Source organism: Paraburkholderia sp. CNPSo 3281 (genome assembly GCF_024206515.1).
GTDB lineage: Bacteria > Pseudomonadota > Gammaproteobacteria > Burkholderiales > Burkholderiaceae > Paraburkholderia > Paraburkholderia nodosa.
Genome location: NZ_JAMBPS010000001.1, coordinates 113,023 through 169,055, shown reverse-complemented (window position 1 = coordinate 169,055; position 56,033 = coordinate 113,023). Strand labels below are relative to the sequence as shown.

50 protein-coding genes and 1 tRNA gene (2 of these 51 only partly in view) are annotated in these 56,033 nt (G+C 66.2%); 26 read left to right on the top strand and 25 right to left on the bottom strand.

What is annotated here, in order from left to right; all coding sequences use genetic code 11:
• Nucleotides 1–1,258: the 5' portion of an oxygen-independent coproporphyrinogen III oxidase gene (hemN, locus tag M3I56_RS00805; protein WP_254352067.1), read on the bottom strand. It extends 128 nt beyond the left edge of the window; only the first 1,258 of its 1,386 coding nucleotides appear in the window; it begins with the start codon at nucleotides 1,256–1,258; its stop codon lies beyond the left edge, outside the window.
• Between the two features lie 222 nt (nucleotides 1,259–1,480).
• Between hemN and M3I56_RS00800 the strand changes: the two genes are divergently transcribed.
• The 3 genes from M3I56_RS00800 (at nucleotide 1,481) to M3I56_RS00790 (ending at nucleotide 3,397) form a co-directional block, all read left to right on the top strand.
• Nucleotides 1,481–1,786 carry a YkgJ family cysteine cluster protein gene (locus tag M3I56_RS00800; protein WP_375541656.1) on the top strand — a complete coding sequence of 102 codons (306 nt, stop codon included), beginning with the start codon at nucleotides 1,481–1,483 and terminating at the stop codon, nucleotides 1,784–1,786.
• 80 nt (nucleotides 1,787–1,866) lie between these two features.
• On the top strand, nucleotides 1,867–2,454 hold the full coding sequence (locus M3I56_RS00795; RefSeq protein ID WP_254352065.1) for a DUF1439 domain-containing protein: 588 nt from the start codon (nucleotides 1,867–1,869) through the stop codon (nucleotides 2,452–2,454).
• A gap of 88 nt (nucleotides 2,455–2,542) precedes the next feature.
• A complete protein-coding gene (locus tag M3I56_RS00790) occupies nucleotides 2,543–3,397 on the top strand; it encodes an undecaprenyl-diphosphate phosphatase (protein ID WP_254352064.1) in 855 nt (284 codons plus the stop codon).
• A 58-nt stretch (nucleotides 3,398–3,455) separates the two neighbouring features.
• Here M3I56_RS00790 and trmB read toward each other — a convergent pair whose 3' ends face one another.
• From trmB to M3I56_RS00765, 5 genes are all read right to left on the bottom strand, one after another.
• Nucleotides 3,456–4,238 (bottom strand): tRNA (guanosine(46)-N7)-methyltransferase TrmB, encoded by a 783-nt coding sequence (gene trmB / locus M3I56_RS00785; RefSeq protein ID WP_254352063.1) that lies wholly within the window; start codon nucleotides 4,236–4,238, stop codon nucleotides 3,456–3,458.
• A gap of 330 nt (nucleotides 4,239–4,568) precedes the next feature.
• Nucleotides 4,569–4,784 carry a hypothetical protein gene (locus M3I56_RS00780; protein WP_254352062.1) on the bottom strand — a complete coding sequence of 72 codons (216 nt, stop codon included), beginning with the start codon at nucleotides 4,782–4,784 and terminating at the stop codon, nucleotides 4,569–4,571.
• Between the two features lie 259 nt (nucleotides 4,785–5,043).
• Nucleotides 5,044–5,118 (bottom strand) — tRNA-Gly (locus M3I56_RS00775).
• 109 nt (nucleotides 5,119–5,227) lie between these two features.
• Entirely contained in the window at nucleotides 5,228–5,791 is a 564-nt protein-coding gene (locus M3I56_RS00770; RefSeq protein ID WP_028205241.1) for a YggT family protein, read from the bottom strand.
• Between the two features lie 105 nt (nucleotides 5,792–5,896).
• Complete coding sequence (locus M3I56_RS00765; protein ID WP_254352061.1) at nucleotides 5,897–6,217, bottom strand: EthD family reductase; 321 nt, start codon at nucleotides 6,215–6,217, stop codon at nucleotides 5,897–5,899.
• Between the two features lie 599 nt (nucleotides 6,218–6,816).
• On the opposite strand from M3I56_RS00765, the gene M3I56_RS00760 reads away from it, so the two are divergent.
• A complete protein-coding gene (locus M3I56_RS00760; protein ID WP_165822777.1) occupies nucleotides 6,817–6,978 on the top strand; it encodes a hypothetical protein in 162 nt (53 codons plus the stop codon).
• Nucleotides 6,979–7,126: 148 nt separating this feature from the next.
• Here M3I56_RS00760 and M3I56_RS00755 read toward each other — a convergent pair whose 3' ends face one another.
• Nucleotides 7,127–7,429 carry a hypothetical protein gene (locus tag M3I56_RS00755; RefSeq protein WP_254352060.1) on the bottom strand — a complete coding sequence of 101 codons (303 nt, stop codon included), beginning with the start codon at nucleotides 7,427–7,429 and terminating at the stop codon, nucleotides 7,127–7,129.
• Between M3I56_RS00755 and M3I56_RS00750 the strand changes: the two genes are divergently transcribed.
• On the top strand, nucleotides 7,407–7,730 hold the full coding sequence (locus M3I56_RS00750; RefSeq protein WP_254352059.1) for a hypothetical protein: 324 nt from the start codon (nucleotides 7,407–7,409) through the stop codon (nucleotides 7,728–7,730). The two genes, M3I56_RS00755 and M3I56_RS00750, sit on opposite strands and share 23 nt — an antisense overlap.
• Nucleotides 7,731–7,898: 168 nt before the next feature.
• Here M3I56_RS00750 and M3I56_RS00745 read toward each other — a convergent pair whose 3' ends face one another.
• The 3 genes from M3I56_RS00745 to M3I56_RS00735 form a co-directional block, all read right to left on the bottom strand.
• Nucleotides 7,899–8,573: a LysE family translocator gene (locus M3I56_RS00745; protein WP_254352058.1), complete on the bottom strand. Its 675-nt coding sequence runs from the start codon at nucleotides 8,571–8,573 to the stop codon at nucleotides 7,899–7,901.
• A 92-nt stretch (nucleotides 8,574–8,665) separates the two neighbouring features.
• Nucleotides 8,666–10,132, bottom strand: a complete 1,467-nt coding sequence (locus tag M3I56_RS00740; protein ID WP_375541662.1) for an NAD-dependent succinate-semialdehyde dehydrogenase — start codon at nucleotides 10,130–10,132, stop codon at nucleotides 8,666–8,668.
• A gap of 171 nt (nucleotides 10,133–10,303) precedes the next feature.
• Nucleotides 10,304–11,881 (bottom strand): UbiD family decarboxylase, encoded by a 1,578-nt coding sequence (locus M3I56_RS00735; protein WP_254352056.1) that lies wholly within the window; start codon nucleotides 11,879–11,881, stop codon nucleotides 10,304–10,306.
• A gap of 656 nt (nucleotides 11,882–12,537) precedes the next feature.
• Between M3I56_RS00735 and M3I56_RS00730 the strand changes: the two genes are divergently transcribed.
• A complete protein-coding gene (locus tag M3I56_RS00730; protein WP_254352055.1) occupies nucleotides 12,538–13,758 on the top strand; it encodes a transglycosylase SLT domain-containing protein in 1,221 nt (406 codons plus the stop codon).
• Nucleotides 13,759–13,832: 74 nt separating this feature from the next.
• Here M3I56_RS00730 and M3I56_RS00725 read toward each other — a convergent pair whose 3' ends face one another.
• From M3I56_RS00725 to ribBA, 4 genes are all read right to left on the bottom strand, one after another.
• A complete protein-coding gene (locus tag M3I56_RS00725; protein WP_254352054.1) occupies nucleotides 13,833–15,026 on the bottom strand; it encodes a pyridoxal phosphate-dependent aminotransferase in 1,194 nt (397 codons plus the stop codon).
• Between the two features lie 84 nt (nucleotides 15,027–15,110).
• The gene (gene nusB, locus M3I56_RS00720; protein WP_028205233.1) at nucleotides 15,111–15,545 is read right to left on the bottom strand and encodes a transcription antitermination factor NusB; all 435 of its coding nucleotides are present in this window, start codon (nucleotides 15,543–15,545) and stop codon (nucleotides 15,111–15,113) included.
• A complete protein-coding gene (gene ribH / locus M3I56_RS00715) occupies nucleotides 15,542–16,060 on the bottom strand; it encodes a 6,7-dimethyl-8-ribityllumazine synthase (RefSeq protein WP_028205232.1) in 519 nt (172 codons plus the stop codon). The genes nusB and ribH overlap by 4 nt, the downstream gene beginning before the upstream one ends.
• Nucleotides 16,061–16,117: 57 nt before the next feature.
• Nucleotides 16,118–17,284 carry a bifunctional 3,4-dihydroxy-2-butanone-4-phosphate synthase/GTP cyclohydrolase II gene (gene ribBA, locus M3I56_RS00710; RefSeq protein ID WP_254352053.1) on the bottom strand — a complete coding sequence of 389 codons (1,167 nt, stop codon included), beginning with the start codon at nucleotides 17,282–17,284 and terminating at the stop codon, nucleotides 16,118–16,120.
• A 202-nt stretch (nucleotides 17,285–17,486) separates the two neighbouring features.
• Between ribBA and M3I56_RS00705 the strand changes: the two genes are divergently transcribed.
• A complete protein-coding gene (locus M3I56_RS00705) occupies nucleotides 17,487–17,792 on the top strand; it encodes a HigA family addiction module antitoxin (RefSeq protein ID WP_254352052.1) in 306 nt (101 codons plus the stop codon).
• Nucleotides 17,793–17,834: 42 nt separating this feature from the next.
• Here the strand turns inward: M3I56_RS00705 and M3I56_RS00700 are convergent, their stop codons facing one another.
• The 4 genes from M3I56_RS00700 to hemL all read right to left on the bottom strand — a co-directional run bounded on the left by M3I56_RS00700 (nucleotide 17,835) and on the right by hemL (nucleotide 23,237).
• Nucleotides 17,835–19,640, bottom strand: a complete 1,806-nt coding sequence (locus M3I56_RS00700) for an ABC transporter ATP-binding protein (protein ID WP_254352051.1) — start codon at nucleotides 19,638–19,640, stop codon at nucleotides 17,835–17,837.
• A 399-nt stretch (nucleotides 19,641–20,039) separates the two neighbouring features.
• A complete protein-coding gene (locus M3I56_RS00695) occupies nucleotides 20,040–20,678 on the bottom strand; it encodes a riboflavin synthase (protein ID WP_254352050.1) in 639 nt (212 codons plus the stop codon).
• A gap of 35 nt (nucleotides 20,679–20,713) precedes the next feature.
• On the bottom strand, nucleotides 20,714–21,832 hold the full coding sequence (ribD, locus tag M3I56_RS00690) for a bifunctional diaminohydroxyphosphoribosylaminopyrimidine deaminase/5-amino-6-(5-phosphoribosylamino)uracil reductase RibD (protein WP_254352049.1): 1,119 nt from the start codon (nucleotides 21,830–21,832) through the stop codon (nucleotides 20,714–20,716).
• A 79-nt stretch (nucleotides 21,833–21,911) separates the two neighbouring features.
• On the bottom strand, nucleotides 21,912–23,237 hold the full coding sequence (gene hemL, locus M3I56_RS00685) for a glutamate-1-semialdehyde 2,1-aminomutase (protein WP_254352048.1): 1,326 nt from the start codon (nucleotides 23,235–23,237) through the stop codon (nucleotides 21,912–21,914).
• A gap of 513 nt (nucleotides 23,238–23,750) precedes the next feature.
• Between hemL and M3I56_RS00680 the strand changes: the two genes are divergently transcribed.
• Complete coding sequence (locus M3I56_RS00680) at nucleotides 23,751–24,983, top strand: Bcr/CflA family multidrug efflux MFS transporter (RefSeq protein WP_254352337.1); 1,233 nt, start codon at nucleotides 23,751–23,753, stop codon at nucleotides 24,981–24,983.
• Between the two features lie 80 nt (nucleotides 24,984–25,063).
• On the opposite strand, the gene M3I56_RS00675 is transcribed toward M3I56_RS00680, so the two are convergent.
• The 3 genes from M3I56_RS00675 to zwf all read right to left on the bottom strand — a co-directional run bounded on the left by M3I56_RS00675 (nucleotide 25,064) and on the right by zwf (nucleotide 29,225).
• Nucleotides 25,064–26,980: a bifunctional transcriptional regulator/glucokinase gene (locus M3I56_RS00675; protein WP_254352047.1), complete on the bottom strand. Its 1,917-nt coding sequence runs from the start codon at nucleotides 26,978–26,980 to the stop codon at nucleotides 25,064–25,066.
• On the bottom strand, nucleotides 26,958–27,662 hold the full coding sequence (pgl, locus tag M3I56_RS00670; protein WP_254352046.1) for a 6-phosphogluconolactonase: 705 nt from the start codon (nucleotides 27,660–27,662) through the stop codon (nucleotides 26,958–26,960). The genes M3I56_RS00675 and pgl overlap by 23 nt, the downstream gene beginning before the upstream one ends.
• A 93-nt stretch (nucleotides 27,663–27,755) precedes the next feature.
• Nucleotides 27,756–29,225: a glucose-6-phosphate dehydrogenase gene (zwf, locus tag M3I56_RS00665; RefSeq protein ID WP_254352045.1), complete on the bottom strand. Its 1,470-nt coding sequence runs from the start codon at nucleotides 29,223–29,225 to the stop codon at nucleotides 27,756–27,758.
• 577 nt (nucleotides 29,226–29,802) lie between these two features.
• Here zwf and M3I56_RS00660 point away from each other — a divergent pair.
• From M3I56_RS00660 to M3I56_RS00645, 4 genes are all read left to right on the top strand, one after another.
• Nucleotides 29,803–31,050: an ABC transporter substrate-binding protein gene (locus tag M3I56_RS00660; protein ID WP_254352044.1), complete on the top strand. Its 1,248-nt coding sequence runs from the start codon at nucleotides 29,803–29,805 to the stop codon at nucleotides 31,048–31,050.
• 124 nt (nucleotides 31,051–31,174) lie between these two features.
• Nucleotides 31,175–32,116: a carbohydrate ABC transporter permease gene (locus tag M3I56_RS00655; protein ID WP_254316044.1), complete on the top strand. Its 942-nt coding sequence runs from the start codon at nucleotides 31,175–31,177 to the stop codon at nucleotides 32,114–32,116.
• Complete coding sequence (locus M3I56_RS00650) at nucleotides 32,106–32,963, top strand: carbohydrate ABC transporter permease (protein WP_254352043.1); 858 nt, start codon at nucleotides 32,106–32,108, stop codon at nucleotides 32,961–32,963. The genes M3I56_RS00655 and M3I56_RS00650 overlap by 11 nt, the downstream gene beginning before the upstream one ends.
• A 32-nt stretch (nucleotides 32,964–32,995) precedes the next feature.
• The gene (locus tag M3I56_RS00645; protein WP_254352042.1) at nucleotides 32,996–34,114 is read left to right on the top strand and encodes an ABC transporter ATP-binding protein; all 1,119 of its coding nucleotides are present in this window, start codon (nucleotides 32,996–32,998) and stop codon (nucleotides 34,112–34,114) included.
• A 101-nt stretch (nucleotides 34,115–34,215) separates the two neighbouring features.
• Here M3I56_RS00645 and M3I56_RS00640 read toward each other — a convergent pair whose 3' ends face one another.
• Both M3I56_RS00640 and trxB read right to left on the bottom strand, forming a co-directional pair.
• Nucleotides 34,216–34,992 carry a Smr/MutS family protein gene (locus M3I56_RS00640; protein WP_254352041.1) on the bottom strand — a complete coding sequence of 259 codons (777 nt, stop codon included), beginning with the start codon at nucleotides 34,990–34,992 and terminating at the stop codon, nucleotides 34,216–34,218.
• A gap of 35 nt (nucleotides 34,993–35,027) precedes the next feature.
• A complete protein-coding gene (gene trxB / locus M3I56_RS00635) occupies nucleotides 35,028–36,023 on the bottom strand; it encodes a thioredoxin-disulfide reductase (protein WP_254352040.1) in 996 nt (331 codons plus the stop codon).
• Nucleotides 36,024–36,446: 423 nt separating this feature from the next.
• Here trxB and M3I56_RS00630 point away from each other — a divergent pair, with 423 nt between their 5' ends.
• Nucleotides 36,447–38,768 (top strand): DNA translocase FtsK, encoded by a 2,322-nt coding sequence (locus tag M3I56_RS00630; protein WP_028205199.1) that lies wholly within the window; start codon nucleotides 36,447–36,449, stop codon nucleotides 38,766–38,768.
• 90 nt (nucleotides 38,769–38,858) lie between these two features.
• On the top strand, nucleotides 38,859–39,563 hold the full coding sequence (gene lolA / locus M3I56_RS00625; RefSeq protein ID WP_254352039.1) for an outer membrane lipoprotein chaperone LolA: 705 nt from the start codon (nucleotides 38,859–38,861) through the stop codon (nucleotides 39,561–39,563).
• Nucleotides 39,564–39,641: 78 nt separating this feature from the next.
• On the opposite strand, the gene M3I56_RS00620 is transcribed toward lolA, so the two are convergent.
• On the bottom strand, nucleotides 39,642–40,712 hold the full coding sequence (locus M3I56_RS00620) for an MBL fold metallo-hydrolase (RefSeq protein WP_254352038.1): 1,071 nt from the start codon (nucleotides 40,710–40,712) through the stop codon (nucleotides 39,642–39,644).
• A 139-nt stretch (nucleotides 40,713–40,851) separates the two neighbouring features.
• On the opposite strand from M3I56_RS00620, the gene M3I56_RS00615 reads away from it, so the two are divergent.
• The 10 genes from M3I56_RS00615 (at nucleotide 40,852) to bioB (ending at nucleotide 52,501) form a co-directional block, all read left to right on the top strand.
• Nucleotides 40,852–41,295 (top strand): MerR family DNA-binding transcriptional regulator, encoded by a 444-nt coding sequence (locus M3I56_RS00615; RefSeq protein ID WP_254352037.1) that lies wholly within the window; start codon nucleotides 40,852–40,854, stop codon nucleotides 41,293–41,295.
• 25 nt (nucleotides 41,296–41,320) lie between these two features.
• The gene (aceK, locus tag M3I56_RS00610) at nucleotides 41,321–43,123 is read left to right on the top strand and encodes a bifunctional isocitrate dehydrogenase kinase/phosphatase (RefSeq protein ID WP_254352336.1); all 1,803 of its coding nucleotides are present in this window, start codon (nucleotides 41,321–41,323) and stop codon (nucleotides 43,121–43,123) included.
• A 65-nt stretch (nucleotides 43,124–43,188) separates the two neighbouring features.
• Nucleotides 43,189–44,385, top strand: a complete 1,197-nt coding sequence (locus tag M3I56_RS00605) for an acetyl-CoA C-acetyltransferase (RefSeq protein WP_254352036.1) — start codon at nucleotides 43,189–43,191, stop codon at nucleotides 44,383–44,385.
• A gap of 88 nt (nucleotides 44,386–44,473) precedes the next feature.
• Nucleotides 44,474–45,151, top strand: a complete 678-nt coding sequence (locus M3I56_RS00600; protein WP_254352035.1) for an SDR family oxidoreductase — start codon at nucleotides 44,474–44,476, stop codon at nucleotides 45,149–45,151.
• Nucleotides 45,152–45,204: 53 nt separating this feature from the next.
• A complete protein-coding gene (locus M3I56_RS00595; RefSeq protein ID WP_254352034.1) occupies nucleotides 45,205–45,657 on the top strand; it encodes a YchJ family protein in 453 nt (150 codons plus the stop codon).
• Between the two features lie 565 nt (nucleotides 45,658–46,222).
• Nucleotides 46,223–47,617, top strand: a complete 1,395-nt coding sequence (locus M3I56_RS00590; RefSeq protein ID WP_254352033.1) for a dienelactone hydrolase family protein — start codon at nucleotides 46,223–46,225, stop codon at nucleotides 47,615–47,617.
• 441 nt (nucleotides 47,618–48,058) lie between these two features.
• Nucleotides 48,059–49,447, top strand: a complete 1,389-nt coding sequence (gene bioA / locus M3I56_RS00585; RefSeq protein WP_302056623.1) for an adenosylmethionine--8-amino-7-oxononanoate transaminase — start codon at nucleotides 48,059–48,061, stop codon at nucleotides 49,445–49,447.
• A 1-nt stretch (nucleotide 49,448) separates the two neighbouring features.
• Nucleotides 49,449–50,657, top strand: coding sequence for an 8-amino-7-oxononanoate synthase (gene bioF, locus M3I56_RS00580; RefSeq protein WP_254352032.1), 1,209 nt, complete (start codon nucleotides 49,449–49,451; stop codon nucleotides 50,655–50,657).
• Nucleotides 50,654–51,364 (top strand): dethiobiotin synthase, encoded by a 711-nt coding sequence (gene bioD, locus M3I56_RS00575; protein ID WP_254352031.1) that lies wholly within the window; start codon nucleotides 50,654–50,656, stop codon nucleotides 51,362–51,364. The genes bioF and bioD overlap by 4 nt, the downstream gene beginning before the upstream one ends.
• Before the next feature lie 51 nt (nucleotides 51,365–51,415).
• Nucleotides 51,416–52,501 (top strand): biotin synthase BioB, encoded by a 1,086-nt coding sequence (gene bioB / locus M3I56_RS00570; RefSeq protein WP_254352030.1) that lies wholly within the window; start codon nucleotides 51,416–51,418, stop codon nucleotides 52,499–52,501.
• 79 nt (nucleotides 52,502–52,580) lie between these two features.
• On the opposite strand, the gene cytX is transcribed toward bioB, so the two are convergent.
• Nucleotides 52,581–53,897, bottom strand: coding sequence for a putative hydroxymethylpyrimidine transporter CytX (gene cytX / locus M3I56_RS00565; protein ID WP_254352029.1), 1,317 nt, complete (start codon nucleotides 53,895–53,897; stop codon nucleotides 52,581–52,583).
• A gap of 214 nt (nucleotides 53,898–54,111) precedes the next feature.
• Here cytX and M3I56_RS00560 point away from each other — a divergent pair, with 214 nt between their 5' ends.
• Together M3I56_RS00560 and serS are read left to right on the top strand one after the other, a co-directional pair.
• Nucleotides 54,112–55,443 (top strand): replication-associated recombination protein A, encoded by a 1,332-nt coding sequence (locus M3I56_RS00560; RefSeq protein WP_254352028.1) that lies wholly within the window; start codon nucleotides 54,112–54,114, stop codon nucleotides 55,441–55,443.
• A gap of 97 nt (nucleotides 55,444–55,540) precedes the next feature.
• Nucleotides 55,541–56,033, top strand: the 5' end (the start) of a protein-coding gene (gene serS, locus M3I56_RS00555; protein ID WP_254352027.1) for a serine--tRNA ligase. Its footprint extends 800 nt past the window's final position; only the first 493 of its 1,293 coding nucleotides appear in the window; it begins with the start codon at nucleotides 55,541–55,543; the stop codon falls past the right edge of the window.

Genomic DNA, 56,033 nt, shown 5'->3' with positions numbered 1-56,033 from the left:
GCCCGTCGCGTTCGAACTCGCGCAGCCGTTCGAGTTCGCCCGCAAAGGCCGCCGGAAAACGCACGCCGTAGATGGCCTCGAACTCGTCGTAACGCAGTTCGAGATTGCACATGAGCTCCGTGATGATGTCGCGGCGCAGACGGTCATCGGCAGTGAGGCGCACGCCCTTCGCGGTCGCGAGCTTGCCCGCGCCAATCGCCGCGCCGTAGCCGAGCAGGTCCTTGGCGTTCTGCGCGTAGACGTCGCCGACCTTGCCGATCGCCGAGGCGCCAAAGCCGATCAGGTCGCAGTCGGCGCGCGTGCTGTAACCCTGGAAATTGCGGTGCAGCGTGCGCTGCGCCTGGGCGCGTGCGAGTTCGTCGGTGGGCAGTGCGAAATGATCCATGCCGATGTAGACGTAGCCCGCCTCGGTGAGCTGCTCGATCACGAGCCTCAGCAGCGCCATGCGCTCCGCGGGCGTGGGCAAGGTCGCTTCGTCCATCTGACGCTGCATCTTGAACAGATGCGGCATGTGCGCGTAGCCGAACACCGAGATGCGATCGGGCGCGAGCAGCAACATCGTCTCGAGCGTGCGGCCGAAGGCTTTGACGTTCTGGTGCGGCAAGCCGTAGATCAGATCGACGCTGATCGATTCAAAGCCGTTCGCGCGCGCGGCGTTCATGACGTCGACGGTCAGCTCGAGCGGCTGGATGCGGTTGACCGCCTTCTGCACGACCGGGTCGAAGTCCTGAACGCCGAGGCTCAGCCGGTTGAAGCCGAGCGGACGCAGATGCGCAATGGTCTGCGCCGTGGCTTCGCGCGGGTCGATCTCGATCGAGTATTCGCCGGTATCGTCGGGCTGCAGCGCGAAGTGTTCGCGCGTGGCGGCCATGAGCGCGCTCATTTCCTCCAGCGAGAGAAAGGTGGGCGTGCCGCCGCCCCAATGCAGCTGCGAAACGGGGCGCTTCGTGTCGAACAGCGCGGCCTGCAGCTCCACTTCGCGGATCATCTGCGCGAGATACGGTTTCGCGCGGCCGCGGTTCTTCGTGATGACCTTGTTGCAGCCGCAATAGAAGCAGACGGTGTCGCAGAACGGAATGTGGAAGTACAGCGAGAGGTCGGTTTCGCTCGCGCCCAGATCGGCCGCCGCGCGCATGTAGTCGGCGGGATCAAAGTCGTCGCGGAATTGCAGGGCGGTGGGGTAGGACGTGTAGCGCGGGCCGTTGGCGCCATATTTGGCAAGCAGGTCGGGGCGAAAGAGCAGGTCGGCGTCGCTCATGCAAGGCTCACTGGGAAGGGCGGCGCTTGGGTGGGCAGCGTCCGGCGCCGCGGAACGCCACGCACAGATGGCCTGTCCCTTGTCCTACAGCGCCAGATGGACAAAGTGTACGAGCGAGTAGGAAGAAGCGATTGTGTAAAAAGGTCGCATGCGGGCAATGGCACAATGCCGTCTGGTCCGTCGCCGCGCGGACACGAATTGTCAGAGTTCCAGGAAGCCGAAGTGAGTAGCGTTTTTCCCGCCGATGCCCCAGTGCACGCCTGCCGTCCCGGTTGCGGCGCGTGCTGCATCGCGCCGTCTATTACTAGCCCGATTCCGGGCATGCCTCAAGGCAAGCCGGCCGGCGTGCGTTGTGTTCAACTCGGCGAGGACCTGCGCTGCATGATCTTCGGCTCGCCGTTGCGGCCGGCGTGCTGCTCAGGGCTGCAGCCGCAGCCCGAGATGTGCGGCGAGTCGCGCGAGGAGGCGATTGTCTGGCTCACGCGTCTCGAGGCGCAAACCCAGCCGCAAGCGCCAGCCTCGTGCTGAACCCGGCGCAAACTGCGCCGCCCAGCCGCCATGCGCCAGAATGACGGCGCGCCAGTCCCGGCCCAACAAGGAGATTTCGCATGGTCCACACCGCAACGCGCGTTTCCCGGCGCGCCTTCCTGTTCACAGCCTGCGCTGCGGCGGGTACGGCGATGTCGCTCGGCGCGTGTGCGACGGGGATTTTCCCGTTCATTCCCGATCACTACACGTTTTCGCAGCAGCAGGTGCAGGACGCGGTGCAGCGCAAGTTTCCCTATCACCGCTCGATGCAGCAGATTATCGACGTCTCGCTCACGAACCCCGTCGTGACGCTGCAGCCCGATCGCAATCGCGTGGCCGTGCGGCTCGACGCGCACCTCGAAAGCCCGTTGATGCAGCAGCCTGTGAGCGGTGCGTTCACGGTGTCGAGCGAACTCGCCTACGACAGCGCGAACCGCGCCGTGGTGCTGCGCTCGCCTTCGGTCGATGGCGTCGACATGGCGGGCAACGCCGCCGCCTACGCGCCGCAGGTGAGCGCGGTCGCCGCGCTCGTCGCCACCCAGTTGCTCAACAATTACCCCGTCTATACGTTCAAGCCCGACCAGCTCCAATTTGCCGGCGTCAACTACGAACCCGGTACAATCACCATCCTTACAAACGGCATACGCGTGCAGATCGTCGAGAAGTAGGCCGACGAAACGCCGACGCACGCAGTCGTCGTTGGTCGTGCGGCGCGGCGTGCGCCGTCCCGACGCTCAAAGAAGAGGGATAAAAGGGATGGACTGGATTTTGACCTGCAAGGCCTTGATTCTCGGCATCGTCGAAGGGCTGACGGAATTTCTGCCCGTGTCGAGTACGGGGCATCTGATCGTCGTCGGCAGCTTGCTCAACTTCGAAGGCGAGTATGCCAAGACCTTCTACGTGGTGATCCAGTTTGGCGCGATCCTCGCCGTGTGCTGGGAGTTCCGGCGCAAAATCGGCGAGGTGGTCGTCGGGTTGCCCTCTCGGCCCGATGCGCGGCGCTTCACGCTCAACGTGATCGTCGCCACCATTCCGGCAGTCGTGCTCGGTCTGATGTTCGAGAAGACGATCAAGTCGGTGCTCTTCGCGCCGGTGCCGGTGGCGTTCGCCCTTGTTGGCGGCGGCCTCGTCATCCTGTGGGTCGAAAATCGCCTGCGTGGCCCGAAGGGACTGCCGGTCGCCGAGCAGCGCGGCGCGCGCGTGAACTCGATTGACGAGATCACGCCGCTCGATGCCTTCAAGGTGGGCTGCGCGCAGTGCTTCGCGCTGATTCCGGGCATGTCGCGTTCGGGCTCGACCATCATCGGCGCGATGCTGTTCGGCCTCGAGCGGCGTGTCGCGACCGAATTCTCGTTCTTCCTTGCGATTCCCGTGATCTTCGGCGCGACCGTTTATGAGCTGTACAAGAGCTGGCACGAGCTTTCCGTGGACTGGCTCGGGCTCTTCGGCATCGGCTTCGTCGCCGCGTTCGTCAGCGCGTTCGCGTGTGTGCGCTGGCTGCTGCGCTTCGTGGCTTCGCACGATTTCACCGCCTTCGCCTGGTACCGGATCGCTTTCGGTCTCGTGGTCCTGCTGTTCGGCTATGGCGGCGGGCTAGGCTGGGACGACTAAAAACGCAACGGGCGCCGCGTGACATCACGGCGCCCGTTTTTCCATGCGGTTCCCGGTTTCAGTCCGCGCGGCGGCGGAACACGAGATCCCACACGCCGTGACCGAGCCGCAGGCCGCGTCGCTCGAACTTCGTCACCGGGCGGTAGTCGGGTCGCGGCGCGTAGTCGGCGGCCGTATTCTCGAGCGCGGGCTCCGCGCTGAGCACTTCGAGCATCTGCTCGGCGTAGTTCTGCCAGTCGGTCGCGCAGTGCAGGTACGCGCCCGGCTTCATGCGCGACACGAGATGCGCGACGAACTTCGGCTGAATCAGGCGGCGCTTGTGATGGCGGGCCTTGTGCCACGGATCGGGGAAGAAGATGTGCACGCCGTCGAGGCTCGCCGGCGCGATCATGTGCTCGAGCACTTCCACGGCGTCGTGCTGGATGATGCGAATGTTCTCCAGATTCTGGTCGCCGATCAGCTTGAGCAGCGCGCCAACGCCAGGCTCGTGGACCTCGACGCCGAGGAAGTCGTCCTCACGGCGCAAGGCGGCGATTTCCGCCGTGCTCGCGCCCATCCCGAAACCGATCTCCAGGATGCGCGGTGCGTGCCGTTCAAACACGCCGTCCCAGTCGGCGGCTTCGGGCGCGTAGGGCACGACGAAGCGCGGGCCCAGTTCGTCGAGCGCGCGGCGCTGGCCGGTCGAGACGCGGCCAGCACGGGTCACGAAGCTGCGGATGCGGCGGTGGTGCAGCGCGTCGTCGGCGGAGGCCCCTGATTGCGCGTTCGTGTCGGAGGCGGCGTCTTGTGCGTCGGACTGCGTGGAGTCGGGACGGGCGGCGTCGTTGGGATCGTGATTCATCTTCGCGGGTGGGTGTGAGAGCGGCGGCTGTCGCGGCTGTCGATAATGGGGGCGGGCTGCGCCTTCGGCTCGGTGCGAGGTATGTCGGGCTAGTCGCGGCGACGCGGGTGCCGGGGGGCTACGCGGGCCGGCGTGGCCGGACGCCTTGTGGGCGGCTTTGGCGTTCGCCGGAACCGGCGATGGCCTTCGGCCCGGCAGGCGGGCGCGGCGCGCTCGAAGCCCAGCGGCTCCGAAGCCGTCGCGCATTATATCAGCGCGCTCGCACGGCTCTGGCGGCTGAGGCGGCGCGCAGCGCCTCGCAGCGTGCCGCTCCGCCTATCATTCGACGCCTCAATCGGCTGAAACGACGACCCGCATCCGCGTGGGTTCGCTCAACTCGAACACGTTCACACGCCCGGCGCGCACGTCGAGCAGCAGGCGCGTGAGGTCGGCGGCCGCGGCGCGCAGGCGCTCGGCTTCGGCGGCTGGGCGCTCGTCGGCGTCGGCGTCGGCGAGGAGGGCTTGGCGCGAGCGCACGATCAGGCTGATCGCGCTCGGCCGGGACATGAAAAATTGATCCATCGGGGACTGGTGCGCCAGGGGGCGCGCAGCGAGTCGTTATGCGGCAGTCGAGCGAAATACGGGTCGGCAAACCAGCTCGCGGCGCGTGCGGGAGGACCCGAGGAGCGCCAGAGTGCATTGTGCAACGGAGGAATTCAGGTCGTGCCCGGCATGTGCCGGTCGGGAGGGTTTGGCGTCCCAGGGGTGTCCTGGCAGGCGCGCAGTCTGAAAGCCCATGCCTCGAAGAGAGGTCGGCAAGCCGAAGTGGAGCGGGCGATGGGAATCGAACCCACGTCATCAGCTTGGGAAGCTGAGGTAATGGCCATTATACGACGCCCGCAGAGCGCGCTATTTTACGCGTTTTTGGCCTACTTGCGCAATGACGCGCTCAAGCAACGCGGCGCGCGAGGCGCGCCGCCAGATGCATCAGACCGTATGCCGATGCGTCATCAAATCCCAAAAAGCGTGAGCGAAACCGCCGCGCGGGTGACGACCATCAGCAGCACCTGCACGATCACGAAGAGCAGAATCGGCGAGAGATCGAGGCCGCCCAGGTTCGGCAGGATGCGGCGCAGCGGGTTGAGGAACGGCGCCGTCAGCTGGAACAGCACGGGCATCGCCGCCGAGCGCGGGTTGAGCCACGAGAGCAGCGCCATCAGGATCGTCAGCCAGATCAGCAGGTTGAGCGCCCATTTCACGAGCGTGAGCACGGCGACGATCAGAAGCGTCGGCAAAAGACCCAGTGGGTCCACGCCCGCGATCCATACCATCAGCAGCACGTAGGCGATGGCCGCGATCAGCGCGGCGACCACGCTCGCCCAGTCGATGCCGCGCACGCCGGGAATCACGTGCCGCAGCGGCAGCACCAGCCAGTTGGTGACCTGCTGGATCGCGTGGGTCACGGGGTTGTACGGCGGCACACGCACGTACTGGAGCCAGGCGCGCAGCAGCAGGGCGGCGCCGAACAGCGTGAAGACCGTATTGAGCAGAAAGCGGGCGATATCGCCGAACATCGGTGTTGTTTCCTTCTTGTGTGGGTGGCGGCGCGCTTGGCGTGTGGCGGCCGATAAAAGGTCATGCGAGGCATCCGCTCGCCCCGTTCAACCACGCGGAGCACGTCAGACGGGCACCTTGACCTCGCTGATCAGAATGGTGCCATTTCCGCCGTCGGTGTAGTTGGGAATGTCGTCGAGGAGTGTGTCGGCATGCGGCTGAAACACCGCGTAGAACGCATCGACCGTCTCGAACAGGAAGTGGCCGGCCGCGACGTACGGCGGCGGCGTGCCCGGCGGCCCGGCGTTGATGCCGATGTCGACCGACCAGCCCTTGAGCGATTCGCCAAAGAGCTTCGCCGCGAGCGGCATGTGGTGCGTGCAGTAGTACCCGGTGTCGAAACGCCCGTTCTCGCGATACGGATAGAGGATGCTGACCTTGATCATTGTGCGTGCTCGTCGGTGAGTCCCATGGGCGCGTTGCTCGCCGTTGCGATGCGCGCGCCGTCGCCACATTACCACGGCTCACGCCTCGCCAGTATCCGCGATCGATGCTGCCGGGAGGGCCCGGCGCGCGGCGGCGGCCGCGGCTTCCGGCGTGCGCGCCGCGCAAATTGGCTGCACTCACGGCAGGCTTTTCCGCGAACGGCTACAGTGTTTCCGACAGACCTCGCCAGGCGGGCGCCTCACGGCGCGAGTGTTGCGCCGGGGCCGCGCCGCGCACGAAATGTTCGCTTTCGTACCGATCACGCACCGGCGGTGGGACTACAAATGACAGTGACGGGCGCGAGGTCGCGCCAGTAGCCTGACGCGGCACGATTTCTGCTGGTCGCTGGCGGCGCACCTGTGCGCAGCAACTCAAACCCAGCACGCGGAAGTCGCAACGAACAGTGCGCTATGCATATACGGCGCTCGTGAGGCTATCTCGCAACACTGCAATTTTTGTCCCGGAATCTGAGCACAATACTTTTCATCGTTTCGGTTTCATTGTTGCAGCCGTGCAATTGGGTTTGTTCCTGTCGGTAGTCCGATTCGGGGAGTTCACCATGAGCATCTTCGCTTACCGAAAGCATCTGCGGTTTCTCACGCCCTTTCAGCGTCGCCGCTGGTGGGATCAGAAGAAGCGCCTGACGCCGCGCGTGCGCATCAGCGGCGCTTACGTGCCGCCGAACGTCACGCGCGAATTCACGTACGTGAAGGTCGGATAGCGGAGAGTTTGCCTCGCGTGGCCGGCGGCTTGTGCGCCGTCGGCTGGTCGGATGAGATGCCCGGTCCCAGGACCGGGCATCGTCGTTTACAGCCTCCCCGCGCGTGGCGGCAGCGACTCGAACGTCGCCGCGGTCAGCCAATTTGTAATCAAACATTACCGGGAGCCTTGCCGCGCGACGCCCTCGTGCAGGTAACAATGACAGCGCCCTGGTTTTTGTAACGAATGGCGGCGTGATCGGGCGCGCGTGGGGCGGTTTTTCGCGGCAGCCACGCCCACCGGGCCTGACGCGCGATTAAGCGCCCCCAAAACAGGATTGCAATTCGAAACAAATGGCTACCAATGACGGCCGCCGTTTTCGATACATTGAATGCGTGGGCAGTGCCCGTCATATGCGCGTCGCCGTTGGCGGCCGCCAGGAGAAGAGAAGTGAAAAAGACCGTATCGTTCATCGTTGCCGCTGCGCTGGGTGTGGGGTTCGTCAGCGCGGCCCAGGCGCACGTCTCGGTGGGTATCGGCATTGGCATTCCGGTGGCCCCGGCTTATCCCGTCTATGCGGCGCCGGTTTACGCACCGCCGCCCCCGCCCGTGGTCTATGCGCCGCCGCCGGTGGTGTACGCGCCGCCGCCCGCCGTCGTCGTAGGCGGCTACGGCGGCTACGGCTACTACGGCCATCCGTACTGGCACCACGGCTACTATGGCCGCGGCTACTACGGCCGCGGTTACTACGGTCACGGCTACTACCGTCATTGAGCGTGACGGGCGGCGCACGCCGCCCGGCTGCAGGTTTTACGAACGGCGCAACGCCGGCTCACGCCGCGTTGCGCTGTTTGTTTTTGGCGTTCGCTTTCGCCGCGTGCACGGCGCGCTAGATCGACGCGCGCGGGTTGGTGCAAAGGCGCGCTCTGCGCCCGAGACGGATTACGTCGCGCCCGCGCCCTGCAGGATCAATTCGCGATAGCCGTGCACGATCACGCTGTATGAGAAGTAGGCGAAAAGCAACGCCGAAAGCATGTGGCAGGCGCGCAGCAGGCCGGTGCCGGCGCGTTTGCGGCCGTGGCTGGCCAGTCCGCAAAGAAACAGGGTCCAGCCGAGCCCGCCCGCAAAAAAGCCCAGCAGAAAGAGCGAGGCCGCGCGAGCGCTCGTCGCCCCCGACTTCGCGATGAGCGCGCCGCCGACAGCCGCAAACCAGAGAATCGCACTCGGCGACGAGAGCGCGAGCAGCACGCCGCGCCCGAAGCTGCGCCACGGGTTGGGCAGCGGCGCGGCGCTATCGGCTTCGCCTTCCACGGGCGGCGCCGATGCCGGATTGAGCGCTTCGCGCGCCATCTTCCACGTGAGCATGAGCAGCAGGGCGGAGCCGCCGATCCACACGATCCAGCGCACGGCCGAAAACTGCAGCAGCGCGGCCATGCCCGCAAGCGCGAGTGCGGCGTAGATGAGGTCGCCGAAACACGAGCCGAGCCCTAGCCAGAAGCCCGGGCGGAAGCCGTGCGTGAGCGTGAGCGAGATGATGGCGACGTTGACGAGACCGATGTCGAGGCAAAGCGAAAGCGACAGAAAAAAGCCGTCGGAAAGCAGGGAAACGTGAGACATGAAAACGATTTCTTGTTGGTATGGACTGCGTACCGCGCACGCCCACCCGCGAGGAAGCGGGCGTCGCGGCTCAAATCTGGTTCAAGCGTGCTTCAAACGCCGATGCACAGATACTTCAGTTCGACATATTCGTCGATGCCGTACTTCGAACCTTCGCGCCCGAGACCCGACTGCTTCACGCCGCCGAACGGTGCAACCTCGTTCGAAATGAGTCCGGTGTTCACCCCGACCATGCCGTACTCGAGCGCTTCCGCCACGCGCCAGACGCGGCCGATGTCGCGGCTATAGAAGTACGAGGCGAGGCCGAATTCGGTGTCGTTGGCGAGGCCGATCACTTCGGCTTCGTCACTGAAGCGGAATACCGCCGCGACCGGCCCGAAGGTTTCCTCGCGCGCGATCAGCATGTCGCGCGTGACGTCGGCGAGCACGGTGGGCTCGACGTAGCGCCCCGAGCTGACCTTGCCGCCCGCCACGAGCTTCGCGCCCTGGGCAGTCGCGTCGCTGATGTGCTGCTCGACCTTGGCGACGGCCGCGTCGTCGATCAACGGCCCCTGGCTCACGCCATCTTCGAAGCCGTTGCCCACCTTGATCTTGCGTGAGGCGGCGGCGAGCTTCTCGACGAAAGCGTCGTACACCTTCTCGTGCACATAGAAGCGGTTCGTGCAGACGCAGGTCTGGCCCGCGTTGCGATACTTCGAGATCATCGCGCCTTCCACGGCGGCGTCGAGGTCGGCGTCGTCGAACACGATGAAGGGGGCGTGGCCGCCCAGTTCGAGGGCGAGTTTCTTGACCGTCGGCGCGCACTGCTGCATGAGGATGCGGCCCACCGGCGTCGATCCCGTGAACGAGAGATGGCGCACGATGTCGCTCTCGCAGAGGGCTTTGCCAATTGCGATGGAGTTCGCGGAGTCGGCGGTGAGCACGTTGAACACGCCCTTGGGCACGCCCGCGCGCTGCGCCAGTTCGGCGAGCGCGAGCGCGCAAAGCGGCGTTTGCTCGGCGGGCTTCACGACGATCGTGCAGCCCGCGGCGATGGCCGGCGCGACCTTGCGTGTGATCATCGCGATCGGGAAATTCCAGGGAGTGATCGAGGCGCACACGCCGATCGGCTGCTTGAGCACGATGAGCTTGCGGTCGCTGGCGGGGCTTGCGAGCACGTCGCCGTTCACACGCTTGGCTTCTTCGGCAAACCACTCCAGGAATGACGCGCCGTAGATCACTTCGCCGCGCGCCTCGGCGAGCGGCTTGCCTTGCTCGGCGGTCATGATCGCGGCGAGGTCGTCGGCGTGCTCGATCACGAGGTCGAACCAGCGCCGCAGGATGGCGGCGCGCTCCTTGCCCGTCTTCGCGCGCCACGCGGGCAGCGCGGCGTTCGCGGCGCCGATGGCGCGATGCGCCTCGTCGGCGCCGAAGTCGGGCACGCTCGCGATCTCGGCGTTGTCGGCGGGGTCGAGCACGGCGAACGTGGCCGCACCGCCGCTCCATTCGCCGTCGATGTACGCGCGGGTCTTGAAGAGGGCGGGATCGTTCAGTTGCGTCAGGCGCTCCGATGCGGGCATCATCCTCGAGTCTCCTTCAGGTTCACTGGCGCCGCGGCTCGTGCCATGCACGAGGCGTGACGCGGTAAGCGCGGCGTCGCGAAAAGGCGTCGCGTATGAATCGGCCGGCGTGGTGCGCGAGGCCTCACGCCGGGTATCGCCGGGTTGCGCCGGATCGCGCGGCGCGGGGCGTCAGCTGCGGCTAAAGCCGAGCTCGTCGTAGAGGCGGTCGACGCGCGTCTTCACGGCCGCGTCCATCTCGATTGCGCGGCCCCATTCGCGGTCCGTCTCGCCGGGCCACTTGTTGGTGGCGTCGAGCCCCATTTTCGAGCCGAGGCCGGCCACCGGCGAAGCGAAGTCGAGATAGTCGATCGGCGTGTTCTCCACGAGCACGGTGTCGCGCGCCGGATCGATACGCGTGGTGATCGCCCAGATCACTTCCTTCCAGTCGCGGATGTCCACATCATCGTCGACCACGACAATGAACTTTGTATACATGAACTGGCGCAGGAAGCTCCATACCCCGAACATCACGCGTTTTGCGTGCCCGGGGTAGCTCTTCTTCATCTGCACGATCGCCATGCGGTAGCTGCACCCCTCGGGCGGCAGATAGAAGTCGGTGATCTCGGGAAACTGCTTCTGCAAGAGCGGCACGAACACTTCGTTGAGCGCCACGCCGAGCACCGCGGGCTCGTCGGGCGGCTTGCCCGTGTAAGTCGAATGGTAGATCGCATCGCGGCGCATGGTGATGCGCTCGACCGTGAACACGGGAAACCATTCCTGTTCGTTGTAGTAGCCCGTGTGGTCGCCGTAGGGGCCTTCGAGCGCATGTTCGTACGCGGCGCTCGCGCCTTTGGCGGGGCGCGGCGGCGCGCCAGCGGGCGCCGGGCCGGGCTCGCCCGCCTGCGGGTAGATGAAGCCCTCGAGCACGATCTCGGCGCGGGCGGGCACCTGGAGCGTGTCGACGCCGGGCGTCAGGCACTTCGCGAGCTCGGTGCGGGCGCCGCGCAACAGGCCTGCGAACTGGTATTCGGAGAGCGTGTCGGGCACCGGCGTGACGGCGCCGAGGATCGTCGCGGGGTCGGCGCCGAGCACGACGGCCACCGGGTACGGCTTGCCGGGGTTCTTCAGTGCGAACTCGCGGAAGTCGAGCGCGCCGCCGCGATGCGCGAGCCAGCGCATGATGAGCTTGTTGCGGCCAATCAGCTGCTGGCGGTAGATGCCGAGGTTCTGGCGCGTCTTGTTGGGACCGCGCGTGACGGTCAGGCCCCAGGTGACGAGCGGGCCGGCGTCGCCGGGCCAGCAGGTCTGGATCGGCAGCTTTGCGAGATCGACATCGTTGCCTTCCCAGACGATCTCCTGGCAGGGCGGCGCGCTCACGGTCCTCGGCGCCATGTCCCAGACGGCCTTGGCGAGCGTGAGCAGCTTGCCCGCGTCCTTCAGGCCGCGCGGCGGCTCGGGCTCCTTGAGCGCCGAGAGCAGACGCCCCACGTCGCGCAGCGACTCGAGCGCGGCGCCGTCGCCGCCGCTTTCCGGCGCGTCGATGCCCATGCCGAGCGCGACGCGCCGGGGCGTGCCGAACAGATTGCCGAGCACTGGGAACGCGTGCGTCGAACGGTTCTCAAAGAGTAGGGCCGGGCCGCCGGCGCGCAGGACGCGGTCGCACAACTCGGTCATTTCCAGCACCGGAGAGACAGCTTGCGGGACGCGGCGCAATTCACCGAGCGTCTCCAGGCGACCAACGAAGTCGCGCAGGTCTTTGTATTTCATTGGGGGCCAGTCTTGGGCAACTCAGTGGGCAGCCCGGCAGGCCGGCTCGCGCGGCCAGTTTGGGGCCGGATTGTGCATCAGCGCGGCGGTTGCAGGGCGGCAGCAGTCCGCGGCCGGCGTTTGAAGCCGGACGAAACGCGGCGTAACGATTGTCGATTTTACCTGTGTTGGCTGGCACACGCTGGTAGCCAATCCGCATAACATGCCGCAGAGGCACTTGGCGCGCGGTTTCCGGCGGATTGAACAGTGTTCATCATTACAATTAGTTATAGATTTGACATTCTATAGTATTGACGATCTATAACAGGCTGCTAGAATCCGTCCACATTGGTTGCAGGGTTTGAAATTTTTAACCACCTTCCCGGCCCTTCAGACGCAACGCGTCGCCGTTTTGCCGAACCCCTGCACGGCTTGCATACGGTCTAGATTGGTTGTCCTCGTCAGCGCCCCTTCGCGCTGGCTTTTCGCGTGAGAACTCCCGGCGCGCGCACATTGCGTGCCTGGTTGCCCAAAAGGAGTTCCACCCACGGCGAACTTGCCGTTTTCCCGACATCGCTGCCGCACCAGCCAGGGCGCGCGATGTCTTGATCCTGCGATTGGCCGTCTGCCTCGTGCCGACCCCTGAGCCGGATCATGCAACATGGGGAGATCTGTAGATGAATACCTGGTTATCGTGGTGGCGCGCCGACGAGCGTGTAGCGCTTGGCCTGCGAGCGCTGCTGCGTCGTGGCACGCGTCTTAGCCATCACCTGTTCAGCATTGTTGGTGGTTGTGCCGTTGTGCTCGCGGTTGCCCTCTGGCTGCTGCCCACGTGGCGCGGCACGCTGGCCGCGCGGGTGATGCCGTTCGTCTCGGCGGCGGTCCAGGCCGGCCCGGCCCGTCTGCTGCAAGGCAACCCGCTGCCCTCGTTCGCGCCCCCCGGCGTGACGAACAACGACGACAACGCCGACGGCGCAATGCTGCCTACGGCACTCGCGCCCGATGCCGGTGCGGCCGGGCCTGTCGGCGCCACGGGCATTTCGCCCACGGGCTCCAACGGCACAGTCGCGAAGGTCGCGACCTCGGTGTCGAACGGCGGCATCGCCACGCTCGACGCCGTGACGCTCAACGGCCTCGATCCGCGTGCGCTGCCGACCAGCGTCGGTTCGCTCGCGCGCATGATTCCGCCCCAGCGCATCACGCCCGACGCGCGCGACGACCGCGTGCTCGTTTCGGCGCGTGAGCAAGCGCTCGTCGCCACCTATCTGGCGCGCCGCTACCGTGTGGCGCAGGAACCGGTCGGCGAACTCGTGAAAGCGGCGTTCGACACCGGTCGTGAAGTGGGGCTCGATCCCCTGTTGCTGCTCTCCGTGATGGCGATCGAATCGGGCTTCAACCCATACGCCGAAAGCGGCGTGGGCGCACAGGGCCTCATGCAGGTCATGTCGAAGGTGCACTCGGACAAGTTCCAGTACTTCGGCGGCCAGCGCGCGGCGCTCGATCCGCTCGCGAACATCAAGGTCGGCGCGCTGGTGCTCAAGGATTGCATCGCGCGCGGCGGTTCGCTGCCGGGCGGCCTGCGTCTCTACGTTGGGTCGACCTCGCCCGACGACGGCGGCTACGGCGCCAAGGTGATGGCCGAACGCGGGCGTCTGCGCGACGTCGCACGCGGCCGCAACGTGCCGATCAACGCGCCGCAGGCGCCCGTCACCACCACGGCCAGCACGTCTGCGCTGCAGAAGGTGGCGAGCGTCAACGGCGAGAAGCGCGTGCACGTGACGCTCGACAACGCCCACGCGATCGTCGAGAAGTCGTCGTCCGCGGGCGGTTCCGATCAGGACGACGCCAGCACCAGCACGACGGCCCAGAAGCACGCTTCGTCCGAGCTGGGCGCTTGAGTTCTGGCTGAAAGACCGGACGAAACGAAAAAGGCACCCTCGGGTGCCTTTTTCTATTTCTCGAGCACGGCGGATCAGTGTCCGAAGAACGTATGCAGCCGCTCGACCGCTTCCTCCAGGCGCTCGTACGCCGTGGCATACGAGAGCCGCACGTACTGGTGCGGCGCGGCGACGCCGAAGTCCATGCCGGGCACCATCACCGTGCCCGCGTCGTGCAGCATCGCGCGGGTGAGCGCGTCGCTGTCGCCGGCGGCGGGGTGCGCGACGTTCGAACAGTCGGCGTAGACGTAGAACGCGCCGTCGGGCATCACGGGCACCGTGAAGCCGAGCGACACGAGCGCCGGCGCGATGAAGTCGCGGCGGCGCTTGAATTCGAGCCGGCGCCCTTCGTAGAGCTTCAGCGTGTCCGGCTCGAAGCACGCGAGCGCGGCATGCTGCGCGAGCGCCGACGCGCAGATGAACAGGTTCTGCGCGAGTTTTTCGAATGCGTCGACCAGCGAGGGCGGTACCACGAGCCAGCCCAGACGCCAGCCAGTCATGTTGAAGTACTTCGAGAAGCTGTTGACGGTCACCACGTCGTCGCCGAACGACAGCGCGGAGACGGGCGGCGTGTCGTACGACAGGCCTTGATAGATTTCGTCGACGATTGTGAAGCCGCCGCGCGCACGCACGCTCTGCACGATGCGCTTGAGTTCGTCGGGCTCGATCGAGGTGCCGGTGGGGTTCGACGGCGAGGCGAGCAGCACGCCGCGCGTGCGCGGCGACCACAGGCGCTCGACATCGGCGGCGGTGAGCTGGAAGCGCGCTTCCGGGCCGCTCGGCACGAGCACCGGCTTGCCTTCCGCGGCGGCCACGAAGTGGCGGTTGCACGGATAGCTGGGGTCGGGCATCAGCACTTCGTCGTCGCGGTCGACGAGCGCGGTACAGGCGAGCAGGAGCGCCGCCGAGGCGCCGGCCGTCACGACGATGCGCGCGGGGTCGACCGTGAGGCCGTACGCGTGCTGGTAGTGCGCGGCGATCGCCTCGCGCAGCGCGTGGATGCCGAGCGCGCTCGTGTATTGGGTGACGCCGCGGCGCAGCGCGGCGGCGGCCGCCTCGACGACGGGCTCGGGCGCCGTGAAGTCCGGCTCGCCAATGCCCATGTGGATGATGTCGCGTCCAGCGCGCTCGAGCTTCGCGGCTTCCTTCGCCAGTTCCATGACGTAGAAAGGCTGGATCTCGTCGACGCGCGCGGCTAGCCGCAGCAGCGGTTCGGCAACGGTGTTCATGCGGGTCTTTCCAGTACTGACAGATCACGCGGCGCGCGGGGCCGGGCGCTCAGGCGCACCCGCTTGCCCCGGCGGCTCGCGTTCTTACGACTTGCGGGCGTTTTGCGCTTCGGTGGCGCGCAGTTGCGCCGCGAGCTTGTCGAGCACGCCGTTCACGTACTTGTAGCCGTCCGAGCCGCCGAAGGTCTTCGTGAGCTCGACCGCCTCGTTGATCACGACGCGGTACGGAATGTCGACGTGATGCTTGAACTCGTAGGTCGCGACGAGCAGCACCGCGCGTTCGACGGGCGAAAGCTGCTCGATCGGACGGTCGAGGCACGGCGTGATGGAGGCGGACAGTTCGTCCGACTCTCGGATGACGCCGTGCAGGATCGCGTCCAGATGCTCGTGATCGGCCTTGTCGTAGCCCTGCGAACCGCGCAGCTGCGCGTCGATCTCGCCGGCGGGCACACCCGACAGCAGCCACTGATACAACCCCTGCGTGGCCAGTTCGCGGGAGCGGCGGCGCGCGCTCTTCATTGCTGTTCCTCTTCGTCTTCCTCGTCTTCTTCGTCGTCGTCATCGCCGCCGTCGAGCTGCTCCAACGCCACCGTCAGGTTCGCCATTTCCACGGCGACACGCGCGGCGTCACGACCCTTCTCGGTCATGCGGGCCACGGCCTGCTCGTCGTTCTCGGTGGTGAGCACGGCGTTCGCGATGGGCACGTTGAAGTCGAGCGAGACGCGCGAGATGCCCGCGCCGCTTTCGTTGGAGACGAGCTCGAAGTGGTACGTTTCGCCGCGCACGACCGCGCCGAGCGCGATCAGGGCGTCGAACTGACCGCTTTCGGCGAGCTTTTGCAGCGCCAGCGGGATTTCGAGTGCGCCCGGCACGGTGACGAGCAGCACGTCTTCGCCCGTCACGCCGAGGCGTTCGAGTTCTTCGATGCAGGCGTCGGCGAGGCCGTTGCAGACGGGTTCGTTAAAGCGCGACTGGACGATGCCGATGCGCAGTCCGTCGCCGTCGAGGTTCGGTTGGTATTGTCCGATTTCCATGTGTTGTCCGTAAGTTCGGTTGAGCGTGGTGACGCGTGAAAAGAGCGCGATGCGACTTCAGGCGCGCGACGAGGCAGGGTCAGCGGCATCCGGCGGGCAGGGCGCTTGCGCGTCCCCGCCGGGCATCGGCACGAAGCCGGTGACCTCGAGACCGTAGCCCGACATGCTGCCGAGGCGGCGCGGCTTCGAGAGCACCTGCATGCGGCCCACGCCGAGTTCGCGCAGGATCTGCGCGCCGATGCCGTAGGTCTTGAAGTCCACAGGCCGGCGGGCGAGGGCCTCCGCGCGTTCTTTCTGGTCGAACGCCTTGAAGACGTCGATCAGGTGTTCCTTGGGTTCGCCGCAGTTGAGCATGACGATCACGCCCACGTCGCGCGAGGCGATCTCGCGCATGGCGACGTCGAGCGTCCACGAGTGCGTGGACGAGCCCGTTTCGAGCAGATCCAGCACCGAGAGCGGCTCGTGCACGCGCACGGGCGTATCGACGCCGGGCTTCGGCGTGCCGCGCACGAGTGCGATGTGCGGCGTGCGCGTGGGCTGGTCGACATACATGATCGCGCGGAACGGGCCGTGGGCGGTTTGCATGGTGCGCTCGGCCACGCGCTCGACGATTGATTCGGTGCGGCTGCGGTAGTGGATCAGGTCGGCGATGGTGCCGACCTTCAGGCCATGCTCCTGCGCGAACTCCATGAGGTCGGGCAGGCGCGCCATCGTGCCGTCGTCCTTGATGACCTCGCAGATCACCGAGGCCGGCGTGAGGCCGGCAAGCGCCGTGAAGTCGCAGCCCGCTTCGGTGTGGCCCGCGCGCACGAGCACGCCGCCTGGCTGCGCCATGATCGGGAACACGTGGCCGGGCTGCACGATGTGCTCGGCGCGCGCGTCGTGCGCGACGGCCGCCTGGATCGTGCGGGCGCGGTCGGCGGCGGAAATGCCGGTCGTGACGCCTTCGGCGGCCTCGATGCTGACCGTGAACGCCGTGCCGTACTGCGTGCCGTTGCGGTAGGTCATGAGCGGCAGGTTGAGCAGCTTGCAGCGCTCCTGGGTGAGCGTGAGGCAGATCAGCCCGCGGCCGTACTTCGCCATGAAGTTGATGGCTTCAGGCGTGACGAACTCCGCAGCGATGACGAGGTCGCCCTCGTTTTCCCGGTCTTCTTCGTCGACGAGGATGACCATCTTGCCGGCTTTGAGCTCGGCGATGATCTCAGGGGTGGAGGCGAGCGTCATGTTGGGATTCTGGCTGGAAAGGCCACATTTTACGCCACGCGAGCGGGCGCGTCGCCCAGAACGCGGGAAGGCGCGAATCCCGTCTGTTTCACGCTAGTAACGCTATACGTTATTAACGTGAAACGTTACTATTCGTGCTTCATTTCGCGGGCGGCGAGGCGTCGAAAGCATGCATCGCGGACCCACACCGAGGAGCAAAACCATGGCGCGTGAAGCACCGCTGGCCACACCGGGCGAAATTCTGCACGAAGCGTGGCTCAAGCCCATGGGCATGAGCCAGTACGCGCTCGCCAGGGCGATTGGCGTGCCGCCGCGCCGCATCAACGAGATCGTGCTCGGCAAGCGCGCCATCACCGCGGACACGGCAGTGCGTCTCGCGGTTTATTTCGGCACCGACGCGCGCAGCTGGATGCAGTTGCAGGCCCACTACGACACCGAAATCGCGCGCGAGGCGCTGGCCGAAGTGCTCGCGCGCATCATGCCGCACGCGCGCGCGACGCCCGCCTGAGCCGGCTTGCGGCGGGAGGCGCGAGCGCGAAGCGGCGAGGCGTCAGCGCAGGATCACGTCGTCGGCGAGTCCTTTCGTCAGTTCCAGCGCCTGGCGCTCGAACAGGCGCCGGTACAGGCCGTTTTCGCGGCGCACGAGCGCGTCGTGCGTGCCTTCCTCCGCCACGCGTCCGCGCTCGAGCACCAGCAGCCGGTCGAGCGCGCGCACGGTCGAGAGCCGGTGCGCGACGACCACGGTCGTGCGGCCCTCCATGAGCCGCTCCATGGCCTGCTGGATCAGCACTTCGCTTTCACTGTCGAGGCTCGAGGTCGCTTCGTCGAAGATCAGGATCGGCGCATTCGCGAGGAACGCGCGCGCGATCGCCACGCGCTGGCGCTCGCCCACCAGCGTGTCGTAGCCGTGCGGCAGCGCCGTGATGAAGTCGTGCGCGCTCGCAAGCTTCGCCGCGCGCTCGATCTCGGCGTGGGTGGCGCCGGGCCGCGCGTAAGCGATGTTCTCGGCAAGCGAGCGGTGGAACAGCACCGGCTCCTGCTGCACGATGGCGATCTGCGAGCGCAGCGACGCCTGCTGCACGCGCGCAATGTCCTGGCCGTCGATCGTGATGCGTCCGCCGGACAGGTCGTAAAGGCGCTGGATCAGCTTGATCAGCGTGGTCTTGCCGGAGCCCGAATGGCCGACGAGGCCCACGCGCTCGCCCGGCGCGATACGCAGCGTGAGGTTCTCGTAGAGCGCCCTGCCTTCCGCGTGGTCGCCATAGCGGAACGTCATGTTCTCGAAGCGGATATCGCCCTGATCGATCACGATGGGCGGCGCATCACGCTGATCCTCGATGCCGAGCGGCGCCGCGTCGAGCGCGACGAGCTCTTCCATGTCGTTGACCGAGCGCTGCAGGTTGCGCACGTGCATGCCCACATCGCGCAGGTACCCCTTGAGCAGGAAGAACAGCGTGAGCGCGAACGTGATGTCGCCCACGCTTGCGAGACCGCGCGCCCAAAGCAGCAGCGCCGCACCGAGGATGGCCGCCTGCATGCCCACGAGCAGCGCACCCTGCACGCCGCCGTTGAGCGTGCCGCGCTGCCACGTGCGCCGCGTGCGGCTGCTCCACTTCGTGACGACGCGCGCGAGCCGCGCTTCTTCGCGCGTTTCCGCGCCGAACGCCTTGACGACGGCGTTGCACGAAATGGCGTCGGCGAGTGCGCCGCCCATCTTCGTATCCCACTGGTTCGCGAGCCGGGCCGAGGGCGCGACGTAAAAGAGCGAGAGCGAGACCGTGATCGCCAGATACACCGCCGAGCCGATGCCGACCACGAGGCCCATCACATGCCACTGCACGGCGAGCAGGATGGTCGAGCCGACCAGCATGACGAGCGACGGGAACAGGGCGACGAGCAGCGTGTCGTTGAGCAGGTCGAGCGCCCACATGCCGCGCGTGACCTTGCGCACCGTGGAGCCGGCGAAGCTGTTCGCGTGCCAGTCCGTCGAGAAGCGCTGCACGCGGTGAAAGGCTTGCGTGGCAATCTCGCTCATCATGCGCAGCGTCAGCGTGATGATGTTGCGGTACGCGGCCTGGCGCATGATCGTGCCGCCGAGCCCGAGCGCCGTGAGCGCCCAGAACGCGACGATCGCCGCATGCCAGGCGGCGCTGCTGGCTGCGCCGTCGTGCGTGAGGGCATCGACGAGCTGGCCCGCGTAGTGGGGCGTGAGCACGTCGGCGAGCGCGCCGAGGAGCGAGGCGAGCGCAACGGCCGTGACGCGCGCCGGTTGGCGCGCCCAGTGCCGGAAGGTGAAGCCGAGGACCTTGCGGAAGGTTTGTCCCCCCGATTCGGGTTTTGTATTTTGCTCTGTCATGGACAGCATGCTCCGGACGTGATGCCCGAAGACTCTCCTGAAGGAAGCGTGAAGCGTTAAGACGGAAAACGGGATTCGCCCGCCCGGGCATCGGTTGCCGGACGGCCTGACCTCGAATTCGCTGAATACGGCGCGGCGTCTGAAAACATGCCGCGCGGGACGCGCTATGGCAGCGCTGGAAGCGGGAAGGTTGCGTGACGCGACGCAACGTGCAATGTCACCCGGACCATCGGCATGGCGGCGCTCGTGTCAATCGTTGCCAACTGTGCCTCCTGGTTCGATTCGGGTGATGGGAACGCGGCACGCCGTGCGGCGAGCGCGTAAGGCTAGATTCTATCAGCGCCCCGGCGCGCGTGCTTGCGCGCGTCCGGGGCAGGCCTGGCGCCGGCCCGGCGGCTTTTAGTCTTGCGCGGCCGAATTGGCTGCCTTTTCCGCCGAAAGCATCCGTTCGACATAGCGCGCAATCAGATCGATCTCGAGATTCACCTTCGTGCCGGCCTGAAGATGCTTGAGCGTGGTGACTTCCACGGTGTGGGGAATCAGGTTGATCGAGAATTCGCAGCCTTCCGCGCGATCGTCGACTGAGTTGACCGTGAGGCTCACGCCGTTCACGGTGATCGAGCCCTTGTAGGCGAGATAGCGGCCGATTTCCGCCGGCGCGAGAACGCGCAGTTCGTGCGACTCGCCCACGGGCGCGAAGCGCGTGACGGTGCCGAGGCCGTCCACGTGACCCGAGACGATGTGGCCGCCGAGGCGGTTGTTCGCGCGCAGCGCCTTTTCGAGGTTCACTTCGCCCGTCGCCGCGAGGCCCACGGTGCGGTTCAGGCTTTCGCGCGAAACATCGACGTCGAAGCCCGTCGCCGACTTCTCGATGACGGTCATGCACGCGCCCTGGATCGCGATGCTGTCGCCGAGCTGCACGTCGTCGAGGCCGAGGCTGCCTGCGTTGACGGCAAGGCGCACGCCTGCGTCGGCATCCGTGCCGAGCGGTTTGATCGATTCGATGCGGCCCACTGCCGCGACGATTCCGGTAAACATCGTGCTGTTCCTTGTGTTCAGTGCATCAGTGAGGGTCAGGCGTCTTGCGTCGTGACGACGCGCGCAAGAATGCGCAGGTCGCTACCGAGACGATCGACGGAATGAAAGGCGAGGCGCGTGCGCTCGTCGAGCGTCGCGGGCGCAGCGATGTCGATCATGCCGAGCGCGTTCGTGCCGAGCAGCGACGGCGCCACGTACACGAGCAGTTCGTCCACGCAGCCTTCGCGCAGGAGCGAACCGTTGAGCTTGTAGCCCGCTTCCACGTGCAGTTCGTTCACGCCGCGCGCGGCGAGCTCCGTGAGCATGGCCGGCAGATCGACCTTGCCTTGCTCGTTGCCAAGCGCGACGATTTCGGCGCCGCGCACGCGCAGCGCTTCGGCGCGTTCCTCGTTGCTCGCGTCGAGCGCCGCGCAGAACACGAGCGTGGGCGCGCCCACGAAAATCTGCGCAAGCGGCGAGGCGTCGAGCCGGCTGTCGATCAGCACGCGTTTGGGCTGGCGCGGGGTGTCGACGGCGCGCACGGTCATGCGCGGGTCGTCTTCCTTCACCGTGCCGATACCCGTGAGGATGGCCGAGGCGCGCGCGCGCCAGGCGTGGCCGTCGGCGCGCGCGGCTTCACCCGTGATCCATTGGCTTTCGCCCGAGGGCAGGCCGGTGCGGCCGTCGAGCGATGCGGCCACCTTCATGCGCACCCACGGACGCTTGCGCGTCATGCGCGAAACGAAGCCGATGTTCAGTTCGCGCGCCTCGTTGGCGAGCAGTCCGCAACGCACGTCGATGCCCGCGTCGCGCAAGATCGAAAGCCCGCGCCCCGACACGAGCGGGTTCGGGTCTTCCATCGCCGCAATCACGCGCGCGACCTTCGCTTCGATCAGCGCGTTCGCGCAGGGCGGCGTGCGCCCGAAGTGGCTGCACGGCTCGAGCGTCACATACGCCGTCGCGCCGCGCAGGTCGTGCCCGCGCGCGCGGGCGTCCTTCATCGCCTGGATTTCGGCGTGATCCTGGCCGGCCGGCTGCGTGAAGCCCTCGCCGATCACCACGCCGTCCTTCACCAGCACGCAGCCGACGCGCGGGTTCGGGTCGGTCGTGTACAGGCCGCGGTGCGCGAGCGCGAGCGCACGCTCCATGTGGACGAAATCGGATTGCGAAAACATCGTCGGGCTTTCTCCCGGGCGGCGGTCAGATGGGGGCCGGCGAGGCGCGCGCCGCGCCCGCGGTCGTTGGCGTGATGTGTTATTGCGTGACGTTTTCAGCCGCGGCTTGCGCTGCGAACGCGCTGCGCGCCGCGGCGACGGTCTCGTCGAGGATCGCGTCGTCGTGGGCGCTCGACACGAAACCGGCCTCGTAGGCCGAAGGCGCGAAGTAGACGCCCGCGTCCAGCATGCGGTGGAAGAAGCGGTTGAAGCGCACGATGTCGCTCTTCGTGACCTCGGCAAAGCTGCCCGGCACCTTGTCCGCGAAATAGAGGCCGAACATGCCGCCCACCGAATCCGCCACGAACGGCACCTTCGTTTCGCGTGCCGCCGCCGACAGCCCCTTCGCGAGACGTTCGGTCTTCGCGGTGAGCTGTTCGTAGAAGCCGGGCGCCTGAATGAGCTGCAGCGTCTTCAGGCCCGCCGCGACCGCGATCGGGTTGCCCGAGAGCGTACCCGCCTGGTACACCGAGCCGTTGGGCGCGAGGTGATCCATGATCTCGCGACGGCCGCCGAACGCCGCCGCCGGCATGCCGCCGCCGATCACCTTGCCGAGGCACACCATGTCGGCCTCGACGCCGTAGAGCGCCTGCGCGCCGCGCAGGCCGACGCGGAAACCGCACATCACTTCGTCGAAGATCAGCACGCTGCCGTGCTTCGCCGTGAGGCTGCGCAGTGCGCCGATGAACTCGGGCGTGGCCTTCACGAGGTTCATGTTGCCCGCGACCGGTTCGACGATCACGGCGGCGATCTCGTCGCCGAACGCCTTGAACGCTTCTTCGAGCGCCGCGACGTTGTTGTATTCGAGCACGGTGGTGTGCTTCGCGATGTCCACCGGCACGCCCGCCGACGTCGGGTTGCCGAACGTGAGCAGGCCCGAGCCGGCCTTCACGAGCAGGCTGTCGGCGTGGCCGTGGTAGCAGCCTTCGAACTTCACGATGCGGTCGCGCTTCGTGAAGCCGCGCGCGAGACGCAGCGCGCTCATCGTGGCCTCGGTGCCGCTCGACACCATGCGCACCTGCTCCATCGACGGGACGATCTTGCAGATTTCCTCGGCGATCTCGATCTCGGCCTCGGTGGGCGCGCCAAACGAGAAGCCATTCGCGAGCACGCGCTGCACGGCTTCGAGCACTTCCGGATGCACGTGGCCGACGATCATCGGGCCCCACGAGCCGATGTAGTCGATATAGCGCTTGCCTTCGGCGTCCCAGAAGTACGGCCCCTGCGCGCGCTCGACGAAGCGCGGCGTGCCGCCGACCGAACGGAACGCGCGCACGGGCGAATTCACGCCGCCCGGGATGGTGCGCTGGGCGCGTTCGAAGAGGGCTTCGTTGCGGTTCTGCGTGCTGGACTGGGTGTTGGACATGAGTGCTGGACCTGCGAAAGTGGTGTGGCGCGCGGCGCTGACGGCGGGGCCGGCGTACGGACCCATGGGGCGCCGCAGGGGCGCGGGCGATGGGGCTGTTCTCTCGAAATTGTACCGGAGTCACGCGGATCGGGCCGGCGCCCCCGGCTGGCGTGGGCTTGCGCCGCGCGGGCCGATTCAGCTCGCCTCCTGCCTGCGTTTGCGGGCTGGCGGCGTGAGTTGCGGCGCCGTGTCGCGCAGGTCGATTTGCATGGCCGCGAGCCGCCGCCCGTTCAACTCCGCCCAGGCCCATGCCGGCGCCGGCCCAGGTTGGGCGAAAGCGGACAGCCTGGCGCAATGCCGCGACGATGCCGCATGCGGGGCGGCGGATGGCGGGCAAAGGGCGTCAGGTACAATTCGGCGGCACCGCGTTGCTGTTTTTGTCCGCTTTCGTCCGCTCCTGCAGCGCGGATGAATCGGCCCATGACATCGAGACCGCGCGAGCCGCGCGTGTTTCGCCGCCACACACACCACATGTCCCATTCCCCGCGCCGCCGGCCCGATGGCCGGCTGATCCTGTTGCTGGGCGCACTCGCCGCCTGTGGCCCGCTCGCCACGGACATGTATCTGCCGAGCCTGCCCGCCATCGCGCAGTCGTTCGGCGTGAGCGCCGCCGCTGCGGCCTCGACGCTCACGAGCTTCATGGCCGGCTTTTCGATTGGCATGCTGCTCTACGGCCCGGTTTCCGACGCGTATGGCCGCCGCCCCGTGCTGCTCGGCGGCATCGCGCTCTTTACGCTGGCGAGCATTGCCTGCTGGCTCTCGTTTTCGGTGGGCGAACTCGTGATCGTGCGCTTTCTGCAGGCGCTCGGCGCGGGCGCTGCCTCGGTGCTCTCGCGGGCCATCGCGCGCGACGCCCACGAGCCTTCCGATGCCGCCAAAGTCCTCTCGATGGTCGCGATCGTCACGGCGATCGGGCCGCTGCTCGCACCGCTGATTGGCGGACAGTTGCTGCTGATCGGCGGCTGGCGCGTGGTGTTCGTCGTGCTCACGCTGTTCGGCCTCGCGTGCGCCGTGGCGGCTTACCTGCGCGTACCCGAGACCTGGCCGCCGGAAAAGCGCGAAAGCGCGGCCGTGCTGCGCTCGTTCGCGGCTTATGGGCGCTTGCTGCGCGATCCGCTCGTCTGGGGGCACATGCTCTGCGGCGGCATGGCGTTCGCCGCGATGTTCACCTACATCTCGGCCACGCCGTTCGTCTATATCGAGTACTTCCACGTTTCGCCGCAGCACTACGGGTTCTTCTTCGGCGCGAACGTGTTCGGCATCATGCTAGGCAACTTCCTCAACACGCGCTTCATCGGCCGTCTCGGCACCCTTCGCATGGTGTCGATCGCTTCGGGCGTGAGCGTCGTCGCGTCGCTCTTCGTCGCGCTCATGTGCGTGACGGGCTGGGGCGGCCTGTGGTCGATCGTGTTCGGCCTCTTCTTCGTGGTGAGCGTGGTCGGGCTGCTCGGCGCGAACTGCGCGACCGATCTCATGTACCGCTATCCGAGGAACGCGGGCGCGGCGGCGGCGGTATTCGGCGCGACGCAGCTCGGTCTCGGCGCGCTCGCGAGCGCCGTGGTCGGCTGGTTCCCGGGTATCTCGCCATTCGGCATGGGCGTGACGATCGGCGTGTGCGGCTTGCTGACGTGGGTGGGGCGCGCGCTCGTCGTGAAGTGGCACGGCACGCCGGCGCCAGGCGCGGCGCAAGCGGCAACGCCGTGAGCCGTACGTTGGTACGTCGCGCGAAATAAAAATGGGACGCCGAGGCGTCCCATTTTTTTCGCCGCACGAATGAGCAGACTTCAGTCGCGCGCAGTGGGCGATGCGCCGTGGCTCAGCCAGTCGAGCACGGCCGATGCGTCGTCGTCGGCATGCTCGCGCGCCTTTTCGACGGCGTTGCCCAGGTCCGCATCGGGCGAAGCACGGCGAATCGCGACGCCCACCGCGAGGATGTCGATCATCAGCAGATGCAGAATGCGCGAGATCATCGAAAGCTGCGATTCGCGCATCTCGATGTGATCGGTTTCAAGCGCCACGGTCGCGCGCTTGGCGAGCGGCGTGTTGCTCGAAGTGATCGCGATCACCTTCGCGCCCGCTTGCATGGCAACTTCGAGCACACGCAGCAGTTCCGGCGCGCGGCCCGACTTCGAGACGGCCACGATCACGTCGCCCTTGCCGAGCAGTGCGGCGGAAGCGGCCTGCATGTACAGGTCGCCATAGGCGATGGTCGGGATGCCGAAGCGGAAGAACTTGTAGTGCGCGTCCTGCGCGACGATGTGCGAGTTGCCGAGGCCATAGAACTCGATGCGGCGCGCGCCGTTGAGCAGCGTGATCGCATTCTCGACTTGCTCGAAGTTCAGGTGCTCGCGCAGTTGCAGGATGGCCGAGACGGTGTTGTCGAGCACCTTCGCGCCGAAGTCGGTGGCGGTGTCGCCCAGATGCACCTGGCTGTGGCTCACCGGAATCGTGCCGGTGAGGCCCGTGGCGAGCTTGAGCTTGAAGTCCGAGAGGCCCTGGCAGCCAAGCGAGCGGCAGAAGCGGATGACCGTAGGCTGGCTCACGTCGGCCTTGCGCGCGATATCGACGATCGGATCGTTGATGATCGAGCGCGGATGGTTGAGCGCGAGGTCGGCCACGCGGCGCTCGGCGGGCGTAAGCGCGTCGCGCATCTGGCGAATGCGTTCGAACACGGCCGACGAGCCGCCACCCGCGCGATTCGACAACTGCTCCGCGAGAATGGCCGAAACGCCGAGGAACGCCGGATACTCGGCCGTGATCACGTAGGTGGGCACGTTCGCGAGATAGGTGTCGAAACGGCCCTTCGCCTCGAAGCGCTGGCGGAACGACGAGCGCGTGAAGAGGTCGCCCAGGCGCGGCACCACGCCGCCGCCGATATAGATGCCGCCGAGCGAGCCGAGCGTCATCGCGATGTTGCCCGCGAAGCTGCCGAGAATGCCGCAGAAGCATTCGACGGTCTCGAGCGCGAGCGCTTCGCCGTCATGCGCGCGCTGCACGACTTCGGCCGTGCCGAGATCGGCGGGCAGCTTCTTCTTGTCGCGTGCGGCGAGCGCACGGTAGATGAGCTCGAGGCCGGGCCCCGCGCACACGCGCTCGAACGACACATGCGGCCACTTCTTGCGCGCGAACTGCAGCACGATGTCTTCGCGCTCGTCCTGCGGCGAGAAGCTTGCGTGGCCGCCTTCGCTGCCGAGCGCGATCCAGCGGTCGTCGGCGGGAATGAGGCCAGAGACGCCGAGACCCGTGCCCGGCCCGAGCAGGCCGATCACGCTGTTCTGGCGGCGCTGGCCGCCGCCTACCTGCACGCGCTGCGAGTCGGTCAGGCCGGGTAGCGCCATGGCGAGCGCGGTGAAATCGTTGACGACCAGCAGCGTGTCGAAGCCGAGCGCGCGGCGCGTGGCTTCGATCGAGAAGGTCCAGTCGTGATTGGTCATGCGCACCTGGTCGCCGTCGACCGGATTCGCAATGGCGATGGCCGCATGATTCACGCGGCCGATCTTGTTGTCCTTCAGGTATTGCTGGATCACTTCCGCGACGCCGGGATACTGCGCGCACGGATACACGCGCACCTGGCCGATTTCGCCCGGACGTGTTTCCAGCGCGAAGCGCGCGTTGGTTCCGCCGATGTCGGCGAGCAGCCTCGGACCGTCGGCGTGCTGGCCTGCGCCAGGGGCGGTTTTATTGGGCGCACCAGTAGACATCGAGTCTCACTCCCTTGTCGTTCGCCAGCTTCGAGATGGCGTTGTTTTGTTCGGCCGCGGCGGCCTGTTGCAGCACTTCGAGCTTGCGCTGTCCCGCGATCAGCAGGAACAGGCGATCGACCTGGCGCAGCGCCTGCATCGACCACGAGACGCGCGCGTGGGGCGCGGCCTGCGGATGCACGGCCACGAACGGGCGCGCCGTGGTGATGGCTTCGTGCCATTCGGGGGCGTCGGCGAAAATCGAGGCCGTGTGGCCGTCCTCGCCCATGCCGAGCACGGCGACGTTCGGCAGCTTGCGGGCCGGGTCGGCGTTGAGCGCGGCGACATGCGCGTCGAGATCTTGTGCCACGTCGACGAGCGGCAGGAAGTGCGCGCTGGCCGCTTCGTGCGTGAGCAGCGTCTCGCGCGCGAGGCGCGCGTTGCTCGCGGAGTCGGTGTCCGGTACCCACCGGTCGTCGACGAGCGTGACGTCGATGTGCGCCCAGTCGAAACGGTGCGTCGAAAGGGCCTCGAGGAAGGGGCGCGGGCTCGTGCCGCCGGAGACGGCAAGCGTTGCACGGCGCACGGCAGTACCGGGCGCCGCTTGCTGAGCGGCGAGCGACGCATGTAGCGCGTCGCCCACGGCTCGCGCCAGCGCGTCGGATTGGACGCGCGGGTCGTCGAATACGTGAAGCTCGATCACTTCTCCTCCATGCTGCTTTTTTGTAGGTCTACGGGGTAGTTCATCTGTCCGGTCCGGCGTGGCGCTCGCTGTGCGCGCCGCCATGCAATCCCATCAATTCTCTTCTTCGAGCCAGCAGGTGTCGTGCTGTGCAAGCATCGCGCTCGCCGCCGCCGGTCCCCATGTGCCGGCCGCGTACGGCTTGGGCGCGCGCGGCGTTGCCGCCCACTCGTTGAGGATCGGCTCGACCCACGTCCACGCCGCTTCCTGCTCGTCGCGGCGCACGAACAGCGCGAGGCGCCCGTTGATCACGTCGAGCAGCAGGCGCTGGTAAGCCTCCATCTGGCCTTCGCGGAAGAACTGGTCGAACGCGAGATCCAGATGCACGCTCGCGAGATTCATGCCTTCGCCGGGCTGCTTCGCGAGGCAGTAAAGGCGGATGTTCTCGTTCGGCTGCAGGCGGATCACGAGGCGGTTCGCGCCGGGGCGCAGCGCCGGCGCGCCGAGCGCCGAATGCGGCACCGGACGGAAGTTCACGACGATCTCGGCCACGCGGTCGGCAAGACGCTTGCCGGTTCGCAGGAAGAAGGGCACGCCCGCCCAGCGCCAGTTCTCGATTTCCACCTTCAGCGCGACGAAGGTTTCCGTGTGGCTCTCGGGCTTCACGCCATGCTCGGTCGCATAGCCCGGCACCGCCTGGCCGCGGATCACGCCCGCGTGATACTGCCCGCGCACGGCGACCTTGCTGATGTCGAGCGGGTTGATCGGCTTGAGCGCGCGCAGCACGCGAAGCTTTTCGTCGCGCACCGAATCCGAATCCATCGAATGCGGCGGCTCCATGGCGACGATCGAGAGCAACTGCAACAGATGATTTTGCACCATGTCGCGCAGCGCGCCCGTGTTGTCATAAAAGTCGCCGCGCGCTTCGACGCCCAGTTCTTCCGCAATCGTGATCTGGATGCTCTCGACCCATTCGCGGCGCCACAGCGGCTCGAAGAGCGCATTGCCGAAACGCAGCGCGAGCAGGTTCTGCACCGGCTCCTTGCCGAGATAGTGATCGATCCGGTAGATCTGGCCTTCGGCGAAGATCTCGCCCACGGCGTCGTTGATTGCGTTGGACGACTTGAGGTCGTAGCCGAGCGGCTTTTCCAGCACGATGCGTGAGTTCTCGTTCAGACCGACGGCGGCAAGCGCGCGGCAGATCGGCACGAACAGCGACGGGCCCGTAGCCAGATAGAACACACGAATGCCGGGCAGCGACGCGATGCCGTCGCGCAGATGCGTGAAGTCTTCGGCGCGCGAGAGGTCAAGCTTCACGTAGACGATGCGCTCGAGGAAGCTGGCCCACGCGTTGTCCTCGAAGCCGCCGTTCTTCTTCACATGCGGCTTGACGTGCTCGTCGACCCATTGGATGTACGCTGCACGATCCTCTTCGTGGCGCGCGACGCCCACGATCTTGCCGGCCTGGGCGAGCATGCCTGAACGGTGCGCTTCATACAGGGCGGGGAGGATCTTGCGCATCGACAGGTCGCCGGTGGCGCCGAAGAGCACGAACGTGAAACCTGAATCGATCTGGGTTTGCATGAGTCTCAGTCAGAGTCCTGGGGGCCGCTGCAGGTTACAACGGGTGCCCGCCTGTGTGGGCGATCGGGCGGCCGTAGTCCGATAAAATTTTTTTTGACACTGAATTGTAGTTTAACTACAATCCAAATCAAGAGGTAACGTTCATTCGATGAAAAAAGCGTGAAACGCAGGCAGCAAGGCGGTTTGCGCGGTTTCGCGAGCGGACGGAATGCCCCCTCATGTTAACGGAGAACAACGCGGGACTCAGCCCGGCTTGCCAGTGAGCCGTGCGCCCGGTTCCCCGCCGTGCGGAGGCTTCAAGGCCGCGTGACGCAAGCGGCGCCTCGGCCGGCCAAGGTGGCCGGTGAAAATCAAAAGAGGAGACAGTCAAGTTGCATTCCGAACCACTCATCTCTTGAGCGTCCTGCGGCCGGTAACCGGCCCGCGGCCCGCGCGCATCTAATGAAAAGCACGCGCGCGCGGCACTCCGGCGCCCGTCCGTCCAATGTTTTGCCTGTTTTGCCTGTTTGACCAACCACCGCACCCTGGCGATCAGGGGCCAATCGTTTTTTGTTCAGGTGTCTGGAGGAGATAAGCAATGAAATTCCGCGCGATCATGGGCGCCCTGTGCGCAGCAGGTCTGTTGGGTGGCGTCGCCACGGCGCAAGCGGCCGAGTCCCTTGAAGTGCTGCACTGGTGGACTTCGGGCGGCGAGTCGAAGGCCGTTGGCGTGCTCAAGGACGACATGACGAAGCAGGGCTATGTGTGGAAGGACTTCGCGGTCGCCGGTGGCGCGGGCGCGGCGGCCATGACCGCATTGAAGACCCAGGTGATCTCGGGCAACGCACCGACGGCCGCCCAGATCAAGGGTCCGCTGATTCAGGAATGGGCTGACCAGGGCGTGCTGGTGAACGTCGACTCCGTCGCCGGCGACTGGAAGGCCAATCTGCCGCCGCAGATCGACAAGATCATGCACGCCGAAGGCCACTACGTTGCAGCGCCGTTCTCGGTGCACCGCGTGAACTGGGTGTGGATCAACAAGGCAGCGCTCGACAAGGTAGGCGGCAAGCCGCCGACCACGTGGCCGGAATTCTTCGCGCTGGCCGACAAGATGAAGGCCGCAGGCATCCAGCCGGTCGCCGCCGGTGGCCAGCCGTGGCAGGACCTGACGCTGTGGGAAGACGTGGTCCTCTCGCAGGGCGCGGACTTCTACAAGAAGGCGCTCGTCGACCTCGACCAGAAGACCCTCACGTCGCAGCAGATGGTCGGCGTGTTCGACACGGTCCGCAAGATCGAGTCGTACATGGATAACGGCCGCACGGGCCGCGACTGGAACCTCGCCACGGCCATGGTCATCAACGGCAAGGCCGGCATGCAGTTCATGGGCGACTGGGCCAAGGGCGAGTTCGCGAACGCGAACAAGCAGCCGGATACGGACTATGTTTGCGCAGCGGTGCCGGGCACGGCGAAGGCCTACACTTTTAACGTCGACTCGTTCGTGTTCTTCCAGCAGAAGGGCCAGAAGGCTGCAACGCCTGGCCAGCTGGCGCTCGCGAAGACGATCATGAGCCCGGAATTCCAGGAGCAGTTCAGCCTGTACAAGGGTTCGATTCCGGTCCGTCTGGGCGTCGACATGAGCAAGTTCGACGCATGCGCAAAGAAGTCGTACGCGGATGAACAGACCGCGATCAAGGCCGGCGGCTATGTGCCGTCGCTCGCTCACGGGATGGCTCAGCCGGACGCCACGGCCGGTGCAATCACCGACGTCGTGACGAAGTTCATGAACTCGACCCAGGATTCGAAGAGCGCGGTGGAAGCGCTCGCGAAGGCTGCGAAGACGAAGTGAGCGTAGCAGGTTAGTGCTGTAAGACGGGGGGCGCCATACGTGGCGCGCCCCGGGCATGACGGTTCACCCTCTGAACCCCATCATCGTGCGAAAGCTGTTTTCGCACCGTACCAGGAGTTGCGCAGTGACTGCTTCTCTTAGCGGCAACGGCAAGGCGGCCACGCCTGCTACCCGCCGCGCGTCGCCCATGGCGGCGCTCGCAGACCGCTGGATCCCGAAGCTGGTGCTTTCGCCCAGCATTCTGATCAGCCTCGTATTCGTCTACGGCTTCATTCTCATTACCGGCTATCTGTCGCTCTCGACCTCGCGACTGATGCCGCGCTATGAATTCGCGGGTCTCGACCGCTATCGCGAGCTGTTCGCCAACGACGTCTGGTGGACGTCGGCGCAGAATCTCGGATGGTTCGGCATCCCGTTCATCGCCATTTGCGTGGCGCTCGGGCTGTTCCTCGCGATCCTGCTCGACCAGCAGATTCGTCAGGAAGGCGCGCTGCGCGCGGTGTTCCTCTATCCGATGGCGCTCTCGTACATTGTGACGGGCACCGCATGGCAGTGGATTTTCAATCCGGACCTCGGCATTCAGCAGGTGATGCACAGCATCGGCTGGACGAGCTTCCACATCGACTGGCTCAACGACCCGGACAAGGCCATTTTCTGTATCGTGGTCGCCGCTGTGTGGCAGTCGACGGGCTTTTGCATGGCGCTCTTCCTCGCCGGCCTGCGCGGTGTCGATAGCGAGATCTTCAAGGCTGCCCAGGTGGACGGCGCGACGCTGCCCACGATCTACCGCAAGATCGTGATTCCGAGCATGCGTCCGGTGTTCTTCTCCGTGCTGCTGATCCTGTGCCACATCACGATCAAGACGTTCGACCTCGTCGTCGCTTTGACGGCCGGTGGTCCGGGCACGTCGTCGTCGCTGCCGGCCATCTTCATGTACACGTTTTCGTTCAACCGCGGGCAACTCGGCGTCGGCGCAGCGTCGTCGATGATGATGCTTGCGACGGTGGTGGCCGTGCTCGTGCCGCTCATGTATCTGGAATCGAGGAGCACGCGCAATGCAGCCTAAGATGAACGTGAGCCGCGTGGTCATCTATGCGGCGCTAATCCTGTTCGCGGTGTACTTCCTGTTCCCGCTCTACGTGATGCTGTCGACGTCGTTCAAGTCGCTCGACCAGATTCACACGGGCACCATGCTCTCGCTGCCCACGAGCCCGACCTTCGCGCCGTGGATCAAGGCGTGGAGCGAAGCGTGTACCGGCGTGCGCTGTGACGGCATGCAGCCGTTCTTCATGAACTCGGTGAAGATGGTGATTCCGGCCGTGCTGATCTCGTCGATCATTGGCGCGTTCAACGGTTACGTGCTCACGCACTGGCGCTTTCGCGGCGCGGACGCGCTCTTCACGATGCTGCTGGTGGGCTGCTTCATTCCGTTCCAGGCCATCCTGCTGCCGATGGCGCGTCTCGAAGGCTTCCTCGGCCTGTCGAACACGATCGGCGGTCTGGTGCTGGTGCACGTCGTGTACGGCATTGCGTTCACCACGATGTTCTTCCGCAACTTCTACGTGAGCGTGCCCGCCGAACTCGTGAAGGCCGCGCGCATCGACGGCGCCGGTTTCTTCATGATCTTCACGCGCATCATGATGCCGATCTCGCTGCCCATCTTCATGGTGTGCCTGATCTGGCAATTCACGCAGATCTGGAATGACTTCCTGTTCGGTATCGTGTTCTCGGGCGTCGATTCGATGCCGATTACGGTGGCGCTGAACAATCTCGTGAACACGTCCACGGGCGTGAAGGAATACAACGTCGACATGGCCGGCGCGATCATCGCCGCGCTGCCCACGCTGCTCGTCTACGTGATCGCCGGCCGCTACTTCGTGCGCGGTCTCACGGCGGGCGCGGTGAAGGGTTAAACCCGCATTCGATTAAAAGGATTCATAGCATCATGGCAAGCCTTTCCATTCGCGACGTCTACAAGACCTACCCGAACGGCGTTCCCGTCCTCAAGGGCGTGAACATCGACATCGAAGACGGCCAGTTCCTGATTCTGGTCGGCGGCTCGGGTTGCGGTAAGTCGACGCTGCTCAACATGATCGCGGGTCTCGAAACCGTGACCAAGGGCGAGATTCAGATCGACGGCAAGACGGTCAATAACCTCTCGCCGAAGGATCGCGACATCGCGATGGTGTTCCAGTCGTACGCGCTTTACCCGTCGATGACGGTGCGCGAGAACATCTCGTTCGGCCTGAACATCCGCAAGGTGCCGAAGAACCAGCAGACGGAGATCGTCGGCCGCGTGTCGAAGCTGCTGCAGATCGAACACCTGCTCGACCGCAAGCCGGGCCAGCTGTCGGGCGGCCAGCGCCAGCGCGTGGCCATGGGTCGTGCGCTCGCACGCGATCCGGTCATGTTCCTGTTCGACGAGCCGCTCTCGAACCTCGACGCGAAGCTGCGTATCGAGATGCGCTCGGAAATCAAGCTGCTGCATCAGCGCGTGGGCACGACCATCGTCTACGTGACGCACGACCAGATCGAGGCGATGACGCTCGGCGACCGCATCGCGGTCATGAAGGACGGCATCGTGCAGCAGTTCGGCGCACCGCAGGAGATCTACGACTCGCCGTCGAACCTCTTCGTGGCGGGCTTCATCGGCGCGCCGCCGATGAACTTCATCAACGGCAAGCTGGTGGAGCAGGGCTCGGGCATCGGTATCGAACTCGACACGGGTGTGGCGCGCAACGTGCTGAACCTGCCGTTCGAAGCGAACAAGCTGCGCAGCCAGATCGGCCAGGAAGTGGTGCTGGGTCTGCGCCCGGAGCGCATCACCGACGCGCGCAGCTCGCACGACGGCCATGGCCACGAACTGCAGCGCCACTCGGTGAAGGTCGACGTGATCGAGCCGACCGGTCCGGACACGCTCGTGTTCGCGCAGGTCAACGGCAAGCGCATCGTGAGCCGCGTGCACCCGGGTGCGAACCCGCAGCCGCTCAATAACATGGAACTGCTGTTCGACGTTTCGAAGGCCGTGCTGTTCGATCCGAAGACGGAAGAGCGCCTCGCCTGATCGTCGTGCGCCGGTTTGCCCGGCGCGATAAAAAACCCCGTTCGCTGCGCAAGCAGCAACGGGGTTTTTTCATATCGACGACACGCCGATGACGGGTTCGGTCAGGGCAGGTGAGGATGATGCTGCCCGTGCCCGACCGGGTGCGGCTGCAACAGCACGAGCACGGCGCCCGCGCCGCCGTCGTGCGGCCGCGCCTGGCAGAACGCGATGACTTCTTCCTTCTGCACGAGCCATGCTCGCACCTTGCCCTTGAGCACCGGCTCCTTGCCGACGGAACCCAGGCCCTTGCCGTGGATCACGCGCACGCAGCGCAGCCCGCGCTTGCCTGCTTCACGGATGAAGTTCTGCAGCGCCTCGCGCGCTTCCTCGCGGCGCATGCCGTGCAGGTCGAGTTGCGCCTGCACGATCCATGTGCCGCGCCGCAGCTTCTTGACGACCTCATCGCTCACGCCGGGGCGGTGATAGTAGAGCGAATCGTCGGTGTCGAGCAGCGCTTCCGGGTCGAATTCGTCGGAGATCGCTTCGTGCAGCACGGCCTGCTCGTCGAGCTGCGTTTGCAGTGGCAGCGGCACCGGTGCTGCGCGACGCGCCTGCGCGCGCGCAGGCTGCTTGAGCGGCGCGACCTGCCCGATCTCGCGGCGAAAGAGGTCGCTGTCGGCGGCGGCTTCGACGCGCGTCGCCTGTGCGGCCACGCGTTCGCGCTCGCGCTGGCGGGTTTGCACCTTGAGCGCGTCGCGCAGGCTGCCGAGGCCGGCGAAGCCAGAAGCCGTCTTGCCGGACGCGGCTTCGTCCGCTGCGGGAGCAGGCGTGGGCGCGGGAGCCGGGCGAGCGGCGGCGGGGCGCCTCGGCTCGCCCGGGTGGGGCACGTTCTTGGGCATGACGAAAGACGCTGGGGGAATCCCGCTCGACCGGCTTAGCGGTCGGCTTCGGCGCTCATCACGTGCGCCTGGCCCAGTTCGTTGACGGTCTCGAGGTAGCGCTGCGCGTCGAGTGCGGCCATACAGCCCGTACCCGCGCTCGTGATCGCCTGGCGATAGACGTGATCCTGCACGTCGCCGGCCGCGAACACGCCCGGCACGCTCGTGCCGGTCGCGTTGCCGTTCAGGCCGCCGTTCGTGATGATGTAGCCGTTCTTCATCTCGAGCTGGCCTTCGAAGATGTCCGTGTTCGGCTTGTGGCCGATCGCGACGAACAGACCCTGCAGATCGAGGTCGGCGGTCTCTCCCGTCTTCACGTTCTTGATGCGCAGGCCGTTCACGCCGCCTTCGTTGCCCTTCACTTCGTCGAGCACGTGCTCCCACTTGATCTCGACCACGCCTTCCTTTTCTTTTTCCAGCAGGCGGTCGATCAGGATCGGTTCGGCGCGGAACTTGTCGCGGCGGTGAATGACCGTGACCTTCTTTGCGATGCCCGAGAGGTAGAGCGCTTCTTCAACGGCCGTGTTGCCGCCGCCGACCACGGCGACGTGCTGGTTGCGGTAGAAGAAGCCGTCGCAGGTCGCGCAGGCCGAGACGCCGCGGCCCATGTACAGCTCTTCGCTCGGCAGGCCGAGGTATTGCGCCGACGCGCCGGTCGCGATGACGAGCGAGTCGCAGGTGTACTCGCCGGAGTCGCCGATCAGGCGGATGGGCTTTTCGTTCAGCCTGGCCGTATGGATGTGATCGAACACGATTTCCGTGTTGAAGCGCTCGGCGTGCTCGAGGAAACGCTGCATCAGTTCGGGGCCTTGCACGCCGTTCGGGTCTGCGGGCCAGTTTTCGACGTCGGTCGTCGTCATGAGCTGGCCGCCCTGGGCGAGACCCGTGACGAGCAGCGGCGAAAGGTTCGCGCGCGCCGCATAGACGGCGGCCGTGTAGCCGGCGGGGCCGGAACCGAGAATCAGGACTTTGGCGTGTTTGGTTGCAGACATGATCGAATTCCGTAGAAAGACGCTGCGTGGCGCGTAAATTCGGGCGCCCGCCTTGGGGGTGACCGGTCGGGCCGCCCGGCGTTGCGGCGGGGCTCACGCATCTAGTTGGGCATCAGCCCGCAATTATAAAGGCGGGGGGCGCTCGCCGCTCGATGAAGCTTCCTCATCGGCGCGATAGCCTGGGCCTGGCGGGCGGCCCTTGCAGCGCGGGCTCGACGGGCGCGGCGCGGCCGGATGTCGCCCTGTGGCGCTTGCGCAGCGTTGTCAGTTACCGTCATTTACAGCGAGGGGGCGCCGGGGCCGAAACAACGCGTTTACAATAGGCCGGATCGGACGACGGCGGCCGCGCCCGTCTGCCCGGGGTTTCGGGCATTCGGGAGGACTGGCGGACCGCAAACGCATCAAGAATCAGCCCAGGATTCAATGGCCAAAGCTCCCTTTTCCGCGCAGGCGCAGGCATTGCCTCACCGCATGTCGCGCCTTTTCACCGAAATTCGCTGGATCCTGCAGGTCGCGCTAGGCGTGTTCCTGCTGATGGCGCTCATCAGCTACAGCCGCCACGACCCGAGCTGGACGCACGCAGCCCAGGTCGACCACATCTCGAACTGGGCGGGGCGCGTCGGCGCGCGCGTCTCGGACATCCTGCTGCTGCTGTTCGGCCTGTCCGCCTATTGGTGGATCGTGCTGCTCGGGCGCCTCATCTCGGCGAACTACCAGCGCATTACGCGCCACGAAGCGATCGCCGACGATGACGACGACAAGCCGCGCGACATCAGCTGGGTCGCCGAAGCCTTGTCGTTCGTGCTCGTCATGCTGTCGAGCTGCGGCATCGAAGCGCTGCGCATGTGGTCGCTCAAGGTGCAACTGCCCCAGACGCCCGGCGGCGTGGTGGGCGGCGCGGTGGCGCGCGGCGTTTCGCACGCGCTCGGCTTCACGGGCGGCACGCTTGCGCTCCTGCTCGCGCTCGCGATCGGTCTTTCGCTTTATTTCCGCTTCTCGTGGCTCTCGGTCGCCGAACGGGTCGGCGAATACATCATCAACGCCGTCACCATGGCGAGGCTGCGCCGCGAGGCGGGCCGCGACCGCAAGCTCGGCGAAGCGGCGGCCGTGAAGCGCGAAGGCAAGGTCGAGCGCGGCCGCGTGAAGATCGAGGAACACGAGCCGGTCACGATCGTGCCGCCGGTGGTCACGCCGCAGCGCTCCGAGCGCGTGGAAAAAGAGCGCCAGGTGCCGCTCTTCAAGGACCTGCCGGGCGACTCCACGCTGCCGGCGATCTCGCTGCTCGACCCGGCGTCGGCCACCCAGGAAACCATCTCCGACGACACGCTCGAATTCACCTCGCGCCTGATCGAGAAGAAGCTCAAGGACTTCGGCGTGGACGTGGCCGTGGTGGCCGCGTATCCGGGTCCGGTCGTCACGCGTTACGAGATCGAGCCGGCCACGGGCGTGAAGGGCAGCCAGATCGTGAACCTCGCGAAGGACCTCGCGCGTTCGCTCTCGCTCGTCTCGATCCGCGTGGTGGAAACGATTCCGGGCAAGAATTTCATGGCGCTGGAGTTGCCGAACCAGCGCCGCCAGACCGTGCGTCTTTCGGAAATCCTCGGCTCGGCGGTTTATGCCGACGCGCCTTCGGCGCTCACCATGGGTCTTGGCAAGGACATCGGCGGCAAGCCGGTGTGCGCCGATCTCGCGAAGATGCCCCACCTGCTCGTGGCCGGCACGACCGGCTCGGGCAAGTCGGTGGGGATCAACGCGATGATCCTGTCGCTGCTCTACAAGGCGAGCGCCGAACAGGTCCGCATGATCCTGATCGACCCGAAGATGCTCGAAATGAGCGTCTACGAGGGCATTCCGCATCTGCTCTGCCCGGTCGTGACCGACATGCGCCAGGCCGGCAACGCGCTGAACTGGACCGTGGCCGAGATGGAGCGCCGCTACAAGCTCATGAGCAAGCTGGGCGTGCGCAATCTCGCGGGCTACAACAACAAGATCGAAGAGGCGAACAAGCGCGAGGAGAAGATTCCGAACCCGTTCAGCCTCACGCCGGACGATCCGGAACCGTGCCAGAAGCTGCCGCATATCGTGGTCGTGATCGACGAACTCGCCGACCTCATGATGGTGGTCGGCAAGAAGGTCGAAGAGCTGATCGCGCGTATCGCCCAGAAGGCGCGCGCCGCCGGCATCCATCTGATTCTCGCGACGCAGCGGCCTTCGGTGGACGTCATCACCGGCCTCATCAAGGCCAACGTGCCGACGCGTATGGCGTTCCAGGTCTCCTCGAAAATCGACTCGCGCACGATTCTCGACCAGATGGGCGCCGAGTCGCTGCTCGGCATGGGCGACATGCTCTACCTGCCGCCGGGCTCGGGTCTGCCCGTGCGCGTGCACGGCGCGTTCGTCGCCGACGACGAGGTACACCGCGTCGTCGAGAAGCTCAAGGAGCAGGGCGAGCCGAACTATATCGAGGGCATTCTCGAAGGCGCGGTGGGCGGCGAGGGCGACGAGGGCACGGCTGCGGGAACCAGCGGCACCGGCGACGAGTCCGATCCGCTGTACGACCAGGCCGTCGAAGTGGTCATCAAGAATCGCCGCGCGTCGATTTCGCTCGTGCAGCGGCACTTGCGCATCGGCTACAACCGCGCGGCGCGGCTGCTCGAACAGATGGAGCAGTCCGGGCTCGTTTCGGCGATGTCGTCGAGCGGCAACCGCGAGATCCTCGTGCCTAATCGCGGCGACGCCGAATAAGCCACGCCAGGCCGCCGCGCGCTTTGGCAACGGCCTGGCAACGGCTCCGCCAATCCGACGGCCAAAGACACACCTCTTGGAGAACGATAGATGCAGTATCCGGCTGGACTTCCGACCCGCTTTGCGCGCACCGCGCGCCGCGCGCTCTTCGTCGCGCTCGCGTCGGTCCTGATGGTCTCGCAGGCGTATGCGAGCGGCACCGAGCAACTGAAGCAGTTCGTCTCGCAGGTGCACTCCGCGCGTGGCAGCTTCGTTCAGCGCGAACTCAAGGCGCCCTCGGGCGCGAAGAACGCCAGCGACGCCATTGCCACGGCCACGATGAACGCCAAGACCTCGAGCGGCACGTTTGTGTTCGCGCGGCCCGGCAAGTTCATCTGGTCGTATGAGAAGCCGTATCAGCAACTGCTGCAGTCGGACGGCGACAACCTCTACGTCTACGACAAGGACCTGAACCAGGTGACGGAGCGCAAGCTCGGCGGCGCGCTCGGCGCGAGCCCGGCGGCGATCCTGTTCGGCAGCAACGATCTCGACAAGAACTTCACGCTCTCCGACGCGGGCGTGAAGAACGGCATCGACTGGCTGGAGCTGATTCCGAAGTCGAAGGACACGCAGTTCAAGAGCGTGGGCATCGGCTTTCGTGACGGCAACCTCGAAGCCATGGAACTGCACGACGTGTTCGGCAACGTGACGCTGCTCACGTTCTCCAACATCGAGAAGAACCCGTCGCTGCCGGCTTCGACCTTCAAGTTCGTACGGCCGCAGGGCGCCGATCTGATCACCGGCGGCTCGAACTAAAGCCGTTCACCTCGCGCTCCGCGTAAGAACGGGCGGCTCCTTGCGGGCCGCCCGTTTTTCTTTGTGCGCAGTGGCGTCTCAGGCCGTAAAGCGGATCACGCCGTCCGCGCCGGTCGCGCGCGTGACCTTGCCTTCGAGCCACAGCAGGTTCAGGTGCGCGAGCGCCTCGCCAATCGCGAAGGTCATCTGGTGGATGTCGAGCTCGCGCTTGAACATCATCGGCACGATGTCGGCGGCGCTTTGCGGCGCTCGCCCGCACGCTTCGATGACTTCGGCAAGACGCGCGTCATGATGCGCGCGCAGCTGCGCGATGCGCGTGCGCACGCCGCGAAACGGCTTGCCGTGCGAGGGCAGCACAAGGGTGTTCTCGGGCAACGTTTCGTAGCGGCCGAGCGATTCCAGGTAGAGGCCGAGCGGATTGCCTTCCGGCTCCATGTCGAAGACGGAGACGTTGGTCGAGATGCGCGGCAGCACCATGTCGCCGGAGATCAGCACGCCGGTTACTTCGCAGAACAGCGCGCAATGCTCGGGCGAGTGGCCGTAGCCCGTGATGACGCGCCAGTCGCGCCCGCCGATCGCCACCGTATCGGCTTCGCGCAGGCGGCGGTACTGCGTGGGCAGCGCGGGCACGAGGCTGCCGTAATAGCCGCGGCGGTTGCGCAGCTTGTCGAGCGAAACTTCGTCCGTGAGCCCGTGGCGCGCGAAATGGCGCGCGGCGCCTTCGCCGCCCGCGTTCGAGCCGTCGCCGGCCGCCATCACGCGGGCCTGCATGTATTCGCCGAGCGTGGTCCACAGGCGCACGTCCCAGCGCGCTTTGTCCCCGCCCGCGCAAATCCAGTGCGCAAGGCCGATATGGTCGGGGTGGCAATGCGTGACGAGCACGCGCAGCACCGGCAGGCCTTCCAGCTGGTTCTCGAACACGGCTTCCCAGCGGGCCTTGATGGTGTCGTTGGTGATGCCGCAGTCCACCACGGTCCAGCCTTGCTGGCCGTCGATCTCGTCGCGCAGCAGCCAGAGGTTGATGTGGTCGAGCGCGAACGGCAGCGGCATGCGCAGCCATTTCACGCCGGGCGCGACATCGAAGGCGAGGCCGGGTTCCGGCAGGGTGTCGGCGTAGGGATAGTCGAGCTGGTGTTCGAGGGCATTCATTGGGGGTGTCTTCTCCTGTGTCTCATGCATTGTCGTCGCCGGTTGCGCAACTGCGTACTTGACGATAACGTAAACGTCGATTCTATCTTTCCTCGCGCTGTCGTGCAGACAACGCCGGGCCAGCCGCTCTTCGCACACCATGACGACCCAGTACACGATTACCGAACTCGCCCGGGAATTCGACGTAACACCGCGCGCGATCCGCTTCTACGAGGACCAGGGCCTGCTGGCGCCGAGCCGCGAAGGCGCGGGTGGCTTGAAGCGCGTATTTTCGGGGCGCGATCGCACGCGACTGAAGCTGACGCTGCGCGGCAAGCGCCTTGGCTTCACGCTCTCGGAAATCCGCACGCTGCTCGACCTCTACGAGTCGCCGACCGACACGCTCCCGCAGCTCCAGGCCTTCCTCGACACGGTGATGCATCACCGGGAGATACTCGAGCGCCAGCGCGCGGACCTCGACGCGACGCTCGAAGACCTCGCGCAGTACGAGGCCCAGGCGCGCGCGCTGCTCGACAGGAATGCGGCGCACGAAAGCGCGACGCACGGAAGCGACGCTCCCGCCGCCGCTCGCGCGAAACCCTGACGCTCGTGCAACGGGCATGGCCGCCATGAAACACTTCCCGAAACTGCTCTCTTCGCAGATCGGCTTCGATGTCGCGCAGACCATGCTCGACGGCTTCAACCGTCACTACCACAACTTCTGCGACGCGGCGGCGAGGGCGCGGACGTTCTTCGAGGCAGCCGACTGGCGCGCCCTGCAGCAGCTCGCGCGCGAGCGCATCGCCTCCTATGACGATCGCGTGAAGGAGTGCGTGGTCGCGCTCGAAGACGAATACGGCGCCGAGAGCATCGACGACGAAGTCTGGCAGCAGATCAAGCTGCACTACATCGGCCTGCTCACGACGCACCGGCAGCCCGAATGCGCGGAGACGTTCTTCAACTCCGTGTGCTGCAAGATCCTGCATCGCTCGTACTTCAACAACGATTTCATCTTCGTGCGGCCCGCCATCTCGACCGAATACATCGAGAACGACGAGCCCGCCGCGAAGCCCACTTACCGCGCTTACTATCCGGGCAAGGACGGTCTCGCCGCGACGCTCGAGCGCATCGTCACGAACTTCCAGCTGGAGACGCCGTTCGAGGATCTCGGGCGCGACGTCGACTGCATCATGCAGTCGATGCTCGACACCTTCGGTGTGGTCGAGCCCAAGCCGAATTTCCAGATTCACGTGCTGTCGTCGCTGTTTTTCCGGCATAAGGGCGCGTATATCGTCGGGCGCATCATCAACGGCGATCTGCTCGCGCCGTTCGTCGTGCCGATCCGTCATGTGGAGGCGGGCAAGCTGGCACTGGACACGGTGCTGCTGCGTACGGAGCAGCTGCTCGTCCTCTTCAGCTTCTCGCACTCGTATTTTCTGGTGGACATGGAAGTGCCGTCCGCCTACGTCGAGTTTCTGCGCACCATCATGCCGCGCAAGGCCAAGGGCGAAATCTACACGTCGCTCGGCTTGCAGAAGCAGGGCAAGAACCTGTTCTATCGCGACTTGCTGCACCACCTCTCGCATTCGAGCGACCGGTTCATTGTCGCGCCCGGCATACGCGGCATGGTGATGATCGTGTTCACGCTGCCTTCGTATCCGTACGTGTTCAAGGTCATCAAGGACAGCTTTCCTGCGCCGAAAGAGACCACGCGCGAGCAGGTCGAAGCGAAGTATCAGCTCGTGAAGCGCCACGACCGGCTTGGGCGCCTTGCCGACACGCTCGAATATTCGAGCGTGGCGCTGCCCGTCGCGAGGCTCGACGAAGCGCTCGTGCGCGAGCTGGAAACGCTTGCGCCCTCGATGCTCGAGTACGAGGGCGATAACCTCGTGATCCGTCACGTCTACATCGAGCGGCGCATGGTGCCGCTCAATCTCTATCTGCAGAACGGCAGCGACGCCGAAGTCGAGCATGGCATCCGCGAATACGGCAACGCGATCAAGGATCTGCTGCGCGCGAACATCTTTCCGGGCGACATGCTCTACAAGAATTTCGGCGTGACGCGCAACGGCCGCGTGGTGTTCTACGACTACGACGAGATCGAATATCTCACCGATTGCAACGTGCGTGCCGTGCCGCCGCCGCGTAATGAGGAAGACGAACTATCGGGCGAGCCATGGTACGCAGTCGGCCCGCGCGACATCTTTCCGGAGACGTACGGCACGTTTCTGCTCGGCGATCCGCGCGTGAAGCGCGCATTTCTCGCCCATCACGCGGACTTCTTCGAGCCCGGGCTCTGGCAGGAGAGTCGCGCGAGGCTTATTGCGGGCGAAGTGCCGGACTGCTTTCCCTACGACGCATCGATTCGTTTTAGCGTGTGTTACCCCGAACGTTTCGCGCGTGAAGACGCGCCGGCCGTGCGCGTTGCCTGAGCGCGCGGCCATCAGGTTGGAACGGAATCAAGCGGATTCAAACGGGTTCATCAAGGAGCACAAACATGAGTGAGACGCAAAAGCAGGACGCCATCGTGATCGTTGCGGTGGCGCGCACGCCGGTGGCGGGTTTTCAGGGTGATTTCGCGGCGCTCACCGCGCCGCAGCTTGGCGCGGCCGCGATCGCGGCGGCCGTCGAGCGAGCGGGGTTGAAGCCCGAACAGATCGACGAGGTCGTGATGGGCTGCGTGCTGCCCGCGGGGCAGGGCCAGGCGCCCGCGCGCCAGGCGGCGCTCGGCGCGGGGCTGCCGCTCGCAGCGGGTGCCACGACCGTCAACAAGATGTGCGGCTCCGGCATGCGCGCGGCGATGTTCGCGCACGACATGCTGCTGGCGGGCTCCGCCGACGTGATCGTCGCGGGCGGCATGGAGAGCATGTCGAACGCGCCTTATCTGCTGCCGAAGGCGCGCGCCGGCATGCGCATGGGTCACGGACAGGTGCTCGACCACATGTTCCTCGACGGCCTCGAAGACGCCTATGACAAGGGCCGCTTGATGGGCACGTTCGCGGAAGAATGCGCGGGCGAGTACGACTTCTCGCGCGAGCGTCAGGACGCGTTCGCGATCGAGTCGCTCAAGCGTGCGAAGCGCGCCAACGAGGATGGCTCGTTCGAATGGGAGATCGCGCCGGTGAAGGTGGCCTCGCGCGCGGGCGAAACGACCATCGCGCGCGACGAGCAGCCGTTCAAGGCCAATCTCGACAAAATTCCGACGCTCAAGCCCGCGTTCAGCAAAACCGGCACGGTGACGGCAGCGAATTCGTCGTCGATTTCGGACGGCGCGGCGGCGCTCGTGATGATGCGCGAATCGACGGCGAAGCAGCTCGGCCTCAACCCGCTAGCACGCGTGACGGGCCATTCCACCTTTGCGCAGCAACCCGCGAAGTTCACGACGGCCCCGGTGGGCGCGATCCGCAAGCTGTTCGAGAAGACCGGCTGGACGGCGAGCGACGTCGATCTCTACGAAATCAACGAGGCCTTTGCCGTGGTCACGATGGCCGCGATGAAGGAGCACGATCTGCCGCACGAGAAGGTCAACGTGAACGGCGGCGCGTGTGCGCTCGGTCACCCGATCGGCGCTTCGGGCGCGCGCATTCTCGTGACGCTGATCGGCGCGTTGCGCGCACGCGGCGGCAAACGCGGCGTGGCGACGCTGTGCATCGGCGGCGGAGAAGCCACGGCGATGGGCGTCGAACTGCTGTAGGCTAGCGCCAGAAGAAGCGCGCCGCTTTGCAAAGCGGGGAGGCGGCGCGCTGCAGCGGTTTCAATGCACAGACAAGCAAGGTGACGAGATGAAAACAGCGTTGATCGTGGGCGCGTCGCGGGGCCTGGGTCTCGAGTTCGCGCGGCAGTATGCGAAGGCCGGCTGGCGCGTGCTGGCCACGGCGCGCGGGCCCGAAGCGCTCGAAGCCTTGCGCGCAATCGGCGCGCAGACCTTCCAGCTCGACATCGCGCGGCCGGACGAGATTGCTGCGCTCGGCTGGAAGCTCGACGGCGAGCGGCTCGACGTGGCGCTCGTTGTCTCCGGCGTCTACGGCCCGCGCACCGAGGGCGTGGAGACCATCACGGCCGAAGACTTCGAATACGTGATGAACACCAACGTGCGCGGCCCGATGCAACTGATCCCCATCCTGTTGCCGCTCGTCGACGCCGCCCACGGCGTGCTCGGTGTGCTGTCGAGCCGCATGGGCAGCATTGCGGAGACCACGGGCACGACGGGCTGGCTCTATCGCGCGAGCAAGGCCGCGCTCAACGATGTGCTGAAGATCACCTCACTGCAAACGCGCCGTGCCACCTGCGTCGCGCTGCACCCGGGCTGGGTGCGCACCGACATGGGCGGCGCACACGCGGCAATCGACCCCGCGGCGAGCGTCGCCGGCATGCGCGAGGTGGTGGCCGAGGCGGCCGCCGCGCGCGACGTCTTCAACGGCCGCTTCTTCCAGTATGACGGCACCGAGCTCGACTGGTAAAGCACCGCCCGTCTGCGCTACGCTTGCGGCCTCTCGCAACGGAGCCCTGACCCATGAACGCTGAAACCGCGCACACTGCACGGCCCGCCGATTGCCCCTGCGGCGGTGTAGCGCCGAACCAGAAAGCGCTCGCCAGGGCGCCGCGTTACGCGCAGTGCTGCGGCCGCTTCATCGACGGCGCGGCGGTGCCCGCCACGGCGCTCGAGCTGATGCGCTCGCGCTACACGGCCTACGTGCTGGGCGAGGAGGCGTATCTGCGCGCGACGTGGGCGCCCGAAACCTGTCCCGCCGATCTCGACGTCGATCCCGCTGCCGAAGGCGCGCCGCGCTGGCTCGGTCTTGCCGTGAAGCGCCACGAACAACGCGATGACGCGCACGCGACCGTCGAATTCGTCGCGCGCTACAAAACGGGCGGCCGCGCATTCCGGCTCCACGAAACGAGCCGCTTCACGCGCGGCGATGACGGCCGCTGGCGTTATGTTGATGGCGACGTTTCGTCTGGTTAATGAATCACTGACCACCGCCGAAAATTGCCACAGCGGATTCCCGCCCCGGTCCGCTCATGGCGCCGGAAATAACGCCTTTGCAAACAAGCGCTTACTGAACAATCGCGTGGCTGTTGCCCGCGCGCGACGCTTGCCACCCGGACCTCTTTAAAAATTCGCACGTTCGCTGCGAAGCGAACGCCGTGCGGGCGCCACGCCAAATGGGGGCTGCGGGCCGTTGGCATGCCTTATGCCGGGTTACCCCTGAATTGCACAACAAATATTTGTCGTGCGAGTATTTAATCACGGTGCCCGGCACGATACGTAAGTGCATAGTGAAAAAGCTTTTTCGCATGTGCATGTATCGACTGCAAACGGGTGCTGGCGGCGGGTCTGATTGACGATAGAACTGCGCCGCGCAGGTGTTCCGATCGATGTCATTCCCCGTTACGGGTCACACCTTCGCTCCTGCCTTCGCGGCCAGGCGCAGCGGTGTCTCGTTGTGCCCTGAAAGGGCTGAAGCATGGGTAATGATCGGACGGTTGTCAGGTTCACAGCAGCATGTCTTTGCAGGTGGGTGTAGCGCATGGCGTTCAGGAAGCTCCTTACCGGATGGGTCGTAGCCGGCACCGCGTGTGTGCTTTCGGTTGCTCACGCAGCGTCGCTTTCCGATCCGGCAACTGCGAGCGCGAACCCGCAACTCGCCGCCAATGCCACGGCCACGCATTCCGCCAACGCTCCCCAATCCAGCCTCGCAGGCGGTCCCCTCGGTAGCGCCAACGTCCCGCGTATTGCGCTCGACGACGCGTATCTGCCCGTCGTGCCCGCGAGCATGAACGAGCAGGTGATCCGCGTTCCGGTGGATGCATCCGGCGACGTCACGCTCGAAACCACGGTTTACCGCCCGAACGGCCCCGGCCCGTTCCCGATGGTGATCTTCAACCACGGCAAGATTCCCGGCGACCCGCACCTCCAGGCTCGCAGCGACCCGCTCTCGTTCGCGCGCGAATTCGTCCGCCGTGGCTATGTCGTCGTCGCGCCGAACCGCCAGGGCTTCGCGGATTCGGGCGGCTCGTATCAGCAGGACGGTTGCGATGTCGCGAGCAACGGCCTCGGCCAGGCGGCCGATGTTGCTTCGACCATCGCGTACATGTCGAAGCAATCCTATGTCGACGCGACCCAGATTATCGTTGCAGGCACCTCGCACGGCGGCCTGGCCACGATGGCTTATGGCACCGAGGCGGCCAACGGCGTGCGGGCGCTCATCAACTTCTCGGGCGGCCTGCGCCAGGACGCCTGCACGGGCTGGCAGAACAACCTGACCCAGGCGTTCGGCGGCTACGGCGGCAAGGCCCGCGTGGCCTCGCTCTGGCTCTACGGCGACAACGACTCGGTCTGGTCGCCCGATCTCGTCGCGAAAATGTTCGCCGCTTACCGCGAAGCGCAAACGGGTGAGGATCGCCCGGCCGCAATGGCGAAGCTCGTGGACTTCGGCGCGTACAAGAACGACGCACATCGCCTCGTGGGCGATCGCGACGGCGTGAAGATCTGGTGGCCCACGGTCGAGGCGTTCCTTGCCAACCGCGGCCTGCCGACGGCGGTCCAGTATCGCGTGGCCACGTCGGTCGCGCCTCGCGGCACCGGCTTCGCGCAGATCGACTCGGTCGGCGCGGTGCCTTTCGTCGATCAGGCGGGCCGTGACGGTTATCGCAACTTCCTCAAGCAGTATCCGAGCCGCGCCTTCGCGGTGTCCGACTCCGGCGCATGGTCGTGGGCCGAAGGCGGCGACAATCCGATGGCCGTGGCGATCTCGAACTGTGAAAAGCACAGCGCCGATCCATGCCGTCTCTATGCCGTCAACAACACGGTGGTCTGGAACAACGGCGGCACGCAGACCGCACAGACCGGCGACAGCGACACGACGCACGCCACGGCGGACAACAACGCCGAGGACAGCGACCACCCGCTGGCGAGCCGGTAAGGTGCGTTGCCTGGCGACTGCCTGGCTCAAACTCTCCAGCTAAACTGAAGCTTGCGGCCCCTAAGCGGGCCGCTTTGCTTTTGCGCGGGCCGCTTTGTTTTCTGGTCCCGCCGGCCGTTACCTCGCACGCAACCCGTTGTGCCGCCCCCTATCGTCTGACTTTCGCGCGCCGGCGCGCTCACCACGCGTCGCCAAAATAATCCGCCGCGCCGCCTCGCGTTCTGCAATTTCGCACCGGCGCACAGATTTTTTTGCATAAGGCAGGTTCACTTTGCCGTCGTCATCTCCGCGCATTTCTGGTCTTTCTTTTCCATCGGTCCGGAGTTGTACTGAACGGCTCGAAACGCCGCGCCGCCGTGCGTTAGAGGGCGATTTTCGGGGTAGTGCATTGCGGCAGCTAACACGTTAATCTCGGTCCCGCTGTCGTATCGGGAGTCGTATTTGAATTCGCTATCGAACCCTGCGCACCCTGCGCACCTTGCCCGCGAAGATCGCGCCGCGACCGACTGGGTCGCTCGCAGCCTGCGAGCCGTGTGGCACCCCTGCACCCAGATGAAACATCACGAGCGCCTGCCGCTCGTGGCGGTCGCGCGGGGCGTTGGCCCGTGGCTGCACGACCGCGAGGGCCGCCGTTATCTGGATGCGATCAGTTCGTGGTGGGTGAACCTCTTCGGCCACGCCAATCCTTCGATCAATGCCGCGCTCAAGGCGCAGCTCGACACGCTCGAGCACGTCATGCTCGCGGGCTGCACGCACGAGCCCGCCGTGGAGCTCGCCGAGCGGCTTTCGGCGCGCACGGGCGGCGTGCTCGGTCACGCGTTCTTCGCTTCCGATGGCGCGTCGGCCGTCGAAATCGCGCTCAAGATGAGCTTTCATGCGTGGCGCAACCGCGGCGAGAGCGGCAAGCGCGAATTCGTCTGCGTGGCCAACAGCTATCACGGCGAGACCATCGGCGCGCTCGGCGTGACCGATGTGAAGCTCTTCAGGGATGCTTACGATCCGCTGCTGCATCACGCGCATGTGGTCGCTTCGCCCGACGCGCGCGCGGCGCAACCCGGCGAAACGGCGGCGGATGTCGCGGCCCGCGCGCTGGCCGATGTCGAGCGTCTTTTCATCGAGCGCGAAGGGCGTATCGCCGCGCTGATCGTCGAGCCCCTCGTGCAGTGCGCCGCCGGCATGGCCATGCACGATCCCGCGTATCTCAAGGGCCTGCGCGATCTGTGCGACCGCCATCGCGTGCACCTGATCGCCGATGAAATCGCCGTGGGATGTGGGCGCACCGGCACGTTCTTCGCGTGCGAGCAGGCGGGCATCTGGCCCGATCTGCTCACGCTTTCGAAGGGCATTAGCGGCGGTTATCTGCCGCTTTCGATCGTGCTGTCGCGCGACGCGGTCTACGAGTCGTTCTACGACGACGACACGACGCGCGGCTTCCTCCATTCGCATTCGTACACAGGCAATCCGCTCGCGTGCCGTGCGGCGCTCGCCACGCTCGACTTGTTCGAGCGCGATGACGTGCTGGTTGCGAACGCGCGCAAATCGGCGCAATTGCGGGAATGGTTCGATCCGTTCGCCGCGCATCCGCTCGTGCGCAACCTGCGCCAGTGCGGCACGATTTTCGCGTTCGACGTAGCGCTCGAAGACTCGCAGCGCGCGGCGACGTTTTCGCGCCGCTTCTTCGAAAACGCACTGCAGCGCGAACTGCTGCTGCGCCCGATCGGCACGACGGTCTACGTCATGCCGCCGTATATTCTGGACAACGAATTGCAGGCGTTCCTCGCTACACGCACGCGCGAGACTTTCGACGCCACCGTCGCGGAGGACCTCTGACATGGCATTGCTCGATACCCTCGAACAGGGCTTGCGCGACATCGACGCGCGCGGCTTGCGCCGCCGCCGCCGCACCGCCGACACGCCTTGCAGCGCCCACATGCAGGTGGATGGCCGCGCGACCATCGGCTTTGCCAGCAACGACTATCTCGGTCTTGCCGCACACCCGCAACTGGTCGCGGCCATCGCAGAAGGCGCGCAGCGTTACGGCGCGGGCAGCGGCGGCTCGCATCTGCTCGGGGGCCACTCGCGCGCGCACGCACAGCTCGAAGACGATCTCGCGGCATTCGCGGGCACCTTCGTCGATGCGCCGCGCGCACTGTACTTCAGCACCGGCTACATGGCGAACCTGGCCGTGCTCACCGTGCTCGCGGGGCGCGGCACGACGATCTTTTCCGATGCGCTCAACCACGCCTCGCTGATCGACGGCGCGCGGCTCTCGCGCGCCGACATTCAGATCTATCCGCATGCCGACACGGCGGCGCTCGCCGCGATGCTCGAAGCCTCCGACGCGAGCACAAAAGTGATCGTGAGCGACACGGTGTTCAGCATGGACGGCGATGTCGCGCCGCTCGCCCGTCTCGTCGAACTCGCGGAAACGCATGGCGCGTGGCTCGTGGTCGACGACGCGCACGGCTTCGGCGTCCTTGGCCCGCAGGGCCGCGGCGCGCTTGCGCAAGCCGCGCTGCGCTCGGAGCATCTCGTGATGGTCGGCACACTCGGGAAGGCGGCGGGTGTGTCGGGCGCGTTCATTTGCGCGCATGGCACCGTGATCGAATGGCTCGTGCAGCGTGCGCGTCCGTACATCTTCACCACGGCTTCGTCGCCGGCGGTAGCGCATGCCGTGTCCGCGAGCCTGCGTTTGATCGAAGGCGAGGAGGGCGATGCGCGCCGCGCACATCTCAAGCATCTGATCGCGCGCACGCGTGCGCTGCTCAATGAGACCTGCTGGCAGCCCGTCGATTCGCATACCGCCGTGCAGCCGCTCGTCATCGGCGCGAACGAGGCGACGCTCGCGCTGCAGGCCGCGCTGGAGCGCGACGGCCTGTGGGTGCCCGCCATTCGTCCGCCCACCGTGCCCGAGGGCACGTCGCGCCTGCGCATTTCGCTCTCCGCTGCGCATTCGGATGCCGACCTCGACCGGCTGAACGCCTCGCTGCAGCGCGCGAGCCTGGATGCACGCACAAACGCGCAGGAGTTGGCGCAATGACGGTTTCGCTTTTCGTGACCGGCACCGACACCGAGATCGGCAAGACTTTCGTGAGCGCGGCGCTCCTGCGCGGCTTCGCCCACGCGGGGCTGCGCGCCACGGCGCTCAAGCCGATCGCCGCGGGCGCTTACGAGCGCGACGGCGTCTGGCACAACGAGGACGCCGATCAGCTCGACGCGGCCGCGAGTGTGCTGTTGCCGCCCGAGATCCGCACGCCGTTTCTGCTCAAGGAGCCCGCCGCGCCGCACATTGCTGCCGCGCTCGAAGGCGTGACGCTCGACATGGCGCGCATCGTCGATTGCTACGAGGCTGCGTGCGAGCGCGCGGATGCCATCGTCGTGGAAGGCGTGGGCGGTTTTCGCGTGCCCCTCACGGCGACCGAAGACACCGCCGATCTCGCCGTCGCGCTCGGTCTGCCTGTCGTGCTCGTGGTGGGCATGCGCCTCGGCTGCATCAGCCACGCGCTGCTCACGGCCGATGCGATTGCCGGGCGCGGATTGAAGCTCGCGGGCTGGGTTGCCAACCGTATCGACCCAGCCATGACGTTCCCCGAAGAAAACATCGCCGCGCTGCGCGAGCGCCTCGCCGCCCAGTACGGTGCGCCGCTCGTCGGCGTCGTGCCGCACATGCGCGATGCGAGCGCCGACGCCGCCGCCGGACATCTGAACATCGACGCGTTGCTCGCGCGCCTGCGCGCCGACGCTTAATGCACACTCAAGCACAGCTAGCACAGTCACGTAAAGAAGGACCACGACACCATGACGCAAACCCACATCGACATCACCTCGCTGAAGGCCACCGCGCCGAGCGCCCAGGCTGCAGCCGAAGCCGCCGCGCGCTGGAAAGTCGCCGACGTCGCCGCGCTCTACGAGCTGCCGTTCAACGACCTGATGTTCCGCGCGCAGCAGGTGCATCGCGAGCATTTCGACGCGAACGCCGTGCAGCTTTCCACGCTCCTCTCGATCAAGACCGGCGGCTGCGAGGAAGACTGCGCGTACTGCCCGCAATCGGCGCATCACGACACGGAACTGGAAGCCGGCAAGCTGATGGAAGTCGACGCCGTGCTGGACGCGGCGCGCGCGGCCAAGGCCAACGGCGCGACGCGCTTTTGCATGGGCGCGGCGTGGCGCAGTCCGAAGGATCGCCACCTCGAGCCGATCAAGGACATGATCCGCGGCGTCAAGGCGATGGGTCTGGAAACCTGCGTGACGCTCGGCATGCTCGAAGATCATCAGGCGAAGGCGCTGGCCGACGCGGGCCTCGACTACTACAACCATAACCTCGATACGTCGCCGGAGTTCTACGGCAAGATCATTTCGACGCGCACCTACGAGGATCGCCTCGAGACGCTCGAACGCGTGCGCGACGCGGGCATCAACGTGTGCTGCGGCGGCATCGTCGGCATGGGCGAGTCGCGCCGCGAGCGCGCAGGCCTGATCGCCCAGCTCGCGAACATGGAGCCGTATCCGGAGTCGGTGCCCATCAACAATCTCGTGCAGGTCACGGGCACGCCGCTCGAAGGCACCGAACCGATCGACCCGTTCGAATTCGTGCGTACAATCGCCGTGGCGCGCATCACGATGCCCAAGGCGATGGTGCGTCTCTCGGCGGGCCGCGAGCAGATGGACGACGCGCTCCAGGCACTGTGCTTCATGGCGGGTGCGAACTCGATTTTCTACGGCGACCAGCTGCTCACCACGAGCAACCCGCAGGCGGAGGCCGACCGCAGGCTGCTGCAGCGTCTGGGCATCACGGCGCAGGCCGCGCAGCATCTGCCCGCCGACGACCACGCGCATCACGCACATCACGGTCATTCGCACGGCGGCTGCGGCCACTGCGAGTGACGTTTCGCACGTCGCCAGAAGCAAAAACGCCAGGCGGCGAAGCCTGGCGTTTTTTATTGCGCAGTGGAAATACGGCGCGTTACGCGTAAGCCGCGCGCCGGCGCCCGGCCAGCACGAGATAGCACAGCGCGCCGATCACGAGCGAAGGCAGCGTCGCGCCGAGGTTCGGCAGCCACTGGTTGAGCGCCTGATATGCGCCGAAACCGACCAACCACGCGACGAACGCGCTCACGTGCCAGCCGCCCGAATAGCCGTAGACGCCGTTCAGATCGGCGAGCGCCTGCGTGTCGATATGGCGGCGGCGCACGATGAAGTGATCGGCGAGCACCACGCCAAAGAGCGGCGCGAACACCGAGCCGATGAAGAGCAGGAAGTTCTCGTACTTCGCCATCGGCACGACGAGGCCGATCAGCGTGCACAGGGCGCCGAACGCCGCCGAGAGCCAGGGCACGCTGGCGCGCGTCCAGAACGTGCCGGTCGAGACCGCGGCCGAGTGGATATCGGCGAAGGCGTTGTCGATTTCGTCGATCAGCACGAGCAGCAGCGCGAAGCCGCCGCCGGCCTGCGCGAGTGCCGTGGTGAGGAGCGCGTCGCCGCCGCCCGCAGCGAGGCCGTAGATGGCGCCGAGCGCATAGAACCACAGGTTCGCGATGCCGTAGCCGAACAGCGTGCCGCGGAAGGTTTCCCCCGCCTTGCGGCCGAACCGCGTGTAGTCGGCGATGAGCGGCAGCCACGAGAGCGGCATCGCCACCACGAGGTCGATGGCGCTGCCAAACGGCATTTCGCCCGTGCCGGGGCGGCGCATCAGCGCGCCCAGGTCCTGCTTCAGGAGCAGGCTCCACGTGAGCCAGGCCGCGCCGGCGAGCAGCAGCCAGATGCCCCAGGTGCGCAGGAAGCGCCGCACGAACGAGAGCGGGCCGCTCACGGCCAGCAGCGTGGCGAGCACGCCGAAGATCACGGTCCAGACGAGCGGCATCGACAGGCCGAAGGCTTGCCTGGCGAGTGCATCGGCGGAATCGCGCATCACGATGATCTCGAACGAGCCCCAGCCCACGAGCTGCACCATGTTGATGACGGCCGGCACCGACACGCCGCGAATGCCGAGCGTCGGGCGCAGCGAAGACATGGCGGCGAGGCCCGTGTCCGTGCCGATCACGCCCGCGAGCGCGAGCAGCACGACGCCGATCACGCTGCCGATGGCGATGGCCATGAGCGCGTGGGGCAGCGAGAGGCCCGGCACGAGCAGCGCGCCCGCCTGCGCAACGAGCAGGCCGATGCCGAGCGAAAACCACAGCGCGAAGGCGTCGCCGGTGCGGAACTGACGGCGCGCGTCGGGCACGGGCACGTTCGGTGCGTAGGTGGAGCCGGCCTCGCCGGCGTGCGAATCTTGAGTCATGTGGAACGCTTTCCTCTGTTTTGTCTGTTTTGTCTGTTTTGTCCGGGCGCGTCAGCTCGAGCGGCTCTGCCCGCGCTTCGCGCCGCGGCGCACGCTGTCATAATGCACGACTGCATCCGGTGCGGCGGGCCGTTTTGTGGTGTCCGGCGCTATGTCCCCGAATCTGCCACGAACGCGCGGCCAGCCGGAAAGCCGTCATTATCGCGAAAACGTCATGTTTGAAGAAACCCGTGCCAACGTCCCGCTCGCCGAACGGCTGCGCCCGCGCTCCATCGACGAGGTCATCGGCCAGAAGCATCTGCTCGGGCCCAACAAGCCGCTGCGCGTCGCGTTCGAATCCGGCGAAGCGCATTCGATGATTCTGTGGGGGCCGCCGGGCGTGGGCAAGACCACGCTCGCGCGCCTCATGGCCGATGCCTTTCACGCCGAATTCATCGCGCTCTCGGCGGTGCTCTCAGGTGTGAAGGACATCCGCGAGGCCGTGGAGCAGGCGCAGCTGCATCGCGCGCATGGCCACCAGACGCTCGTGTTCGTCGACGAGGTCCATCGCTTCAACAAGAGCCAGCAAGACGCCTTCTTGCCGCATGTGGAGTCGGGCCTCTTTGTGTTCGTCGGCGCGACGACGGAAAACCCGTCGTTCGAGGTCAACAGCGCATTGCTTTCTCGCGCCGCCGTGTATGTGCTCAAGAGCCTCGACGAGGAAGAGCAGGGCGAACTGCTCGAGCGCGCGAGCGCGGAGCTGGGCGGCCTGACCTTCACGGACGAAGCAAAAAAGGCGTTGATCGGTTCGGCCGACGGCGACGGGCGCAAGCTCCTGAACAACCTCGAAATCGTCGCGCGCGCGGCCGCCCAGCAGAAGAAGACCGGGATCGACGGCGAACTGCTCGGCAGCGCGCTGGCGGAAAACCTGCGCCGCTTCGACAAGGGCGGCGACGCGTTCTACGACCAGATCAGCGCGCTGCACAAGTCGGTGCGCGGCAGCAACCCGGACGGCGCGCTCTACTGGTTCTGCCGCATGCTCGACGGCGGCGCGGACCCGCGTTATCTCGCGCGGCGCATCGTGCGCATGGCATGGGAGGACATCGGCCTCGCCGATCCGCGCGCCGGGCGCATCACGCTCGACGCCGCCGAGACCTACGAGCGCCTCGGTTCGCCAGAAGGCGAACTCGCGCTCGCGCAGGCCGTGATCTATCTGGCCGTCGCGCCGAAGTCGAACGCGGGCTACAACGCCTATAACGAGGCGCGGCGCTTCGTGAGCAAGGACCAGTCGCGCGCGGTGCCGATCCATCTGCGCAACGCGCCGACCAAGCTGATGAAGGAGCTGGGCTACGGCCACGAATACCGCTACGCGCACGACGAACCCGACGCCTACGCGGCCGGCGAGACCTATCTGCCCGACGGCATGCGCGAGCCTCGCTGGTATCAGCCCACGCCGCGCGGGCTCGAAGGCAAGATCGGCGAAAAGCTCGCGCGCCTGGCCGACCTCGACGCGCAATGGCGCGATGAGCACCGCGATGAACTCCGCGAGCGAAAGCGCAAGGGCTGAATCGCCATGAACAACGGCGATGCCCGCCGCGCCGGGCTGCCCCGGCCGGTGCGCTAAAATCGTCCCTTCACACAACGAAACTGCGTCTCACAATCCCATGCTCGACATCCAGCTGCTGCGCAAAGACCTCGACGGCGTCGCGAAGCGCCTCGCCGACCGCGGCTACACCCTCGACGTCGCGGCCTTCTCCGCGCTCGAAGCGGAACGCCGCGCCATCCAGACCCGCACCGAGGAGCTCCAGGCACGCCGCAACAGCCTGTCGAAGCAGATCGGCGCGATGAAAGGCCGCGGCGAGGACACCTCGGCGGTCATGGCCGAAGTGGGCGGCATCGGCGACGAGATGAAGACGTCGGCCGCCAAGCTCGACGAGATCCAGTCGAAGCTCTCGGACCTGCTGCTCGGCGTGCCGAACCTGCCGCACGAGAGCGTGCCCGCAGGCAAGGACGAGGCCGACAACGTGGAAGTGCGCCGCTGGGGCACGCCGCGCGCGTTCAACTTCGAGGTGAAGGATCACGTGGACGTCGGTACGCCCCTGGGTCTGGACTTCGAGACGGGCGCGAAGCTCTCGGGCGCACGCTTCACGATGCTGC

Bases quoted from the DNA above. Each gene is read 5' to 3' on its own strand.
- M3I56_RS00795 (WP_254352065.1), top strand. From the start codon at position 1,867: ATGGTCCACACCGCAACGCGCGTTTCCCGGCGCGCCTTCCTGTTCACA.
- M3I56_RS00790 (WP_254352064.1), top strand. From the start codon at position 2,543: ATGGACTGGATTTTGACCTGCAAGGCCTTGATTCTCGGCATCGTCGAA.
- trmB (WP_254352063.1), bottom strand. From the start codon at position 4,238: ATGAATCACGATCCCAACGACGCCGCCCGTCCCGACTCCACGCAGTCC.
- M3I56_RS00780 (WP_254352062.1), bottom strand. From the start codon at position 4,784: ATGTCCCGGCCGAGCGCGATCAGCCTGATCGTGCGCTCGCGCCAAGCC.
- M3I56_RS00770 (WP_028205241.1), bottom strand. From the start codon at position 5,791: ATGTTCGGCGATATCGCCCGCTTTCTGCTCAATACGGTCTTCACGCTG.
- M3I56_RS00765 (WP_254352061.1), bottom strand. From the start codon at position 6,217: ATGATCAAGGTCAGCATCCTCTATCCGTATCGCGAGAACGGGCGTTTC.
- M3I56_RS00760 (WP_165822777.1), top strand. From the start codon at position 6,817: ATGAGCATCTTCGCTTACCGAAAGCATCTGCGGTTTCTCACGCCCTTT.
- M3I56_RS00755 (WP_254352060.1), bottom strand. From the start codon at position 7,429: ATGAACGATACGGTCTTTTTCACTTCTCTTCTCCTGGCGGCCGCCAAC.
- M3I56_RS00745 (WP_254352058.1), bottom strand. From the start codon at position 8,573: ATGTCTCACGTTTCCCTGCTTTCCGACGGCTTTTTTCTGTCGCTTTCG.
- M3I56_RS00740 (WP_375541662.1), bottom strand. From the start codon at position 10,132: ATGCCCGCATCGGAGCGCCTGACGCAACTGAACGATCCCGCCCTCTTC.
- M3I56_RS00735 (WP_254352056.1), bottom strand. From the start codon at position 11,881: ATGAAATACAAAGACCTGCGCGACTTCGTTGGTCGCCTGGAGACGCTC.
- M3I56_RS00730 (WP_254352055.1), top strand. From the start codon at position 12,538: ATGAATACCTGGTTATCGTGGTGGCGCGCCGACGAGCGTGTAGCGCTT.
- M3I56_RS00725 (WP_254352054.1), bottom strand. From the start codon at position 15,026: ATGAACACCGTTGCCGAACCGCTGCTGCGGCTAGCCGCGCGCGTCGAC.
- nusB (WP_028205233.1), bottom strand. From the start codon at position 15,545: ATGAAGAGCGCGCGCCGCCGCTCCCGCGAACTGGCCACGCAGGGGTTG.
- ribH (WP_028205232.1), bottom strand. From the start codon at position 16,060: ATGGAAATCGGACAATACCAACCGAACCTCGACGGCGACGGACTGCGC.
- ribBA (WP_254352053.1), bottom strand. From the start codon at position 17,284: ATGACGCTCGCCTCCACCCCTGAGATCATCGCCGAGCTCAAAGCCGGC.
- M3I56_RS00705 (WP_254352052.1), top strand. From the start codon at position 17,487: ATGGCGCGTGAAGCACCGCTGGCCACACCGGGCGAAATTCTGCACGAA.
- M3I56_RS00700 (WP_254352051.1), bottom strand. From the start codon at position 19,640: ATGACAGAGCAAAATACAAAACCCGAATCGGGGGGACAAACCTTCCGC.
- M3I56_RS00695 (WP_254352050.1), bottom strand. From the start codon at position 20,678: ATGTTTACCGGAATCGTCGCGGCAGTGGGCCGCATCGAATCGATCAAA.
- ribD (WP_254352049.1), bottom strand. From the start codon at position 21,832: ATGTTTTCGCAATCCGATTTCGTCCACATGGAGCGTGCGCTCGCGCTC.
- hemL (WP_254352048.1), bottom strand. From the start codon at position 23,237: ATGTCCAACACCCAGTCCAGCACGCAGAACCGCAACGAAGCCCTCTTC.
- M3I56_RS00680 (WP_254352337.1), top strand. From the start codon at position 23,751: ATGTCCCATTCCCCGCGCCGCCGGCCCGATGGCCGGCTGATCCTGTTG.
- M3I56_RS00675 (WP_254352047.1), bottom strand. From the start codon at position 26,980: ATGTCTACTGGTGCGCCCAATAAAACCGCCCCTGGCGCAGGCCAGCAC.
- zwf (WP_254352045.1), bottom strand. From the start codon at position 29,225: ATGCAAACCCAGATCGATTCAGGTTTCACGTTCGTGCTCTTCGGCGCC.
- M3I56_RS00660 (WP_254352044.1), top strand. From the start codon at position 29,803: ATGAAATTCCGCGCGATCATGGGCGCCCTGTGCGCAGCAGGTCTGTTG.
- M3I56_RS00650 (WP_254352043.1), top strand. From the start codon at position 32,106: ATGCAGCCTAAGATGAACGTGAGCCGCGTGGTCATCTATGCGGCGCTA.
- M3I56_RS00645 (WP_254352042.1), top strand. From the start codon at position 32,996: ATGGCAAGCCTTTCCATTCGCGACGTCTACAAGACCTACCCGAACGGC.
- M3I56_RS00640 (WP_254352041.1), bottom strand. From the start codon at position 34,992: ATGCCCAAGAACGTGCCCCACCCGGGCGAGCCGAGGCGCCCCGCCGCC.
- trxB (WP_254352040.1), bottom strand. From the start codon at position 36,023: ATGTCTGCAACCAAACACGCCAAAGTCCTGATTCTCGGTTCCGGCCCC.
- M3I56_RS00630 (WP_028205199.1), top strand. From the start codon at position 36,447: ATGGCCAAAGCTCCCTTTTCCGCGCAGGCGCAGGCATTGCCTCACCGC.
- lolA (WP_254352039.1), top strand. From the start codon at position 38,859: ATGCAGTATCCGGCTGGACTTCCGACCCGCTTTGCGCGCACCGCGCGC.
- M3I56_RS00620 (WP_254352038.1), bottom strand. From the start codon at position 40,712: ATGAATGCCCTCGAACACCAGCTCGACTATCCCTACGCCGACACCCTG.
- M3I56_RS00615 (WP_254352037.1), top strand. From the start codon at position 40,852: ATGACGACCCAGTACACGATTACCGAACTCGCCCGGGAATTCGACGTA.
- aceK (WP_254352336.1), top strand. From the start codon at position 41,321: ATGAAACACTTCCCGAAACTGCTCTCTTCGCAGATCGGCTTCGATGTC.
- M3I56_RS00605 (WP_254352036.1), top strand. From the start codon at position 43,189: ATGAGTGAGACGCAAAAGCAGGACGCCATCGTGATCGTTGCGGTGGCG.
- M3I56_RS00600 (WP_254352035.1), top strand. From the start codon at position 44,474: ATGAAAACAGCGTTGATCGTGGGCGCGTCGCGGGGCCTGGGTCTCGAG.
- M3I56_RS00595 (WP_254352034.1), top strand. From the start codon at position 45,205: ATGAACGCTGAAACCGCGCACACTGCACGGCCCGCCGATTGCCCCTGC.
- M3I56_RS00590 (WP_254352033.1), top strand. From the start codon at position 46,223: ATGGCGTTCAGGAAGCTCCTTACCGGATGGGTCGTAGCCGGCACCGCG.
- bioF (WP_254352032.1), top strand. From the start codon at position 49,449: ATGGCATTGCTCGATACCCTCGAACAGGGCTTGCGCGACATCGACGCG.
- bioD (WP_254352031.1), top strand. From the start codon at position 50,654: ATGACGGTTTCGCTTTTCGTGACCGGCACCGACACCGAGATCGGCAAG.
- bioB (WP_254352030.1), top strand. From the start codon at position 51,416: ATGACGCAAACCCACATCGACATCACCTCGCTGAAGGCCACCGCGCCG.
- cytX (WP_254352029.1), bottom strand. From the start codon at position 53,897: ATGACTCAAGATTCGCACGCCGGCGAGGCCGGCTCCACCTACGCACCG.
- M3I56_RS00560 (WP_254352028.1), top strand. From the start codon at position 54,112: ATGTTTGAAGAAACCCGTGCCAACGTCCCGCTCGCCGAACGGCTGCGC.